Source organism: Pseudomonas sp. H11T01 (genome assembly GCF_048515765.1).
In the GTDB taxonomy this organism is placed as follows: Bacteria; Pseudomonadota; Gammaproteobacteria; order Pseudomonadales; family Pseudomonadaceae; genus Aquipseudomonas.
The window spans coordinates 1-57,671 of record NZ_JBLYED010000038.1 but is presented as its reverse complement, the minus strand read 5'-3'; the positions used below and the strand labels follow the sequence as shown (position 1 = coordinate 57,671).

Below are 57,671 nucleotides of genomic sequence, written 5' to 3'. Positions count from 1 at the left end.
CCGACGTCGACTCCAGCAAGTCATCGATCTGTTGGTCCGCCACCATGGTGCGTTGACCGAGGCGATTGACCTGGATTTCGGCGGCCGGCCGGCCGGTTTTTCCCTGATGAATGACGTGTTGGGCGCCCTGGCTTCGCTCAAATATGCGCGCGACCATCTGCATGACTGGATGCAGGATGAACCGCGTGCGCCTTTCGCGCCTTACGATCAGCTCGGCGCCAAGGCGTGGGTGATGCACCAACCCAAGGGCACGGTGGGCATTCTCGGTACCTGGAATGCGCCGTTGTTTACCCTGTTCAGCCCCTTGGCCTCGGTGCTGGCGGCGGGCAACCGGGCCATCCTCAAGCCGTCGGACGTGGTGCCACGGACGGCCGAGTTGGTGGCGCAGCTGTGCGCTGAACACCTCGACCCGCTGGAGATTGCTGTCGTCACCGGCGAAGTGGAACTGGCCGAAGCCTTCAGCGCTCAGCCGTTTGACCACTTGGTGTACACCGGCAGTACCGCGACGGGGCGGTTGGTCATGCGCAACGCCGCACAGAACCTGGTGCCGGTGACGCTGGAACTGGGGGGTAAGTCGCCGGTCATCGTCACCGGCAGCGCCGACCTGAACAAAACCGCTTTCAGTATCGCCGTGGGGAAGGCCTGCAATGGCGGGCAGATCTGCGTCAATCCGGATCTGGTGTATGTGCCCAAGGCGCTGCTCGAACCCTTCCTTGAAGCACTGCGCGTGTCCTACAGCGAACTCAACCCAACGGTGGCCGGCAACCCGGATGTGGTGGCGGTGGTCAACCAGCGGCACCTGGACCGCGTCGAAGGTTACATACTGGATGCCCAGGCCCGCGGCGCACGTATCGAGTGCTTGCCCGAACCCCTGGCCGTGAACGCCCAGGATCGGCGCCGGCCCCTGCGCGTGGTGGTCGACCCGGCGCCGGACAGTGTGATCATGCGCGAAGAAATCTTCGGCCCTGCCATGGTCGTGCTCACCTACGAAGACCTCGACCACGTCATTGACGACATTAATGCGCGGCCACGCCCACTGGCCCTGTATTACTTCGGCGAAGACCCGCAAGAGCAGCGATACGTCCTGGAGCGCACGTTGTCTGGCGGGGTGACCGTCAACGACGTGATGATGCACCCGGCGATGCACGATGCGCCGTTCGGCGGCGTCGGCGCTTCCGGCATGGGCCATTACCATGGTCACGAAGGGTTTCTCGAGTTCAGCCACCAGCGCACGGTGTTCAAGGCGCCGGAGCATGACCCGCGCCGCGAATGGGGGCTCTTGCCGCCGTATGGCGAGCACTACCTGGCGGCCATGCTGGCCAGCGTGACTGCTGACTGACCGAGAGCGGGGCGCATCCCGCGCCCCGCCCGCTGCACGAGATAAGCCATTGTTTATGTTCAAGACAATCACTATCGCTCAGCGCTTGTGGCTATGGGCGCTGCTGGCGACTTTGTTGTTTGTACTGGCGGTCGGTTTTGGCGCGTATGGCCTGCAGCAGGCGCGCGACAGCTTGCGGGTCATAAACGAGGACAATCTGGCGACGCTGCTGATGTTTGGCGAGGTCCAGCACCGTCTCGATGAAAGTCGGCGCCAGGTCTTGCTCGCCATCCAGCAGGACCCCGAAGGTCCGTTGGTGGCGGCGTTCGACCGCCCCGTCGAAGCAACCCTGAGCGCTATCGAGACTAACAATCGGGCCCTTGGCGAGCTCTGGGCGCAGTATCGTCAACGCGCCCTGACCAGCGAAGAGCAACAGGCGGCCGACGCCTTCGCCAGCCATTACCAGGCATGGCACGACGAGTTGGACATCCTTCTCGAAACTTTTCGTGCCGGGGATTTTCGGCTGCCAGGCATTCTTTCATTTCTGCGCATGGCCGAGCCGCAAGGCAATGCTGCCGTGCTTGAGCTGGGCAAGTTGCAAGCGTTCCAGCAGGCTGAGGCCGAGCGAGCGTATGAGGCGGCGCAACAACGCTATCGCTCGACGGTGCTGGCTTACCTGGTGCTGGCCGTGCTGGGCGTGCTCGCGGGCAGCCTTACTGCGTTTTCCACCTTGACCCGGCTCAAGCGCGCCTTTGCCCAGGCCGGCGCCAGTGTGCGCGCCATCGCCAGCGGCGACTTGTCGCAACCCATCGTGGTCACGGGCCATGACGAGTTTGCGCAGATGCTCGGCGACATCGCGGCGATGCACGATAGCCTGCACGGGCTGATCTCGCAAATGCGCGCGCTGGTACAGCGAGTCAGTTTCGAGGCTGCGCACATGGCCGAATCGGCGGAACTGGCCTCGTTGGCCACCCAGCAGCAAGCAGACGCGGTGCGCGGTATTTCCAGTGCGGTCGAGCATCTGTCGGGGTCGATCAGCGAAGTGGAAAACCATGTCGGGGTGTCGCGCAGTATCACTCAGCACTCGGCGGGGCGTTCGGGCAAGAGCGAGGGGTTTATCCGCGACATGGCCCAGGAGATGAACCGCATCAGCGACGTGATCAGCGACACCGCCGTGCATATTCGCCAGCTGGAAGGCTACTCTGGCGAGATCAGCCAGGTGCTCAATGTCATTCGCAGCATTGCCGAGCAAACCAATCTGCTGGCCCTGAACGCTGCCATCGAGGCCGCGCGGGCAGGCGAACAGGGCCGGGGGTTTGCCGTGGTCGCCGACGAGGTGCGGTTGTTGGCTCAGCGCACCGCCAGCTCGATTGGTGAGATCGATCTCACCGTGCAACGCATTCAAGAAGGCCCCCTGGCCGTGGTCGACGGCATGGGGCGGGTGGTCAGCCGCGTGCGCGACGGGGTCAGCCTGGCGCATGAGGCTGGTGACTCGGTGGCGCAGATTCGCAGTGGCACCGATGATGTGATCCGTAGCGTGGACACCATTGCCACGGTGATCACCGAGCAAGTGCGGGTGACGCGAGAAATGGTCGCGCGGGTCGAGAGTGTCTCGGCGGGCACCGGCGCGCTGTCGGCCAGCGCCGGTCGCAGTGCCGTCGCAGCGTCTGATCTGGAGCAACTGGCGCGGGCGCTGGATCAGTTGTCGGCCCGCTTCAATGTGGTTTGAATGCCCGGCCGGGATCAAGGCTGGCGGGGCAATCGCTGATTCATAAAACCGTTCAATCACCCTCATGACAATAACTGACAGGGCGCGACGATCACCATGAAAACCAACGAACACCCACCGATGACTGCCTCGACAACCACCTTGTCCAACGTACCGGAGACCGACTGGTCCCGGCGTAGTGTGCTCAAGGCCGGCGCCCTGGCCGCCGGTGTCGGACTCCTGGGGCGTTTTGCCGATGCCCGTGCGGCGGGTCTGTCGGCCAGTGACTACCAAGGGCTGGACGCCTGGACCATGAGCCAGGCAATCCGCAGCGGCGAGTTGCAATCCGAAGACCTGCTGGCGGCGGCGCTGGCTCGCTGCCAAGCGGTCAATCCCCGGGTCAAGGCGGTGAGCATGCTGCACGAGGCCTACGCCCGCGCGCTATTGTCCCAGCGCCGCTCCGCCGGCACTGAAACCCAAGGGGCACTGGCTGGCGTGCCGGTGTTGATCAAAGACCTCAATACTTACTTGCAAGGCACCTCGACCAGCAATGGTTGCCGGCTGTTCAAGGACGCCCCGGCAGCGCCCCGGACCAGCACCCTGATCAGCCGCTACGAGCGGGCCGGGGCCGTGCCCTTCGGCAAGACGACCTGTCCCGAGTTTGGCTTGACCACCACCACCGAATCCATGCTTTGGGGGCAGACGTGCAACCCGTGGAACCTGGCCATGAGCTCGGGTGGTTCCTCTGGTGGTGCGGCAGCGGCCGTGGCCGCCGGGATCGTACCCGTGGCCCATGCCACTGACGGTGGCGGCTCGATCCGCATTCCCGCCTCGTATTGCGGTCTGGTGGGGCTCAAGCCCAGCCGTTATCGCACACCGAGCGGGCCGGCGCATTTCGAAGGCTGGTTTGGCGCCAGTGTCGCCAACGTAGTCTCGCGCACGGTGCGCGATACCGCGCTGTTTCTCGATGCCGGCCAGGGCCATGAACCGGGTAGCGCTTACTGGTGTCCGCCATTGGCTCGGCCTTATGTCGAGGAGTTGCAGCGCGAGCCGGGCAAGTTGCGCGTGGCCGTGGTTCGCCAATCGTTGACCGGCGCGGCACTGGAACCGGCGATTGCCGCCACCCTGGAACAGACCATCAAGCAATTGCTGGGGCTGGGGCATGAAGTCGAAGAGCTGACGTTGAACATCGATCCACGCCAGCTGTTCGGTGCGCACGGCACGGTGATCGGCACCGCATTGCGCACCGCGATTCACGACCGCGAGCAGGTGTTGGGACGGGCCGCCACGGCGCAGGACCTGGAGAAAATCACCCTGGTCAACCTGGAACGCGCCCAGGCCACCACGGGTGAAGACCTGTATCGCGCCCGTCAGTCATTCGAAAGTATTGGCGCAACCATGGAGCAGTCATTCGAACGCTTCGACGTGATCCTGTCGCCGGTCACCGCCAACCTGACACCGCAACTGGGCCTGCTGACGCTGGACCAACCCTGGGACAGCTATGCCCATCACGCAATGGGCAGCGCCGGTTTCACCGTGTTGGCCAACGTCAGCGGCCAACCGGCCATCTCGTTGCCGCTGGGCCAGAGCGATAGCGGTCTGCCGGTGGGCATGATGTTCACCGCCCGCCTGGGTGGCGAAGACGGGCTGCTGCGCCTGGCCAGTCAACTGGAGCAGGATCGTCCCTGGGCCGCCAGGCGCGCCGTCCTCTAACAGCGCTTGCCTGGCCCTTTCGACCGGTTGTTCCAGCTTTTATGAGCAACCGGCATTGGGTCGGGTTACTAGTCCGCTTTGACGATGAGCCCGGCCAGTGCAGCCCCGATCATGGGCTGCACTCCGCCAGCGTTCCCGCAGCGTCATCGGCGGTTATTTCTGACCTCAGCTAATGGCATAACAACAATGACGGCTCAAGTTCAGTCTCAGACCCACTACGATGTGATTGTCGTTGGTTCGGGTGCAGGTGCAATGACTTCGGCGGTGTTCCTCGCCGACCAGGGTTTCAGCGTGCTGGTCGTGGAAAAAAGCGACAAGTACGGCGGCACCTCGGCGATCTCCGGCGGCGGTATCTGGATCCCCAACAACCACTATTTCGCCCACCTGAACGGCAACGACAGTTACGAAACAGCCTTGCGTTATCTGCAAGCCGCAGCGGGCGAACATGTCGATGAAACCCGACTGCGCACTTATCTGGACAACGCGCCCAAGATGATCGAAGAGCTAGCCCGGACCAGTCGGGTGCGCTACGCGGTGGCCGCCAAATACCCCGACTATTACCCGCACCTGCCGGGCGCGCTGGCCGGCGGCAGGACCCTGGATCCGGAGTTCTTCGATACCAGCCTGTTGGGCGACGAACTGGACAACCTGCGCAAACCTTCGCCGTCGACCTTGCTCATGGGATGCATCGCCTGGACCGCCCGCGATGCGCACAAGGTCATGGCGCGTGGTTTTGGCTGGCGCCTGCTGATCATGGGCCTGATGCTGCGTTACAAACTCGATTTCAAATGGCGCCGCAAAAGCAAGATCGACCGCCGAGCGTCCCTGGGCAGCTCGCTGGTGGCGTCACTCCGACGCTCGCTGATGGATCGCAACGTACCGCTGTGGCTCAACACCGATTTTTCTGGCCTGCTCACCGAGGGCGGGCGGGTCAGCGGAGTGACCGTGCGACGTGACGGCGCCGACCTGCAATTGCACGCGCGCCACGGGGTGATCCTGGCGTCCGGTGGTTTTGAACAGAACCAGGCACTGCGTGAAAAATACCTGCCGCAACCGACCCGCATGGCCTGGAGTGCGACCCCTCCGGGGAACAACACCGGTGCTGCGCTGGAAGCCGGGCTGGCTCAGGGCGCGGCCACTGCATTGATGGATTGGGCCTGGTGGGCGCCGACCATCGCCGTACCGGGCGAGGAAAAGCCTCGGGGGATCTTTGCCGAGCGCGCGTTCCCTGGCGCCATCGTGGTCAACAGCCTGGGTCAGCGCTTCGTCAACGAGGCCGCGCCGTACCTGGAATTCGTCGATGCCATGTACCGCGACAACGGGCTCACCGGCGGAAAATCGGTGCCGGCCTGGGTGATTTTCGATGGGCATTTCCGCTTCAACTATGCGATGGGGCCGTTGATGCCGGCGCAGATCATGCCTGACAGCCGCCTGCGCAAGGAGTGGTTGAACAGCCTGTACTGGAAGGCCGACACTCTGGCCGGGCTGGCCAGCCAGATCGGCGTCGATACCGCCGGTCTCGAAGCCACCGTGACCAAGGTCAATGACTATGCGCGCACGGGTGAAGACCTGGACTTCGCGCGCGGCGGCAACGTGTTCGACCGTTACTACGGCGACAGCAACATCAAGCCCAACCCGTGCCTGGCGCCCTTGCGCAAGGGTCCGTATTACGCCATGCGCCTGGATGCCGGAGACATCGGCACCAAGGGCGGCCTGCTGACCAACGAACATGCGCAAGTGGTCCGTGAAGACGGCGGCCCCATCGCTGGCCTGTACGCGATCGGCAACTGCTCGGCGTCGGTGATGGGCACCAGCTATCCGGGCGCGGGGGGCACGCTGGGACCTGCGATGACCTTCGCTTATGTCGCCGCCAACCACCTGGCCAGCCAGCGATAGGAGGGTGTATGGCGACGTTCGATGACAGTTTCTGCACGCCGATCCAGACACCCTTGCACGTCGCCGACAGCAGCGCGTTGCTGTGGGACGAGCACTGCGATGTGTTGATTATCGGCTGGGGCGCGGCAGGGGCATGCGCGGCACTGGAGGCCCGTGCCCAGGGTGCCGATGTGTTGATTGCCGACCGCTTTACCGGCGGCGGCGCCAGTGCCAAGAGTGGCGGGGTGGTGTACGCCGGTGGCGGCACCCGCCATCAGCAGGCGGCGGGTTTCAACGACACGCCCGAAGCGATGTGTGACTACCTCAAGCATGAAACCCAAAACGTGGTCAGCGACGAAACCCTGCGGCGCTTCTGCGTCGACAGCGTGAGCAACCTCGATTGGCTGGAAAGCCACGGTGCGCGGTACGGCCACCAGATGCCACCGGGCGGCAAGACCTCGTACCCGCCTGACGGTTACTTCCTCTATTACTCCGGCAACGAGCTGGTGCCGCAGCATGGCGGACCGCTGCCACCGGCGCCACGGGGCCATCGCACCGTGGGCAAAGGCCAGTGCGGCGCGGTGTTGTATGCCCACCTCAAGGCCGCGTGCTTGCGCGCCGGGGCTCGGCCATTGCTGCAAGCGGCGGCCAAACGCCTGGTGGTTGATTCGCAGGGACGAGTGGTGGGGGCCGAGATGTGGTGCATGCCGCCCGGGAGCCCGCAAGCGAAGTTGCATGCGCGCCTGGCTGCTCGCGCCGAGCGTTTGCAGAATTTCGCCGCAGGTTACTGCAAGACGCTGCGTCAGCGGATCGGCCAGCTCGAACGGGATTTCGCCCGGCCACGGCTGGTCCACGCCAGGAACGGGGTCATCCTCAGTACGGGCGGTTTCATGTTCAATAGCGAGCTGATCAAACAGCATGCACCGAAATTCCAGCGCAACTTCAAAGTCGCTGCCACAGGCTGTGACGGCAGCGGCCTGCGTCTGGGAACCAGCGTCGGTGGCCAGGGCGCCGGCCTGGAGCGGGTATCGGCCTGGCGTTTCATCAACCCGCCGTACAGTTGGCACAAGGGCATCGTGGTCAATCGCGAAGGCCGGCGTTTCTGCAACGAAGAAGTCTACGGCGCAACCCTGGGCCAGCCATTGATGGAGGAACAGGGTGGTAAAGCCTGGCTGGTGCTGGATGCACCGTTGCGCAAGAAGGCCATCCGTGAAGCATTGTTTGGTGGCTATTGGTGGTTTCAAAGCTTTCCCGCACTGGCCCTGATGTTGTTCAAGGTGCGCAAGGGCAAGCGCCTGAGCCAGCTGGCCACGACCACCGGGATGAACCCGACGGCATTGCGCGAATCGGTGCTGGCCGCCAATGCTGCGGCGCGTGGCGAGGCGCCCGAGCCTTTTGGCAAATCGCCGGGCGCACGCCATGTGCTCGACCAAGGGCCGTTTTATGCCTGCGACATTTCCGTGACCAATCCGGTCTTTCCACTGGGTGCCTTGACCTTGGGCGGGTTGCGTGTGGACGAGCGCAACGGCGCGGTGCTGGACGGGCAGGGGCAGGCGATATCCGGCCTGTACGCCGCAGGGCGCACCGCGCTGGGCATTCCTTCGCACCTCTACATCAGTGGTTTATCCCTGGCTGACTGCGTGTTCTCCGGACGTCGCGCTGGAGCGGCCGCCGCCCGGTTTATGGATCAACAGCTGCATCCGACCCTCGCACAAGAGACGACATAATGACGATCAACCACAACAACAAAGCCGGCCGGGTTCAAGGCAAGGTCGCACTGGTGACTGGCGGGGCCAAGGGCATCGGCCGGGCCAGCGCCCGTTTACTGGCAGCGGAAGGCGCCCAGGTGCTGATCAGCGACGTGGATGTCGCGGCAGGCGAGGCGCTGGTCGCTGAAATCGGTCCGGCCGCGACCTTTATCCGGCATGACGCCAGCAGTGAGAGCGATTGGCGACAGGTCATGGCCCACCTGCGCGAGCACCATGGACGCCTGGATATTCTGCTGAACAACGCCGGTATCCTGCTGCACGGAAGCATCGAGGACGCGAGTCTGGAAGACTGGCACAAGGTCATGCGGGTAAACGCCGACAGCGTGTTTCTCGGCTGTCGCGAAGGCATCGCGCTGATGAAGGACAGCGGTGGCTCGATCATCAATCTGTCGTCGGTAGCGGCCCTCGCCGGGCGTGACGATTACCTGGCCTACAGCGCTTCCAAGGGCGCAGTGGCCGCGCTGTCGCGTTCGGTGGCGGTGTTCTGCCGGCGTCGCAAATACCGGATTCGCTGCAACACCCTGCATCCGGACGGCGTCCTCACGGACATGACCAGCGGCGGTTTCCCCAAGGGGCTCGATCCGGCGCAGATGACCATCGACAGCGATCCGATGAACCGCATGTGCCTGCCCGAAGATGTCGCGGCGAGTGTGCTGTTTCTCGCCAGCGACGAATCGCGTGCGATCAATGGCGTCGAACTGCGCATCGACAGCGGGCAAATGGTCATGAGTATCTGATTCAACCCATATCGGTCGACATACCCCCGTAGGAGCCGGGCAATGCCCGCTCCCACGGGATCTCCATTGTTTTGGGAGATAGTGTTCTCAATGCCCCTCAAACTGAGCCGGACGCTTGTCGATAAACGCCTGCATGCCTTCCTTCTGATCCCGTGAGGCGAACAACAACGCATTGGCCTTGCGCTCCAGCGCCAGGCCGGCTTCCAGTGGCGCGTCCATGCCCGCCAGAATCACTTCCTTGATCTGCTCGGCGGCCAGGGCCGGCATCGCCGCGATGACACGCGCCAGTTCCAGGGCGTGGGCCTGCACCTGGTCATCGTCGACCAGGTCACTGATCAGTCCGGCGACCCAGGCTTCCTCGGCGCTGATCGGTTGGCCGGTGAGCGCCATGCGCATCGCCTTGACCTTGCCCACCGCGCGCACCAGCCGCTGGGTACCGCCGATGCCCGGCATGATGCCGATGCGGATTTCTGGTTGGCAGAAGCGGGCGCTGCGCCCGGCGACAATCAGGTCGGCATGCATCGCCAGTTCACAGCCGCCGCCATAGGCATAACCGCAGATCGCCGCAATCACCGGTTTGGGGCAGTGCTGGATCGGTCCCCAAACCCGCTCGGTGTGACGCTTGTAGATATCGATGGCGCCGACCCCGGCCATGCTGTTGATGTCGCCACCGGCCGCGAACACCTTGTCACCGCCCGTCAGCACGATGCAACGCACCTCGGGATCAGCCCCCAACTCACTGAAATGACGCGACAGCAGCGCCTGCAATTCCAGGCTCAAGGCATTGGTCGCCTGGGGGCGGTTGAGCCGCAACAGGGCCACGCCCGGCAGTGGGCGTTCGAGTAGAACCGGCGCAGCGGATGAGTCGGACATGGACAGCCTCAAAGACCAGACAACGTATGAATGACCGCCAGTGTCCAGTTCGCAAGGTTAAATTTTCATCGTCCGTTCAGACGTAGTTTGGCCCTGAGTTCGTCCCTAGAGTGACCCTTGTCAGTAGAAAAGGAGCACATGATGGAGCTGCATGCGGGTCTTGATTACAGCGGCAAGGTGGTGCTGGTCACCGGTGGCACCAAGGGCATCGGCGCCGGTATCGCGCTGGGGTTCCTGGCCGCGAACGCACGGGTGATCGTCTGTGCTCGACGCGAGCCTGAACAGGTGCCGACGCAGGGTGGCAAGAGCGCGACCTTCATTGCCGCCGATGTGCGTGACCACGATTCCCTGCAACGACTGTTCGCCAGCATCGAGCGCGACTTCGGGCGCCTCGATGTGGTGATCAACAACGCCGGTGGCAGCCCTGCCGCCGACGCAGCCACGGCCTCGCCCAGGTTTCATGAAAGCATCATCGGTTTGAATCTGATCGCGCCGCTCAACGTCGCCCAGCACGCCAACCGGCTGATGCAGGCACAAGCGCAGGGCGGTTGCATCGTGTTTATCGGCAGCATCAGTGCGCTGCGTTCCTCGCCAGGCACCGCCGCTTACGGCGCGGCCAAGGCCGGGGTGTTGGCGCTGGTGCAGTCGCTGGCGGTGGAGTGGGGGCCCAAGGTGCGAGTGGTCGCGGTCAGCCCCGGTCTGGTGTTGACCGAGCAGGCGCATCTGCACTACGGCTCCGAGGCCGGTATTGCCGCCGTCGCTGCCGGCATTCCGGCCGCACGCATGGCTGTGTCCGAAGATATCGCCAACGCCTGCCTGTACATCGCCTCACCACTGGCCAGTTACGCCAGCGGTTGCAACCTGCTGTTGCATGGCGGTGGCGAACGTCCGGCCTTTCTCGGGGCGGCCGCGCAGGTTCTGCCCACCTGATCGACCCGTGGCGGTGGCCGGGCTCGGCTGCTGCCTTCAATTTTAAGGAGACGACTTTGGCTGATCCACAATTGCTATCCGATGCGCGCGCCCTGGTGGGGCGCCAATACGGCCGCGTGTATGCCTGGGACGAGGTCAACGCACCGATGATCCGCCAGTGGTGCGAGATCATGGGCGTGGACAACCCGATTTACACCGACCCCGGTTTTGCCTTGGGCACCGCGCATGAAGGGCTGATCGCCCCGCCGGGCATGTTGCAGGTATGGACCATGGAAGGTTTGCACGCCAACAACTATCCGCCTGGCTCCACTGAGGAGAACCCCTATGAGGTGCTCAAGGTCATGGAGGCGCACGGCTACCTGTCCACGGTGGCGGTCAACTCCGAACTGACCTTCACCCGGCCGGTGCGAGTGGGCGAAAAGCTCTACTACACCACACGCCTCGATTCGGTCAGCGACGAGAAAACCACAGCCCTGGGCACCGGTTTTTTCGTCACCCTGGTGATGAGCCACTTCGCAGAGAAAGCCAGCGGCGACGAGCCGGTGGGCGAGTTGTTGTTCCGCGTGTTCAAGTTCCGTCCGGCCAATGTCCGGGCGCCCGCCAACGTTGATGCTGCACCGGCCAAACCCAAGCGCCCGCTGCCAGGCATGAGCGATGACACCCGGTTTTTCTGGGAAGGCTGCGAGAAGGGCCAGTTGCTGATCCAGCGCTGCACCGCGTGCCAAACCCTGCGCCATCCACCGGCCCCGGTGTGCATCGAGTGCCACAGCTTCGACTGGGACACTTTAGAAGCCAGTGGTCGCGCCAAGCTGTATTCGTTCGTGGTGATGCATTACCCCGAAGTGCCGCCGTTCGATTACCCCAACCCCATCGGCCTGATCGAGCTGGAGGAGGGCGTGCGCCTGATCGCCGGCCTGGTCGGTCTCGAACGCGAGCAACTACAGATCGGCCAGCATTTGCAGGTCGAGTTCCAGACCTTCGATGACGAGCTGACCCTGCCTTTGTTCCGGCCGGTAGACGCGTAGGAGCCAGTCACCATGGATTTCGAATTAAGTGAAGACCAGCGCGCCATTGCGCAAATGGCCGACAGCCTGTTTGTCGACCATTGCCATGACGACTACATGCGCCAGTGGGATACCAGCGGCGAGCCGATGATGGCGCCGCTGTGGAAGCTGTGCATCGAGACCGGGCTGCAGGCCCTGGCCATTCCCGAAGAGCACGGCGGCAGCGGTCTGGGCATGACCGAGCTGATGCTGGTGTTGCAGGCCCAGGGCAAGGCCCTTGCCCAAGTGCCGTTGTGGCGCCATCAACTGGCGGCCGCGACCCTGGCCCGTTTCGACGCCAGCGGCAATGCGGCGTTGGTCGCCATGGCGGCGACCGGCGAAGTGCTGTTGAGCTTGTCCGTCGATGCCTTGAGCAGTGCGCTGGGCATCGAGTTGCAAGCACGCCCCTGCGCCGAAGGCTGGTCGATCAACGGCCGGGTCGCGGCCCTTTCCATGGGCGATCAAGCCCGGGCCGCGCTGGTGCTGGTGGAGGCCAAGGGCCAACCGCGCTTGCTGCTGTTGGACCTGTCAGCGCCAGAAATACAACGAGTGTCGGCGGTGTTGACCCACGGCGAAGCGGTGGCCGACCTGCACATCCAGGGCTTGACCGTGAACGCCGGGGCGCTATTGCCGGCCGAGGCCGTTGCCTGGCTGGAACTGCGCAGCGTGGCAGCGTTGGCGGCCCTGCAACTGGGGGTCAGCGAAGAGCAGATCCGCCGCACCGTGGCCTATGTCAGCGAGCGCCGGCAGTTCGAGCGCAGCATCGGCAGCTTCCAGGCGGTGCAGATGAGCATGGCCGACACCCATATCGCCGTCGAAGCCTTGCGCACGGCGCTGTGGCAACTGGCCTACCGCATCGATGCCGGCTTGCTGGCGCCCTCCGAAGCTTTGGCCACCGCGTGGTTGGCCTGTGAAGCGGGGCACCGCATCGGCCATGTCGCACAACACGTGCATGGCGGGATCGGCGTCGACCTGACGTACCCGATCCACCGTTTTCTCTATTGGAGCCGGGGCCTCTGCCTTGCCCTCGGTGGTTCGGCGGCAAGCCTGGAACGCCTGGGCGACTGGCTCAACGATAACGACAAGCTGGGATGGAAATATGACCTCGAAGAACACCAAGCGCTTTGAAGACGTGCGCCCCGGCGAAGTGTTGCCGGAACTGGCGGTGCCGGTCACGGTGACCCTGATCAACGGCGGGGCGATTGCCACCCGTGACTACTTCCCCGGCCACCACGACGCGGACGCGGCCCGTGCCTTGGGTTCGCCGCATGTGTTCATGAACATCCTCACCACCAACGGGTTGGTGCAGCGGTTCATCGAGCAGTGGGCCGGGCCGCTGGCGCAGTTCACCTCGCTGAAAATCAAGCTTGGGGCGCCGAACTATCCCGGTGATTGCATGACATTCAGCGGCAGCGTCACCGGCCACGACGCCGACACCCGCACGGTGGAAATCACCCTCAGCGGCAAAAATTCCATGGGCAACCACGTGACCGGGACGGTCGCAGTGGTCCTGCCCTGACAGCCGGAGAGACACAGATGACTGATTCATCGATTTCCGGGCGTGCCGCGATCGTTGGTCTCGGCGCAACCGAATTTTCCAAGAACTCCGGACGCACCGAATTGCGCCTGGCGATGGAGGCCACCTTGAGCGCGCTCAAGGACGCCGGCATCGACCCGAGCGAGGTCGAGGGTTTCAGTTCCTATTCCGTGGACAAGGTCCCGGAATACGAAATTGCCCGTTTGCTCGGTTGCAAGGACGTGAAGTTTTTCTCGCAAGTGCCCCACGGTGGCGGCGCGGCCTGCGGACCGGTGATGCACGCGGCCATGGCAGTGGCGACCGGGATGGCGAAAGTGGTGGTGGTGTACCGCGCCATGAACGAACGCTCCTGGTATCGCTTCGGCACCGGCAGCTACGGCTTCGCCTCGACGCCGACCTTCGACAACGTCAACTACGGCTGGTACATGCCCCACGGCTTCCATACGCCGGCAGCCTGGGTCGGGATGTTCGCCCAGCGCTACATGCACACCTATGGCGCCACCTCCGAGGACTTCGGCCGGGTCGCGGTGGCGGCGCGGGATTTTGCCGCGACGAACCCCCAGGCGTTTTTTCATGGCAAGCCGATCACCCTGGAAGAACACCAGGCCTCGCGCTGGATCTGCGAACCGTTGCACTTGCTCGATTGCTGCCAGGAATCCGATGGCGCGGTGGCGATGGTCATCACCTCGGCCGAACGCGCCCGTGACCTGCGCCAGAAACCAGTGACCATCAAGGCCGGCTCCCAAGGCATCAGCCACGGCCAGCAGAGCATGACCTCGTTCTACCGCGACGACATTACCGGGCTGCCGGAAATGGGCGTGGTCGCCCGTGAGCTGTATCGCCAGTCAGGGCTGGGCCCGGAGTCTTTCCAGACCGCCGTGATCTACGACCACTTCACCCCGTTCGTGTTACCGCAGCTTGAAGAGTTCGGTTTCGTCAAACGCGGCGAAGCCAAGGAATTCATCCGCGCCGGGCACCACGCCCGTGGCGGCAAACTGCCGATCAACACCCACGGCGGGCAACTGGGCGAAGCCTATATCCACGGCATGAACGGCATCGCCGAAGCGGTGCGTCAGGTGCGTGGTACGGCGGTCAACCAGGTGGCGGATGTGCAGAACGTGCTGGTCACTGCCGGCACCGGTGTACCCACCAGCGGCCTGATTCTCGGCGCAGCCTAAGGAGCAGCATATGTTCGTCGACCTCACTCCCGAACAACATGCCCTGCGCCATAAGGTGCGGGACTATTTCCAGGCCCTGATGACCCCGGACATGCGCGAACAGTTGCGCGGCAAGGAAGGCGGCGAGCTGTTTCGCCAGACCATCCGCCAGATGGGTCGCGACGGCTGGCTCGCGGTCGGCTGGCCCAAGGCCCATGGCGGCCAGGGTTATGCCGCCACTGAACAGTTGATCTTCTTCGAAGAAGCCAACATCGCCGGGGCGCCGCTGCCGTTCGTGACCATCAGCACCGTCGGCCCGGCCTTGATGGCCCACGGCAGCGAGCTGCAGAAAGAGCGTTTTCTGCCAGGGATCGCCGCGGGCGAAATCATGTTCGCCATCGGCTACTCGGAACCCGACGCCGGCAGCGATCTGGCAGTGCTGAAAACCAGTGCCCGCCAGGACGCCGAAGGCTTTGTGGTCAATGGCAACAAGCTGTGGACCTCGGGTGCCGAATCGGCCGACTTCGTCTGGCTGGCGGCCCGTACCGACCCGACCCAGGCGCGGCACAAAGGCATTTCGCTGCTGATCGTCGACACCACGACGCCGGGCTTCTCCCACACCCTGATTCCCACCACCAGCATCCCGACCACGGCCACCTACTACGACAACGTGCGGGTGCCCAACGAGATGCTGGTGGGTGAGTTGCACGGCGGCTGGAAGCTGATCACCTCGCAACTGAACCACGAGCGCCTCGGCCTTGGCACCTGGTCGGACAAGGTGGTGGCGCTGTTTCGCCGGGTTTACCTGTGGGCGCGGGCCCGCGACGAGCAGGGCCGTCGGGCGATGGACAAAGCCTGGGTGCGCAGCTCGTTGGCCGAGTGTTATGCGCGTCTGGAAGCGATGCGCTTGATCAACATGCGCATCGCCGCCGACCTGGAGCACGAACGCATGAGCGTCGCGCTGAGTTCGACCACCAAGGTGTTTGGCTCGGAGTCGGCCATCGAGATCCTGCGCAAGCTGGCGGCGATCGTCGGGGCCAATGGCTCGATGCGCAGCGGCTCGGCGGCCGCCCTGTTGCAAGGCGATCTGGAATACGAGTTGCGCAGTTCGGTGACCCTGACCTTTGGCGGCGGCACCAATGAAATCCAGCGCGAGCTGATCGCCCAGTTTGGCCTCGGCATGCCGCGCACTCAACGCTGACGCTCGTCCATCAAAACAAAAAACGTACTCGCCCCGAATCCGGGGCGGGTCGAAGGGGGCTTTCATGAGCACTATCGAGCAATTTCGGCAGGACACCCGTGCCTGGCTGGAGGCCAACTGTCCGCTGTCGATGCGTACCGGCATGGCTGAAGGCGATGTGGTGTGGGGCAGCCAGAACCCGCAATTTCCCTGCGAAGACGCGCGCCTGTGGTTCGAACGCATGCGCGACAAGCGCTGGTTCTGCCCAGAGTGGCCGCAAGAGTATGGCGGCGCGGGCCTGAGCGACGAACAACTGGCGGTGCTGGAAAGCGAAATGCGCCGGATCAAATGCCGGCCGCCGCAAATCAACCTGGGCATCTGGATGCTCGGGCCGGTGTTGCTGGCGTTCGGCAGCGATGAGCAAAAACGCGATCTGCTGCCGCCGATCGCGCGGGGCGAAGTGCGCTGGTGCCAGGGCTTCTCCGAGCCAAACGCCGGTTCCGACCTGGCCAGCCTGAAGATGGCCGCGCGTGATGCCGGCGATCACTTTGTGGTGGACGGCAGCAAGATATGGACCTCCTACGGCGACAAATCCGACTGGATGTATGCCCTGGTGCGCACCGACTTCAGCGCACCGAAGCACGAGGGCATCAGCCTGATCGTGCTGGACATGCGCAGCCCTGGCGTCAAGCCACAGCCGATCGATTTGATCAGCGGAAAATCAGCGTTCTGCCAGGTGTTCTTCGATGCAGTGAAGGTGCCCAAGAGCCAGTTGATCGGGCCGTTGAACGGCGGCTGGAACCTGGCCAAGTACCTGTTGCAGCACGAACGCAAGGCGATGTCGAAATTCGGCGAGTTCAGCCTGCCATCGCACGTCGACCTGCTCGCCCTGATGCGTGAGTACGTACCGGCGCCACAGAGCCAGAGCGAACACGCATTGCACGCGCGGGCCACGGCCTGCGCGATGAACGAGCACACCTACAACCTGACCGTGCAGCGCATGGGCGAAGAGGCGCGGGCCGGCGATGACATCGGCGGCCTGATGTCGATCATGAAACTGGTGCACACCGAACAGGAGCGCGACAAGTTTGAAGTACTGCTCGATGCCATGGCCGGGCATGCCTTCGGCTGGGAGAGCACGGCGTTCAGCGAGCAGCAACTGGCGATCACCCGCGCCTGGCTCAGCAGCTACGCGCTGACCATCTCAGGTGGAGCCTCGGAGATCCAGCTCAATGTCATCGCCAAGCGCGTGCTTGGTTTGCCTGAAGTGAAGAAGACTGTCGTGAAAACAGGAGTACAGCCATGAGCCTGCGTTATAGCGATGAACATCGTTTGCTGGCCGACAGCGCGCGGGACTTTCTCGCCGCTCGCAGCCCGGTCAGCGCCCAGCGTCGACTGCGCGATGACGCGGTGGACCTGGGCTTCGATGCGCAGCTGTGGCAGGACGCGGTCGAGCTGGGCTGGAGCGCAATTCCGTTTCCCGAAGACTTCGGCGGCCTGGATTTCGGCTGCAAGGGTCTGGGACCGATCTTTGAATCCATGGGCCGCAACCTGTCGGCCTCGCCGCTGTTATCCAGCGTGGTACTCGGCGGCTCGCTGTTGCACCTGGCGGGCAACTCGGCGCAACAGACCCACTGGTTGCAAGCGGTGATCGGGGGCGAACAGCGCCTGGCCCTGGCCGTGGACGAACGCTCGCGCCACGATCCGAGCCGCATTGCCCTTGAAGCAAAGGCTGAGGGGCAGGGCTATCGCTTGCACGGCGACAAGTTCTGGGTCGTCGACGGGCTGGGCGCCGATGCCTATGTGGTGGCGGCGCGCACGTCCGGGCAGTCGGGCGACACACAAGGCATCAGCCTGTTTCTGGTGCCGGCCGATACGCAGGGGCTGACCGTCAGCGCCTTGTCGCTGATCGATTCGCGCAACAGCGCACGCCTGCAACTGAACCACGTGCAACTGGGGGCCGAGGCGCTGCTGGGCACACTCGGTGAGGGTTGGAGCGCGCTGGAAATCGCGCTGGACCGTGGCCGTACCTGCCTGGCCGCTGAGCTGTTGGGGATGGCCGAGCAATTGTTCGAAACCACCTTGGAGTACCTCAAGACCCGCGTGCAGTTCGACACGCCGATCGGCACCTTCCAGGTCCTGCAACATCGCGCCGCACAGATGTACATCGACCTGGCGCTGAGCCGCAGCGCCCTGATGGCGGCGTTGGCGACCCTGGATGACGCCAGCCACGATGCCGGCGTCCGTGCTCGATTGGTCAGCCTGGCGAAATGGAAGGCCGGCGACACGGCGATCAAGGTGGCCAACGAAGCGGTGCAGATGCACGGCGGCATTGGTGTCACCGACGAACTGGATGTCGGCCTGTACCTCAAGCGTGTTCGCGTTGCACAGAGCTGCCTGGGCGACCGGGATTTCCATTGCGAACGGTATTCGGCCCACGCGTAAACCTCTGTGGGAGCGAGCCTGCTCGCGAAGGCGGAGTGTCAGGCCATGAAGATATTGCATGTGCGGGCCGCTCCCACACATCTTTCGCCCGTTCTGGAGAAAACACAGATGAGTATTGAACGCTGGCAAACCGCGTGGCGCCAACTGATCGCGCCCGGCTCGCCCTTTGAAGTGGTGACGCCGGATGACGGCGCGGCACGCTACTTCCGTCACGCCTCGCACGACCTGCTGCAGGTGATCGACGCCGGTCGTGCCCACGGTGACCGTGAGTTCCTGGTCTGGCAGTCGCAACGCCTGACCTTCAACCAGTTTTTCGATCAGGTTGACCGCCTCGCCGGGCAGATGGTCGCCCGTTTTGGCCTGCAACCGGGCGAGCGTGTGGCGATTGCCATGCGCAACCAGCCGGCGTGGCTGGTGGCTTTCGCTGCGATCCAGCGCTGTGGCGCGGTGTGTGTACCGCTCAACAGTTGGGGGCTGCGCGACGAGTTGCAGTACGCGCTGCAAGACAGCGGTTCGCGCCTGCTGCTGTGCGACGAAGCGCGCCTTAACACCCTGCACGAAGATCTGGCCCGTGAGCAGCGGGCCACGATTATCGTTGGGTCCCAGGAAGGAACGCTGCCCGAGTACTGCCTGCGTTTCGAAGACTTGATCAGCGCCCCGGCATTGCCGTTGCCGGCACTGGAAATAGATCCCGACACACCGGCGCTGATCCTCTACACCTCCGGCACCACCAGTCGCGCCAAGGGCGCAGTGTCCACTCACCGGGCAATTTGCCAGGCGCTCTTTGCACTGGATTTCCAAGGCGCGTTTTGCGCCATGAGTTCGCCCGAACGCATCGGCGTGGTGATCAACAGCGGCTACCCGCCAACCACTCTGGCGGCGGTTCCGCTGTTCCATGTCAGTGGTTTGCATGCGCAGTTCTTGTCGGCATTACGGGGCGGTCGGCGCTTGATGCTGATGTACAAGTGGGATGTCGAACGCGCCATCGACCTCATTCGCGATGAACGCTGCACCCAGTTCAACGGGGCACCGGTGATGATGCAGCAATTGCTGGCCTCGCCGCGCTTTGGCAGTGAGCAAACCGCCAGCCTGTTCGGCCTGGGGCTGGGCGGCGGAGCGTCGTCCGCCGGGGTGCTCGACGACATGCTCAAGCTCAAGCCCGACGCTATTGGCGGCGCCGGCTACGGCCTGACCGAAAGCAACGGCATCGGCGCGGCGATTGGTGGCGATCAGTTTGTGTACAAGCCGGCGACGGCGGGTTGGGCGCTGCCGATAGTCGATATTCGCATTGGTGACAGCCCTGACCAGCCGCAGCCGGCGGGCACTCGCGGGGTGATCTGGCTGCGTTCGCCGACCCTGATGAGCGCCTACTGGAATCTGCCCGAGGCCACCGCGCAAAGCCTGCGCGACGGTTGGCTCGACACTGGCGATATCGGCTACCTCGACGATGAGGGGTTCCTCAGCATCACCGGCCGGGTCAAGGAGTTGATCAACCGCGGCGGCGAGAAGATTTCCGCGGCTGAAATCGAAACGTGCATCCTCGATATGCCCGGTGTCCTGGAAGCGGCTGCATTCGCCATCGCCGACCCGCTGCTGGGTGAGACGGTGGGGCTGGCCGTGCATGGCCAGGCATCGACGCTGCCCCAGGAGGCGCAAGTCTGCACGTTCATCGCCGAGCGCCTGGCCGCCTACAAAGTGCCGACGCAGGTCTACCGGGTGCTCGAGCCGTTGCCACGCAATGCCACCGGCAAGGTGCTCAAGGCGCAATTGCAAGAAAAGTTGGGCGCATAACGCCTGCTTAGTCTTTCCGGACGATGTTGGGGCCGGCAGAACACGAACAATGGGCCCATACCACACAGCCTTATCAGCGAAGGAGGCAATACATGAAAATAACAAGAACAGGTCTCATGCTCGCGGTCGCAGTCACAGCCAATAGTGGGCTGATGGGTTATGCGCACGCCGAGGTGTCACCTCAGGAAGCCGCCAAGCTGGGCAAGGAGCTGACCTGTGTCGGCGCCGAGCAAGCGGGGAACGCCGAGGGCACTATCCCGCCGTACACCGGCAAGTATCTGGGAGAAGTGCCGGGCTGGAATCATGTGAAGTTCTCCGGCGACCAACCGGTTGATCCCTATGCTGCGGAGAAGCCAATCCTGGTCATCACCGCGCAGAACATGAGCCAGTACGAGGCACACCTGACCGAAGGCCAGAAAGCCCTGCTGAAGAAGTACCCGACCACCTACAAAATGAACATCTACCCCGGCCACCGGGATTTCCGCTACCCCGATTACGTCTGCCGCCGCGCGATGGACAACGCGCTGCACGCCAAGCTGGTCAACGACGGTGCAGGTTTCACCGGGATCGGCCAGTTACCGTTCCCGATCCCCAAAAACGGCATGGAAGTGCTGTGGAATCACCAACTGCCGGCACGTGCCTACACCGAGGAAAAAACCTCCGACCTGGCGTCGGTCCTGCCCAACGGCAGCATTGGCTGGGGTCGTGCCTACGCGCGTAACCTGGCGCCGCCCAACTCACCGACCGTTGACTCAAGGGACAACGATAAGATTGTGGCCTATAGCAACAACATGACCCTGAAACCGGCCCGCGACAACGGCACCCTCAGTATTTCCCATGAACCCTACAACTTCGGTACCGGTACGCGTCAGGCCTGGTCCTACAGCCCGTCGACGCGGCGCGTTCGGCAACTGCCGGGCTACGGTTTCGATCAGCCGATGATCGGCACCAACGGCACCATGACCATCGACGAAGACCGCTTGTACAACGGCTCACCGGAACGTTTCACCTGGAAACTGATCGGCAAGCGCGAAATTTACAGCCCGGCCAACGCGTTCAAGCCCAACGCCGGGACCGTCAAATACGCCGACCTACTGACGCCCAACCATCCCAACCCGGACTTCATGCGTTATGAGTTGCGTCGGGTGTGGGTACTGGAGGCCGACTTGAAGGAAGGCTATCGCCATGTCTATGGTAAACGCGTGCTGTTCCTCGACGAAGACACCTGGCATTCGGTCATGGCCGACAACTACGACGCCCGTGGGCAGCTGTGGAAACACGCCATGGTCAACTACTACTACCACCCCGACATGAGCAGCTGGCAGGCTGGTTCGCAGTTCTTCATGGACCTGAACTCTGGCCAGTACACTGGCTACGGCATGAGCAACGAAGCGAAGAAAGGGCCGATCCTCAACGAAGGCAAATTCACCCCGGACCAGTACACCGCGGATGCGGCGCGTGCAATAGGGCGCTAACACCTTAGGTAACACGGGCTAAAAGCAAAGGCCTCGCCGGTTAACGGCGAGGCCTTTTCGTTGTGCGCCCAGCATGGGCGCAATCTTGTGGGTGAAAGTCCCGCCGTGAGCTGACCACAGCGAATGAAGTGAAACGCAACTGCATGAGGGCGACCGAGTGTGGGGAGGAAGCGTGAATCGAAACCGCGAGCCGATGGACAAGAACCGGATATAAGGCGATGCCGACCAGGGCGAGCGGGCAACAAATCGCAAAGCTCTTGTGGTCAAAGGGCGGCAACGTAAATCCGGCGGTTGTGCGGGGAAGGATTGCGTTCTTACCTGGGGAGATCTCGCCTCGTGCCTGAAAGGGCGACGGCGCAAGCCGGAGCGAGAAGTCAGCAGAGGCCGTAGTAGTCTTTTTTTTGACGAAGGGCCGAACGAGAGAAAGCGTCATAGGCCATGTTGATACGAACGACCGGAAGTCAGATGCCTGCCAAACGCAGGGCGGATGGAGGCTGCGAGCGGTGAAACCGTGAGAAATTCCATCAGCGACGAGGTCAATCGTCCGCAAAGTGAACCCTATAACGCAGGGCAAGGGCTGCTGGAGCGGGTCTTTGCGAGAGAAAACCTGAAGCGGGCGTGGAAGCGGGTCAAGGCCAACAAAGGGGCAGCAGGAGTCGACGGTCTGGATATTGAGCAGACGGCCGAATACCTGCTCACGCAATGGGCGGCGATTCGCGAACAGCTTCTTTCAGGCGTCTACCGGCCCAGTCCGGTACGGCGAGTGGTGATTCCCAAGCCTGACGGCGGCGAGCGCGAGCTGGGTATCCCGACAGTCACCGACCGCTTGATCCAACAAGCGCTGCTGCAAGTCTTGCAGCCACTACTCGATCCGACTTTCAGTGAACACAGCTACGGCTTTCGCCCGGGACGTTGTGCGCAGGATGCCGTTCTAGCGGCTCAGCGTCACGTGTCTTCGGGCCGAAAAGTGGTGGTGGATGTGGATCTGGAGAAGTTCTTCGACCGGGTCGACCACGACATTTTGATTGATCGTTTACGCAAGCGGATTGCGGATCGGGCGGTTATCCGGCTGATTCGGGCCTATCTGGATGCAGGAACGCTGATCAATGGCATGGTCGAGAAAAGCCGCTGCGGGGCGCCGCAAGGCGGCCCGCTGTCGCCGTTGTTGGCGAATGTGCTGCTGGACGAAGTGGATCGGGAGCTTGAGCGTCGAGGTCATTGTTTCGTGCGCTATGCCGACGATGCGAATGTGTATGTTCGCAGTCGCAAGGCAGGGCAGCGGGTGATGGCCTTGCTGAAGCGTCTGTATGACAAGCTGCACTTGAGCGTCAACGAGAGCAAGAGTGCGGTGGCGAGTGCGTATGGTCGCAAGTTTCTGGGCTACGCCTTCTGGGCCTCTCCACAAGGCGTCAAAAGAGCGGTAGCAGTCAAGGCGCGCAAGCAGTTCAAGCAACGGATACGCGAGCTCACCCGTCGCTCAGGCGGTCGCAGTCTGCGACAAGTTGTCGAGAATCTACGCCCTTATCTTCTGGGCTGGAAAACTTACTTTGGGTTGTCACAAACGCCGAAAATCTGGCGAGAGCTGGACGAGTGGATGCGACACCGATTGCGAGCGATCCAGCTTAAACAGTGGAGGCGTGGTCCGACGATTTATCGCGAACTGCGGGCGTTGGGAGCCAGCAGCCAAACGGCCCGGAAAGTGGCGGCCAACTCTTATAGTTGGTGGCGTAACAGCCGCTTTGAGCTCAATCGAGTGCTGGATGTGGCGTGGTTCGACAGGCTGGGATTGGTGCGACTCTCATAACCTCAATCTCTCGAACCGCCCGGTGCGGACCCGCATGCCGGGTGGTGTGGCAGGGGAGCGGCCTATGAAGGCCGCCCCCTATGCCGATTGTGCAATCGCGCAACAAGCGAGAGCGCCGGTTCGATAGGTGGTGTTGATACGAGAAAACACCTCCTGCCAGCCGGCGTTCTTGTGCGCGCAATTAATACTGTCCTTACCGTCCGGGGACGGGGGAGCCTGGTTGTCACGATCAAGCCTGAGGGCAACGCGTTATGGAACGATCCGACTCCAGCCGCTTCTCGTCCTCAGCCGGGTTCGCTGGCCGATGCATACGGGTCAGTCTGGAGGGGGTCAGTAATCGAAGAGGATCCAGCCTGCGCGCCTGCGTCAGGGAGTCCTGAGGCGCAGGCGGTCTTTCAGGAGGGAGAACGTGCTCGATGGGCAGTGGCAGCTACTGCCCAGGTGTGAATGAATCAAGAGCGATCAGGCAATGGCCGTGTTCGCCGGTTCGACGGCTAGCTCACTCGGTTGGGTCAGTTGAGCGCGATAGCGGGGCAGGGCCATGGCGAGGAACAGTGCCGCGAGCAACACCAGGGAGACCGACGCCGCCAGCGCATAACGCAGCGCTTCGCTACCCAGGCTCGGCGTGAAGTAGTCACTGAGCATGCCGATCACCAGCGGGCCGATGCCGACGCCGAGCATGGTCATCGCCATGACGAAAATGGAGGAGGCCTGGCCCAAGTATTTAGGTGCAAACAAGTGGCTGATCGCGCCCAGGCAGGGCGTCGCCCACCAGGTGCCAAAGAAGCTGAACACGCTGTAGAAAAGGAAGGCGGTTGGTACTTGTATGCCGCCGATATGGAAGGCAATGCCGGGTGGCCAGAGGAAGAAAGCCAGGCTGGAGGGAATGCAGATCAGGGTGGCCAAAAAAGGCACGCCAATCTGCCAGGCGGGATCGCGCCGGGCCATGCGGTCGGTGACCATGCCGCAGGTCAAGGTGCCGACGGTGGCGCCGATGCCACCGGCCACGCCGACGAGGACGCCTGCTTCTTGCAGGTTCAAGCCGTGGGAACGGATCAGAAAACTCGGGCTCCAGGTGCCCATGGCGTAACCGGCGATGGCCCAGGCTCCGCCGGTGAGCACCAGCCATATGAAGGACGGGGTCTGGAACAGGTGGGTCAGAGTCTTCGCCCAGCCTTCCTGAGTGTCCGGGCCCTGCGCGAGAGGTGCTGGCACAGCGGCGGGTGTCTGTATCGCGACGGTTTTTGGCGTCAGTACCGTGAGCCAGAGCAGCACGCCGAGAAAGATGCCCGGTGCGCCGAACAGCAGAAAGGCGAAACGCCAGCCGTAATGTTGGGCAAGCCAGCCACCCAAACCGAGCCCGAAGATCGCGCCGAGGGCGGAACCGAGCATCAGTACCGACAGGGCCGTTGAGCGGCGCCCTGGCGGGTACAGCTCCGAGACCATGGCCACCGACGGCGCGGTGCCGCCCGCCTCACCGACGGCCACGCCGACACGCGCCATTACCAGTGTCAGGAAACTGCCGGCCATGCCACAAGCCATGGTCATCACACTCCAGGCGATGCAACAGGCGGCGATGACCGGTTTGCGGCCGATACGGTCGGAGAGGCGTCCCAGAGGGAAACCGAAGAGGCCGTAGAAGACCGCGAAGGTCACGCCGGAAAGTAAGCCGATACCCGTGTCGGATATGCCGAACTCAGCCTTCACCGGTTCGATAAGGATCGCCATCAACTGCCGGTCGATGTGGTTGAAGACATAAATACTGGTCAGCACGAACAACGCGTAGTGCGTGCGCCAGGTGGTGCGGATAGGTGAGTTCACAAGGGGTACTCCGGTTCTTGTTTTAGTGCGCGGGATCGTCCTCCTGGTAGAGAGGGTGGAGCGACGTCCATTCAGACTACAGGCACTGGAGCACCCGCCTGGATCGGCAGGTTACCGGTGGTGTGCGTGGCCGTTCTGCAGATTGGCAGCCTCGAATCTTTTTAGTCTTATCGGGCGATGGCTAGCAGGCGGCTCTGGTGGGCAGTTTACCCGCAAGTGGCGCCAGCGCTGATCGACACCATGCCGTACGTACGCTCGCGGCACCTGGCGGACGAAGCCGTGCGTGCACTGGCCAACGCCGATTTCAAGGTGTGCAGCATCAACGCGCCCTTTGTGGTCGGCGCGGTATCGGGGCTCAAAGAAACGGCCTTGCCGGGTTATGTTCGCGGTGACATCCAGCGTGCGATTGGCGAGGTGGTCAGCCAGTACCGCGCGTGAATGAAGCGGGGCGTTTTCCCGTAGCTCTCGCTCGGGGAAGCGTCACGTAGTTTGATACGGCGCAACGCGAAGTCCAACACGCCGAGGCCGGTGTCGTTGGGCTTCATTGCGTTCAGCGCTACCCTACATCAGCAAATGCCCCTTCAAGTCCCCGATCATTTCCAGCTGCGAATAGTCACGAAAGCTGAACCGCCAAACCCCGCCGACACGCTCGAACTCATCAAAGTAACGCCCGGCGGCGATGGGTTGCAGGGGCAGGACGTCGGTGGCCTGCAGCACGGTGTAGCAGGAGCGAATCGTCGCGGTTCCCGAGGCTTCGTCGATGTCGATGATGGGGTTACTGATGACGTGTTTGGTGCGGGGTGTGCCGCAGGGGTAGAGCTTGATTCGCTGTTGCCAGATCCCCAGCAGGGCGGTGTGATCCAGGCAGTCGCTCTGGCTTTGTACCTTGATGCGGGCATGACGAAACAGCTCGGCGGCCTCGACCAGTTTTCCGCTGTCCAGGCATTCGGCGTAACGGTAGAGCAGGTTGCAGATCTGTACGGCGCTGGTACTCATGGCGATCCTCATTAAAAAGCCGCTGGAACCTGACAGGTTTCCAGCGGCGCGGTGGTGTGGGGAAGAGGGTCAGGCAGTCACGGCCTGGACCGGTGCGAGGAGCGGGGCAGGATTCTTCATCTGTTGGCGATAACGCGGCAGTGCCAGGGTCAGGAATACGCTGGCCAGTCCCAGCAGCGACACTGACGAAGCGAGGGCATAGCGCAGGGATTCACCGCCCAGGGTGGGTACGAAGAAGTCGCTTAGCATGCCCACCAGCAGCGGTCCGACGCCGACGCCCAGCAGGGTCATGGACATGAGGAAAATCGCCGTGGCCTGGGCCAGTCGCGTGGGCGGGAACAGGTGGGTAATGGCGCTCAGGCACGGTGTTGCCCACCACACACCAAAGAAGGCGAAGACGCTGTAGAACAGGAATGCTTGCGGTACGGCGATGCTGCCGATATGGAACGCCGTGCCTTGGGGCCAGAGGAAGTACGCCAGGGCGAAGGGAATGCTGATCAGCGTACCCAGCAACGGCACACCGATTTGCCAGCCGACATCGCGCCGCGCCATGCGGTCGGTGAGCATGCCGCACACCAGGGTGCCGATGGTCGCACCGGTGCCGCCCACCACGCCCACCAGGAACCCGGCCTCTTGCAGGTTGAGGCCGTGGGAACGGATCAGGAAGCTCGGGCTCCAGGTACCGATGGCGTAGCCGGCAATCGCCGCCGCGCCGCCGGTCAGTACCAGCCACAGGAAGGAGGGCGTGCGAAGCAGCTCGACCAGAGTCTTGAGCCAGCCATCCTGTTGCGCCGGGACGTTGCCCAGTGGCGCTACGCGCTGGGGCGCCCGCACGGTCAGCAGCAGAAGCAGGCCAAGGAATGCTCCGGGAGCGCCGATCAGCAAGAAGGCGTAGCGCCAACCGTGGTGTTGGGCAATCCAGCCGCCCAGGCCCAGGCCGACAATCGCCCCCAGGCTGGAGCCGAGCATCAGCACCGCGAGGGCCGTGGAACGACGGTTAGCCGGGTACAAATCCGAGACCATCGCCACCGACGGCGCTGTGCCGCCCGCCTCGCCAACGGCCACGCCGACCCGAGCCAGCACCAGGTTCAGGAAGCTGCCGGCCATGCCGCAGAGCATGGTCATCAGGCTCCAGGCAATGCAGCTGAAGGCGATCACCGGCTTGCGCCCGATGCGGTCCGACAGGCGCCCCATCGGGAAGCCGAAGACGGTGTAGAACACTGCGAAGGTCACGCCCGAGAGCAGGCCGATTTCGGTATCGGAGATGCCGAACTCAAGCTTCACCGGTTCGATCAGAATCGCCATCAACTGGCGGTCGATGTAGTTGAACACATAGATGCTGGCGAGCACGAACAGCGCGTAGTGCGTTCGCCATGTTACGGGGGGGGAAGGATTCACTGCGGGTGCTCCCGGCTTTGTTCTGGTTGACCCGATGCTCTACGTGTCCAGTTTTTTTTTCATCGTCCGTTCAGACCATCTTTGTCGTCCCCAGGCAAACCGCCAAACCTAGTCTTGTCGGACGATGTTTCGCTCGCGTTCAACGTCAATCATTCAGCCCATATCCGCTGGTGTGTCAGCGCTTGCCCAAGCTGTGGCAAGCCCTCCCACAGCCTGAAAACAATGAGAAGCTGAGGAATTGAAATGAGCGTCTTGTTCGAGCCGGTCGCCCTGGGCGAACTGCAACTGGCCAACCGTATCGTCATGGCCCCCATGACTCGCAGCCGCGCCCTTGCCGATGCGGTGCCCGGCAGCGCCATGGTCGAGTACTACCGCCAGCGCGCCAGTGCCGGGTTAATCGTGGCCGAGGGCACTGCGCCGTCCGCCAGTGGCCTGGGCTATTGCCGCACCCCGGCGATCTACAGCAGCGAGCAGATCGCCGGCTGGCGGCGGGTCACCGAGGCGGTGCATGCCGAGGGAGGGCGCATCGTTCTGCAACTGATGCACGTCGGCCGCGCGGCCAGCCAGCACAACAAGCCGGCGGGGGCAGCCACGGTGGCACCTTCGGCGCTGCGTGCGCGAACCCAGGTGTTCAGCGATGCCGTGGGCCTGGTGGACACCGACGAGCCACAGGCGCTGACCTTGCAAGGCATTCGCGAGGTCATCGAAGACTATCGCCAGGCCGCGTTGAATGCGCGCCAGGCCGGCTTCGACGGTGTCGAGCTGCACTGCACCAGCGGTTATCTGCCGATGCAATTCATGGCCTCGGGCAGCAATCAGCGCAGCGATGCCTACGGCGGTGATGTGGCAGGGCGGGTGCGTTTTGCCAAGGAAGTGATCGAAGCAATGGCCAGTGCGATTGGCGCTGGACGCGTCGGCTTTCGCCTGTGCCCCGGCAACCCCTACAACGACATCGATGACAGCGATCCGGCTGCCACGGCGGCGGCCTTGTGCGAAGCCGTGGCGTCGCTGGACCTGGCCTACCTGCACATCATGCGCTCGCCGCTGGACGACCTCGATGCCTTCGCCCTGGCACGCCAAAGCAGTCCTCATGCCTTGATTCTCAACGATGGTTTCGACGGCCCTTCGGCCAGTGCCGCTCTCGCGTCGGGCGAGGGGGCTGCCGTGTCGTTTGGTCGTCACTTTATTGCCAACCCCGATCTGGTGGAGCGCTTGAGGCGTGGCCTGCCGCTGAGTCGGTTCGATCGCAAGACTCTGTATACGCCCGGTTCGGAGGGCTACTCGGATTACCCCGCCTTTCAAGCAATTGCCCAGGAGGTGGCGCAATGAACCTGAACGACTTGCCTAACGTCCTGCCGACCGGCCTGGTACCACGGGAGCAGACCCAAGTACTGCTCGACCAGCGCTCCGCCGCCGCCGGGAAGATCAAACCGGGTGACCTCTACACCCTGGCCGACCGCCTGGAACATCAGGCACAGGAACACGGCGAATGCCCATTCCTGATCTACGGCGAGCAGACCCTGAGTTACTCTGAAGTCGATGCGCGGGCCAATCAGATGGCCCACACTTTTTACGCCAATGGCCTGCGCGCTGGCGATGTCTGCGCCCTGGCCATGGAAAACCGCCCTGAGTTTTTCTGCACCTGGTTCGGCCTGGTCAAGCTCGGGGTGGTGGTGGCCTTCATCAACACTCAGGTCAACGGCCGCCCGCTGCTGCATGCGTTGCAAACCACCGACGCCAAGGCGTTGGTCATCGGCGAAGAATGCCTGGCCAATGTGCAGGCCACCGAAGGCTTTCCGGACCTGCCGTGCTGGCTGATACGCGACCTGGAAAATCCCTGGAGCGGACCGCTGCCCAAAGGTATCGACGGGCATTTCGATGCGCGCCTGGAGAAAGCCCCGCGTACGCCGTTCCCCCGTGATATCCGCGCGCACATCGATGCCCAGACCCCAACCCTGTTGATTTTTACCTCGGGCACCACCGGCTTGCCCAAAGCGGCGCGCTACAGCCACATGCGCTGGATGTCCTCTGGCGATGTGATGGAAACCACCCTGCAAGCCACTAGCAAGGATGTGTTCTATTGCTGCCTGCCGCTGTACCACGGCGCCGCTGCCACGTCGGTGACCTCTTCCGCGCTACGGTCCGGTGCGGCCATCGTGGTACGGCGCAAGTTCAGCGTGCGAGAGTTCTGGAACGACGTGGCGCGTCACCAGATCAGCATCTTCCAGTACATCGGTGAAATCTGCCGTTACCTGCTCAACCAGCCTGTGCGACCGGGCGAGCGTGAGCACAGCTTGCGCTGCATGCTCGGCGCCGGGTTGTCACCGGACTCCTGGCAGCGCTGGCTGGAGCGCTTCGGTCCGATCCAGGTGTTCGAGGGGTGGGGTGCCACCGAGGCCAATACCACGGTGATCAATGTCGACAACTATTTCGGATCCTGCGGCCGCGTGCCGGACTGGAACAAAACCAACCTGCGGCTGGTGCGTTACGACATCGAAAATGACTGCCACCCACGGGACGAAAACGGTTTCTATCAAGTCTGCAAAGTGGGCGAGATTGGCGAGGCCATGGGCTTTATCGTCGATCACCCGGACATTGGTGGCGGGCGTTTTGAGGGCTACACCTCAGCCGAAGCCACCGAGAGCAAGATTCGACGCAACGTCCTGCGCGAGGGTGATGCCTACTGGAGCTCCGGCGACTTGCTGCGTGAGGACGCCGACGGTTACTGCTACTTCGTCGACCGTATCGGCGATACCTATCGCTGGAAGAGCGAGAACGTTTCGACCCTGGAAGTGGCGGACGCCCTGAGCGATCTGGCGGGCATGGAGCTGATCAACGTCTATGGCGTCCAGGTACCGGGCCATGAAGGTCGCGCCGGCATGGCCGCCGTGCTGATGCAGGAGGGCCAGGCGTTCGATCCGCATGCCCTGTACACGCTGAGCGAAGCACGCCTGCCGCGCTATGCAGCCCCGGTGTTCGTGCGGGTCACCCAGTCGGCAGACCTGACAGCCAGCTTCAAGCTGCGCAAGGTCGATCTGCAGCGCCAGGGCTACTGCCCGACTCGTTGCAGCGATCCGCTGTTCATCCGCGATGACCATGCCCGCACTTATGTGCCCTATTCGGCAGAGGCACTGGAGCGGGTCGGTCTCACGCCCTTCGCGGTGACCCACCATGACTGATCTCGACGCCAACGGTCACGAACTGCGCGGCGGCCTGCGGTATCCCTGGCCGCAGGCGCCCGAATCCGGGCAGGTGCGTGAAGTGGCGCCAGGCGTCTGGTGGTTGCGCATGCCGCTGCCGTTTCGCCTGGACCACATCAACCTCTATCTGCTGCGCCACACCGACGGCTGGGTCGTGGTGGACACCGGCATGAACACCGAACAGACCCGCGAAGTCTGGGACCGGGTGCTGAGTGAAGTGTGTGCTGGCCTGCCGCTGCTGGCGGTGGTCTGCACCCACTTTCACTCCGACCATGCCGGGGTGGCCGCATGGCTTTCGGAGCGTTTCCACTGCCCGGTGTACATGACCGCCAGCGAGTTCCAGTCGCTGCACGTCAGGTTTCCCGCCGATCAACCACCGGGCTGGGACTTCCTCGACTTCTACCGCAAGGCCGGCGTGGCTGACGAGCAAAGCACCGAGATGTTCGCGGTGATGAGCAACGCCCATTTTCTGCCTGCGCCACTGAACCATTACCGCCGTTTGCGCGAGGGCAGCCTCCTGAATATCGGTGGCCGCACCTGGCAGGTGGTCATCGGGCGCGGCCACTCGCCGGAGCATGCCTGTCTGTATGCCGCCGATGACGGCTTGCTGATCTCCGGCGACCAGGTGCTGCCGCGCATCACCTCCACCGTCGGCGTGCATGCCACGGAGCCATTGGCCAACCCGCTGCGCGACTGGCTCGACTCCATAGAACATTTGCGCAGCTTGCCCGACAGCGTGCTGGTGCTGCCGGCGCACGAGCGACCGTTTTTCAATTTGCATCAGCGCCTTGATCAACTGGAGGCGCATCACCGGGCGCATCTGGCGCTGTTGCTGGCCAACTGTGACGAGCCGCGCACCGTGCTCGAACTGATGGCCGTTTTATTTCCCAGGCTGTCGGGACGTTTCGACGAACTGATGGCGCTTGGCGAAACGTTGGCCCATGCCAACTACCTGGTGGCCGAAGGGTCGCTGGAGCGGGAAGAGGACCGGGGGCGAAATCGCTACCGGTGTGCTGTAAGGGGAGCGTGCGCGGCTACACCGCTCAACGTGTTTTGAGCGGGCTGCACGGCAGCAGTGTTGAACATTCCAGGCAGCCAACCGGTTGCCATTGAGGAGAGTCAGTGTGATCAACAAAAACAACAATAACTCTACGGTCATGGCTTCGAGCGCGTTTCAGGTCACCAGCCTGGCGGCAGCCATTGCGCTGGTGTCCACACCGGTATGGGCCGGTGATACGTTCGAGTTCGACAATGGGACGACCATGGATTGGTCGGTGACCACCAGCTACGGCGTCGGTGTGCGCACTGGCAAGCAGAGCGATCGCTTGAAGACGATCAACGCCGACGATGCCAACCGCAACTTCGATCGTGGCAGCCTGACGACTAACCGCGTGGGCGCGCTGGGAGAACTGATCCTGCGCAAGGACAACTACGGCGCCGTGGTGCGCGGCAGTACCTTCTACGACGACGTCTACCACAACAAGAACGATAACGATTCGCCCGCCACTGTGAACAAAAGCGGGAGTAACGACGAGTTCACCAGCAATACCCGTTATTACAGCGGTGGTCGTACCCGTCTGCTGGATGCCTATGTGTTCAGCGGCTGGCGTTTTGACAACGACACCATGCTTGACGTCAAGGCCGGGCGGCACATCGAATCCTGGGGCGAGAGTTTGTACTACCCAGGTGTGAACGGCGTGCAAAACCCTTCCGACGCGGTAAAAGCGTCCCAGCCGGGTGTTGAGGTCAAGGAAATACTGTTGCCGGTGGGCCAGTTCTCCGGCTCGTTCCGCCTGAACCCTAGTGTGACCTTTGGTGCGTACGTGCAGTACGAATGGAAGGGCACTGAACTGCCACCGGTGGGCAGCTACCTGTCGAGCAGCGACGTAGTGGGGCCCGGGCGCGAGTTCATCTACGCCAACGGCCAGAAGATCGCTTACCGCGGCACCGACGAACCGCGCGATGGCGGCCAGTGGGGCGTGCAAGTGCGCTATCGCCCGGTACCGGCGGTCGAGCTGTCGCTGTTCCACGTCAACTACCACGACAAGAACCCGGCTACCGCCTTGGTCGGTTACGACCCACTGCCGGTAGGCGGCGGCAGGAACGCCCTGGCCATCAACGGCTATCGGATCAAGTATTTCGAAGACATCAAGCTGACCGGTATCAGTGCCTCGACCAAGATCGGTGACGTTCAGGTAGGCGGCGAATGGTCGTACCGCGACGGTGCGCCGGTGATGGTCAATACCGCCCTTGGCGCGGTGCCGGCCAAGGGCAAGGGCCAGCAAATGCAGTTGTCGGCGATCCGTATCCTGGGGGACCGCCCCTGGGCCAGCCAGACCAGCCTGACTGCCGAAATCATCCGTGTGCAGGTTGACAGCGTGGAATCCACTTCGGCCGCGCCCAACCTGCAAGGCCTGAACCTGCTGCCCTCCGTGGCAACTTTAGTGGCGCCTTCCAATGATTACACCTACAACACCAGCAGCGGCTTCCGTACCAAGTCTTCCAGTGCCTACACCCTGGGAGCATCGTTCAGTTATCCGGGCGTTTTCCAAGGCTGGGATCTGGAAGTGCCCTTCAGTTTCTCCAACGTGTTCAGCGGCTCGTCACCCATGGCCGGGAGCATCTCCGGGGTCCAGGGTGACCGACGCCTGAGTATGGGCACCACCTTCAAGTACCTGGGCAATCTGGAAGTAGGCTTGAAGTACATCGGCTACCTGGGTGAACCCGACCCTATCAAACGTCCGTTCGCCGACCGCGACTACGCCACGTTCTCGATGAAATACACCTTCTGATCGATCACTCAAGCTCCGGGTCGCTTTCGCGTACCCGGAGCTTCAACACAACCTGGAAATTGCCGCAGCGTAACGCTTCGGCATGGAGGCACTATGGGGCTCAAAGGGCATGCGGCCATTGTTGGCACCGCACAATACAAACCGGAAAAATACTCGACCGCGCCCAAGATGTTTCACCTTGAGCAAGTCGCCGACCTGGCGGCCCAGGCCCTGCGTGATGCCGGGCTCAAGGCCTCGGACCTCGACGGACTGGTGATCAACGGCCCGCATTTTCATGAAGCCTCGGTGTTCGTACCGGCGATGGCCGCCGAGTACCTGGGCCTGCGCTTGAACTTCGCCGAAGTGGTGGACCTGGGCGGATGCACGTCGGTGGGCATGGTCTGGCGCGCCGCTGCTGCCATCGAACTGGGGCTGTGCCAGGCAGTGCTGTGCGTCATCCCTGCGCGCATGGCGCCGTTCGGCCCCGATGAGGATCCCGGCTGGATGGCCCGGTCCATGCGTTTCGGTGGGCACAGCACGGCATTTGGCGCGCCCGAAGCCGAGTTCGACCTGCCTTACGGGCACATGGGCCAGAACACGGGCTACGCGATGATCGCCCAACGTTATGCCGCACAGTACGACTACGACCAGCGGGCGATGGCCAAGATCGCCGTCGACCAGCGCACCAACGCCCTGGCCAATCCGCAGGCGATGTTCTACGGCCAGCCGTTGACCATCGAACAGGTACTGGCCAGCAAAATGGTCGCCGACCCGCTGCACGTCCTGGAAATCGTCATGCCGGTGGCCGGTGGCGCCGCAATGATCATCACCAACAAGGAAGTGGCGGCGCGCGCCCGCAAGCGTCCGGCTTTCATTACCGGGTTTGGCGAACACCTGGCGTTCAAGTCGCCGTCCTATGCCGAGGACATGCTGAACACGCCGATTGGTCCGGCTTCCCAGCGAGCCTTTGCCATGGCAGGGCTCAAGCCTGCGGATGTCCACGCCGCGCAGATCTACGATTGCTACACCATCACCACCTTGCTGACCCTCGAAGATGCGGGTTTCTGTGGCAAGGGCGAGGGCATGGCGTTCGTGCGCGAACACGACCTGACCTGGCGTGGCGATTTCCCGATGAACACCCATGGCGGGCAACTCAGTTTCGGTCAGTCGGCCTCGGCCGGTGGCATGAGCCAGGTGATCGAGGCGGTGACGCAGATCGCAGGGACTGCCGGTGAGCGCCAACTGGGGCGCTGCGACAACGTCTACGTCTCCGGCACCGGCGGCGTGATGAGCGAGCAGGGCGCATTGATACTTCAGGGAGCATAAGCACATGTCCAACAACAAACCGATGCCGGTCGCGACGCAGATTTCCGCACCGTTCTGGGAGGGCCTGAAGGCTCGCCGCCTGTTGATCCAGCAATGCAACGCCTGTGCGCACTGGAATTTCTACCCGCGCCGGCATTGCACGGTGTGCCTGGAACATGACCTGGCCTGGCGCGAAGTTGACGGCACTGCGACGCTGTACAGCTACACCGTGACGCGCATTGCCACCTTGCCCGACTTTATGGATGAAATGCCGCAGAAACTGGCGGTGGTCGAGTTGGCCCAAGGCGTGCGCATCAACACCAACCTGGTCGGCCTTGACGAAGACGAAATTCGCATTGGCATGCCGTTGCAGCCGGTGTTCGCCGAAGTCGACGCCAAGGGCAACCGCCTGCTGCGCTTTACCGGGGTCGACAAGGATGCGGCGAGCCTTGAGTCGCTGCCCGCGCAGGACAGCGAACCGGCACCTGCGGCGTCGGAGCAACCACCGGCCCGGCAGATCGACCTCAACGATGGGCCGGCCTTGCAGACCCTGGTCAGCGATCAGTTCAGCGACTGGAGCAACGTCGTGGTGGTCGACCAGGCGCTGATCGACGCCTTTGCCCAGTTGTCGGGCGACGATTACTGGATCCATACCGACCCGGAGCGGGCGCGCCTGCAAAGTCCGTTCGGCGGCACCATTGCCCACGGTGCGCTGGTGCAAGTGCTGCAGTCGCGGATGAAACTGGCGCTGGGCTTCGAGATCAGCGGTTTCACCACTCAGATCAACTACGGCTCCGACCGCCTGCGCTTCCCGGCGCCGGTGCCGGCCGGCTCGCGCATCCATTCGCGGGCGCGGGTGAAAAAAGTCGAGCTGACGGCGCGCGGCACTCAGCTGACACTGGAGCTCAACACCCACGTGGTCGGCCAGGACCGGCCGTCGGTGATCAACGACCTGGTCATTCTCTACCTCGCCTGATCGTTGTGCCTGCCGTCCACGGCCACGCCGTGGGCGGCTCTGGCGCAACGCTTTTCACTCCCTCAGCGGCAGCAGCCTTTTGTAAGCCATTTGGACGATGTTTCAAACGGACCTACCCCCGACTATCCCTCAGAGGCAATGCCCACATCGCTTGCCTCGCATGCCCTGGCGCCTGACAAGAACAAGAGGATTGGCCCTATGACTTGCCCTATGCACGCGTGTCCCGAACAGGAGCGTTCCTCATGCGCTCGGTGATCGGCTACCTGGTCTGCCTGGTGGTCGCCTTGACCATTGGCTACACCTTTTCCCCCAAATCCCCACCTCAAGCGGAACTGTTGGCCACGCGCCCGGACCGGGTGCAGATCAACGGCCTGCTTAATCTTGGCTCGCGCGTGGTAGCCGTGGGCGAGCGCGGCAGCATCCTGCTCAGTGATGACCAGGGCGTCAGCTGGCAGCCAGCCAGCGTCGCCACGCAGCGCAATGCCACCCTGACGGCCGTGGTGGCACTGGACGACAAGCGCTTGCTGGCCGTCGGGCATGACGGCTGGATCCTGCGCTCATTGGACGCCGGCAAAAGCTGGCAGGAAATGCGCTACGACGCCGATCTGGGCGAACCGCTGCTGGGCGTCTGGACCGGCGGTGGCGACAACGTCATGGCGTTCGGGAGTTTCGGCAAGTTCTATCAATCCCTTGACGCCGGGCAGAGCTGGACTCCGCAAGTCCTGGATATCGACAGCGCGCACCTGAACAGCATGGCCGGCGGTGACGATGGCCGGCGCATGCTGGTGGGCGAGCAGGGCCTGGTGTTGCGCACCGCCGATGCCGGCAAACACTGGCAGACCTTGCCGGTGTTCTACAGCGGTTCACTGTTCGGCATCGTGCGCCTGAGCGCGGACAACTGGGTGACCTACGGCATGCGCGGGCATGTGTTCGTCAGCCACGACTTCGGCGACAGCTGGACCCAGATCAACGTCGGTAACCAACTGCCGCTGTACGGCCATGTGGTGCTGTCCGATCACTCGGGGCTGGTGATCGTTGGTGCCGGCAGCTCGGTGGTGCGTCTGGACGCGCAGGGTGCGCTGGTCGGGGTCGGGCGCCTGTCCGGGCTCGGTACGTTGACCTCGGCGACGATGGTGGGCTCGCGCCTGCTGGTGGGTGGCGAGCGCGGGGTATTGCAAGGTTCAGGTGGCAGCGTTGCTGCCCTAGTGGCCACACAGGCCACCCAGTAAATGAGAGGCAGGCAATGAATCAAGGTAAACACTGGGTGACGCGCTGCGTCGAAACGTGTGCGGACCACCTGATGGCCTGGCGCAAGGGACTGCTGTTGCTGTTCGTGCTGGTGACGCTGGGCCTGGGCTACAGCGCTACCCACACGCAACTGGATCCGGGGTTCAACAAACAGATCCCGGTGCGTCATGAATACATGGTCAATTTTCTCAAGTTCAGTCGCTACTTCACTGGCGCCAACCGCTTCCTGGTCAGCGTGCGCTGGAAGGGCGAGGGTGACATCTATAACACCGAGTACCTCGAGACCCTGCGCAAAGTCACCGACGACGTGTTTTTCATCTCCGGGGTCAGCCGCCCCAGCGTAACGTCGCTATTTACCGCCAACGTGCGCTACATCGAAATTACCGAGGAAGGTTTCTTTGGCGACGTGGTGGTGCCACCGCGCTTTAGCGGCACCCCCGTGGACCTGGCGCAAGTGCGCAGCAACACGGCGGCCTCCGGGCAGGTCGGCCGTCTGGTAGCCAACGACCTGAAATCGGCCATGGTCCGCGCCGACCTGCAGGATACTGACCCCACAACCGGTCAGCCGGTGTCCTATGTCGACATCGCCAAGCGCCTGGAAGACATCCGCGCCAAGTACAACAGCCCCGATATCGAGATCAACATCGTCGGCTTCGCCAAACTGGTGGGCGATGTAGTCGAAGGGCTGAACACCGTGATCGGCTTCTTTGTCGTCGCCTTCGTGATCACCGGATTGCTGCTGTGGCTGTATTCCCGTTCCCTGCGCGTGACCGTGGTGGCGCTGGTGGTGGCGTTGTTGCCGGTGGTCTGGCTGCTGGGTCTGTTGCCGCTGTTGGGATTGGGCATTGATCCGATGTCGATCCTGGTGCCGTTCCTGATCTTTTCCATCGGTGTGTCCCATGCGGTGCAGATGACCAACGCCTGGAAGCAGGATGTACTGGCCGGTAGCACCTCCAGGGAAGCGGCACGCTCGGCGTTCTGCAAGATCTTCATCCCCGGCTCCCTGGCCTTGCTGATGAACGCCCTGGGGTTCGCGGTGATGATGCTGATCGATATTCCCATCGTCCACGAACTGGGGGTGACTGCCTGCATCGGCGTGATGCTGATGATCATCACCAACAAACTGATGCTGCCGATCATCATTTCCTACCTGCGCCTGGAACCTGCGCTGTTGCGCCGGGCACAATCCCGGCCGGTGGGCAAGCATCGCCTGTGGTGGCGCCTGTCGGTGCTTGCCGAACCGGGGCCGGCCCTCGGGGTATTTGTCATCAGCCTGTTGCTGCTGTTGGCCGGGGCCTACAAGGCGCGCGACCTGGCGGTGGGCGATATCGGCGCGGGCGCGCCGGAGCTGCGGGCCGATTCGCGCTACAACCAGGACAACGGCAAGATCATCGGCAGCTACGCCATCGGGCTCGATGTGATGTCGGTGTTCGTCCAGGTCAAGGGCGTCGACGAAGGCTGCCTGTCACCCACCGTGATGCGTGCGGTGGAAGCCTTCGATTTCCGCATGCGCACGGTTTCAGGCGTGCAATCGATCCAGAGCGTGGCGGACATGGGCAAGCGGGTGATCGCCGGCAATAACGAAGGCAATCCACGCTGGGCGGCGATTCCAGGTTCCTCCCGTGGCCTGAGCCAAGGGGCGCGGGCCTATATACCGGATGACGGATTGGTGACCGACGGCTGCCAGCAGATGCAGATCCTGGTGTTCCTTGCCGATCACGAAGGCAGCACCGTCAGCCATGCAATCGATGAAGCGAAGCGGATCATTGCCGAGGTCAATTCGCCGCAAGTCGAATTCCTTCTGGCCGGCGGCAACGTCGGGGTGATGGCGGCCTCCAACGAGGCAGTCAAACGCGCCGAAATCGTCATGCTGGGGGCGCTGTTCGGTTCGGTGGCGCTGTTTTGCTGGCTGACCTTCCTGTCGATCCGCGCGGTGCTGTGCATTCTGGTGCCGCTGGCGATTGTCGCGATTCTGTGCAACGCACTGATGACCATGCTCGGGATCGGCCTGAAAGTCGCCACCTTGCCGGTGATGGCGCTGGGCGTGGGCGTGGGGGTCGACTACGGCATCTACCTGTACGAGCGCATCCAGCACGAAATGCTGCGGGGCGCCAACCTGCGCGAAGCCTTCTACGAGGCTATGTGCCAACGCGGCACGGCGGCGGTATTCACTGCCGTGACCATGTCGATTGGCGTCTGCACCTGGGCGTTCGCGCCGCTGAAGTTCCAGGCCGACATGGGCGTGTTGCTGTCGTTCATGTTCCTGGTCAACGTGCTGGGGGCGATTTTCCTCTTGCCGGCGCTGGCGGCCTGGTTCAATCGTGGGCGGCCGCTGGTCACCGAGCGGGTACGCCAACCCGCGGCACCACAAGGTCAGTTTCGGCTGAAAAACAGCCCGGCTGCGCGTGATACTCAATAGCGAAAAAATAAACCTGTCGGGCCTATTGTGGAGTAAGCAGACGATAGGGAAACTGAGGCGCGGGCCCCTGTTGCAGGGACCCGCGCAGGCCAATAGCCGAAATTATAAAAATAACAAGGGAAGGGCACCGTCCTTACCCGAGCGAGGAGAAGACTATGCAAGATGTTGTCTTGACCGCTGACGCCCTGGCGAGCCTTGGCCTGGACCTCACGCGCTACAACGAGTTGGTGGGCGAAATCTACGAAGGCGTCCTCGATCCGAAACTGATGGCCCACGCCCTCAGAAGCTTTCTCAAACTCTACGATGCCAACTACGTCACCCTGATCCTGCGGGTGCCGGACCAACCCGATACGGGCCTGATGATCCTCGTCGGCGATATCGAAGGTGCCGGTGACGTCTGCTACATGACCTACCCGCAGTCCAATTCGCCGTTCGTCAACCAGCCACTGGACAGTGTGTTCACCGTCGATGACGTCATGAGCTCCACGGAATGGGAACACAGCGCCTACTTCAAGGCGTTCTGCGGTCCCAATGATGTGTATCACGTTATGTGCGCGGACATTTCCACCCCGGACGGCGGCAAACTGCGCTTTCGCATCACGCGCCCCAAACGCGCCCCCAACTTTTCTGCCAACGAGCGGGCGCTGTGCGCCAGTTTCCTGCCACACCTGCGTCGTGCCTCGCAGTTGCATAACTTGCTGGACCGCAGCGAATCGCTGAGCGATTTGTACTCCCAGGCCATCGGCCGGTTATCGGTGGCGACCCTGGTGCTCGACGAGAGCGGCAGCGTGTTGCAGATCAATCCGGTGGCCCAGGAAATCCTCGCCCGCTCCGATGGCCTGAAACTGGTGGGTGGGCGCCTGGAGGCAACGTACCCCAGCGACAACCGTGAGCTGCAGCGATTGATCCGCAGCGCCTTTTCCCCGGATGCGCCGAAAAGCGCCGAGGCGATGTCGGTGACTCGCCCCTCGGGGTTGGTCAGCCTGGGCCTGGTGGTGGAGTCGATTCCGTCGCTGGATTGGGCCGAAGGGAAGGGCCAGCCGGCGGCATTGGTGTACATCCGCGATTCGGTGAGCAAGTCGCTGGCCAGCGAGGTGGTGACCAAACAGTTGTTCAACCTGACCAAGGCCGAAACGGCGTTGGCCATGGAACTGACCAACGGCCTGTCCCTGGAAGAGGCCGCCGAAGTCTTGAACATCCGGCGCAACACCGCCCGCGCCCATTTGCGCTCAATCTTCTCCAAGACCGGCGTGCGGCGCCAGACCGAGCTGGTGCGCATCCTGCTCAACAGCGTGGTGGCCTTGGGAAAACCCAAGCTGACGTTGAAAATGGCCGAGAAAATCAAAGTCCCGCCGCTGCAACTGGCCGTGCCTATCCATCGCCAGGCCTGACCCTCCCATGCCGGCCGCCGGGCCGCTATTGACCGCCCGGCGCCGCAGTCACTGACGTACCCCGTTTTGTAGTCCGCACAGACGATGCCGCTGGGTGATCGCCCTGTCGATACTGGGCGGACCTATCACGGAGAACCACTATGCCTATAACAGCCATCACCGGTAGCGCCTCGGGAATCGGGGCCGCCGTCAGCGTAGCCATGCGCGCCGCCGGACATCAGGTCATCGGTATCGATCGCAGCAACGCCGAAGTGATCGCCGACCTGTCCACCGCTCAGGGTCGTGACGCGGCCATCGCGCAAGTGCTTGAACTCAGTGGCGGGGTTCTCGACGGGCTGATCTGCTGCGCCGGGGTCGGTGTCACGGCGCCCACCTGCGGGTTGATCCTGGCGGTCAACTACTTCGGCGTCAGTCAATTGCTGGACGGTCTGCAAGGTGCGTTGGCCAAGGGCCAACAACCAGCGGCGCTGGTGATCGGCTCAGTGGCGGCGACTCATACCGGCCCTGACGGCCAACCGATGATCGAAATGATGCTCGCCGGCGATGAGGCCCAGTCACTGGAGTTGGCCAACACCCTCGGCCACCCTCACGTCGCCTATGCCGCTTCCAAGTACGCCATCAGTCACCATGTCCGTAGCCTGGCGGTGAGCTGGGGCAAGCAGGGCATGCGCTTGAACGTGGTGGCGCCGGGCGCGGTAGCAACCCCGTTGCACCAGGCTTCGCTGGAAGATGCACGGTTTGGCCAGGCGACCCGCGATTTCGTCGCGCCTCTGGGTCGCTCCGGGCGCCCGGATGAGCTCGCCGCAATGGTGGCCTTCCTGCAGTCGCCACAAGCGTCGTTTGTCCATGGCAGCGTGGTGTTCGTCGATGGCGGTATGGACGCTATGGTCCGCGCCTCGCGCTTCTAAAAGGAATTGGCATGAACAAGGTGGCATTCATCACCGGCGCCAGCCGTGGTATTGGCCGCGAGGCGGCACTGGCATTTGCTCGCGCCGGTTTCGATCTGGCGATCAGCGCCCGCACCCTTAACGAGGGCGAACAGCATGAACATGCCCTGCGCGACGCCGCCGGGGCGCCGCTGGCCGGCAGCCTCAACGGCACCGCCGAGGCGTTACGCGAACTCGGTTGCCGAGTACTCGTGGTGCCGATGGACCTGCTCGACAGCGCCTCGGCCCTGGGGGCCTGCGAGGCGGTGCTGGCCGAGTACGGGCGCATCGACGTGCTGATCAACAACGCTATCTATCAGGGCAGTGACCTCAACGCCGGGTTCATGGACCTGCAAGCGCAGACCCTGGAGCGGATGTTCCAGGGCTACATCCTCACACCGTTCCTGCTGACCCGGGCGGTGGCCGAACACATGGTGGCGCGCGGCGGTGGGGTGGTGATCAACGTCACCTCGGGCGCCGGCGAAAGCGACCCACCGGTGGCGGCGGACAAGGGGGGCTGGGGTTATGCCTACGGCGCGGGCAAGGCGGCAGTGTCGCGACTGTCCGGGGTGCTGACCACGGAGCTGGGTGATGCCGGGGTTCGCGCTTACACCCTCAATCCGGGGGTGGTCACCACCGAAGCGCTCAAGGCCACCATCGGCGACAAAGGAATGATTGCTCTGCGCTCCGGCAGCGCTCCGCCCCATGTGCCGGCGGCAGTCATGCTGTGGCTGGCTACCGCCGAACAGGCACCGGGGTTTCAACGCCGGACCATTGCCGCGCAGCCGTTTGCGTTAGAGCATGGGATTGTTGCTGATTGGCGTTGACCGGTTGTTGATCGTTCCCACGCTCGCGTGGGAACGATCAGTCAGCGAGTGCGGGTCTTACGCCTGCCGCCGCTGGCGGGCGAGGGTCATGGCGGTGTCTTCAATCATGTCTTCCTGGCCGCCGACCATTCCCCGCCGCCCCATCTCGACAAGGATCTCCCGAGCCGAGACGCCGTATTTCTTCTCGGCACGCTTGGCGAACAGCAGGAACGAACCGTAGACCCCGGCGTAGCCCATGGTCAGGGCGTCACGATCGCTGCGGATCGGGAAATCCATGATTGGCACCACTAAATCCTCGGCGACGTCCTGGATACCAAACACGCTGACGCCGGTGTCGATGCCCATGCGGTCGCACACCGCCACCAGTACTTCCATCGGCGTGTTGCCGGCACCGGCACCGAGGCCCGCGCAGGCGGCGTCGATCCGGTTGGCCCCGGCGGCAATCGCGGCGATGGAGTTGGACACGCCCATCGACAGGTTGTGGTGGCCATGGAAGCCAATCTCGGTTTCCGGCTTGAGTGCCGCGCGCATCGCCTCCACACGGGCGCTGACGTCATGGGGCAACAGGTAGCCCGCCGAGTCGGTGAGGTAGATGCAGTTGGCGCCGTAGCTTTCCATCAGCAAGCCTTGCTTGACCAGGCCTTCAGGACTGTTCATGTGAGCCATCATCAGGAAGCCGACAGTGTCCATGCCCAAGCCACGGGCGTGGGAGATGTGTTGTTCGCTGACATCGGCCTCGGTGCAATGGGTGGCCACGCGAATGGTGTTGACCCCCAGTTCATGGGCCATTTTCAGGTGATCGACGGTGCCGATGCCCGGCAGCAGCAGGGCCGAGACCTTGGCTTTTTTCATCAGCGGGATCACCGCCGACAGATACTCCTCGTCGGTATGGGCCGGAAAGCCATAGTTCACTGAGCTGCCGCCCAGGCCGTCGCCGTGGGTGACTTCGATCAGCGGCACGCCGGCCGCGTCGAGGCCGCAGGCGATGTCTTTCATCTGTTGCAGGCTGATCTGGTGACGCTTGGGGTGCATGCCGTCACGCAGGCACATGTCGTGAACGGTGATGCTTTTGCCGCGAAGATCCATGGTCGGCTCCTTATGCGTGGGCGGTTTGGACGGTAGCGTTCAGCACAAGCTCGCCCTTGAGGATTTCCTCGGCGAACATTTCGGCGGTGCGTGCCGCCGCGGCGGTCATGATGTCGAGGTTGCCGGCGTACTTGGGCAGGTAGTCGCCCAAGCCTTCGACTTCCATGAAGATCGACACCCGATTGCCGTCGAACACCGGGCCGTTGACCAGCTTGTAGCCGGGCACATAGCGTTGCACTTGCTTGATCATTGCCTCGATAGCGGCGGTGATCGCCGGCTGGTCGGGTTCGCTGGCGGTCAGGCAGTGCACGGTGTCGCGCATGATCAGCGGCGGCTCGGCGGGGTTGATGATGATGATCGCCTTGCCTTTCTTCGCGCCGCCGACCTTTTCCACCGCCCGGGAGGTAGTGCGGGTGAACTCGTCGATGTTTTTCCGGGTGCCGGGACCGACCGACTTGGAGGCGGCGGTGGCGATGATTTCGGCGTATTCCACCGGCTGTACGCTGGACACCGCCGCCACTAGCGGAATGGTGGCCTGGCCACCGCAGGTGACCATGTTGACGTTCATCACCCCCAAGCCCAGTTGGGCCTTGAGATTGACGGGCGGCACGCAGTACGGGCCGATGGCCGCCGGAGTCAGGTCGATCATCAACACGCCCAGGGCATTGAGTTTGCTCGAATTCTGCGGGTGCACGTAGGCCGAGGTGGCGTCGAAGGCGATCTGGATCTGATCGTCGAGGACATGGGGCAGCAGGCCATCGACACCCTCGGCGGTGGTTTTCAGGCCCAGTTCGCGCGCCCGCGCCAGGCCTTCGGAGGTGGCGTCGATGCCCACCATCCACACCGGTTCGAGCACCTCGCTGCGCATCAGTTTGTACAGCAGGTCGGTGCCGATGTTGCCCGGCCCGATCAGCGCGCATTTGATCTTTTTGCTCATGGTCTTTGGCTCCAGGGGAGGGAAGGGGTGATCAAGGGACAAAGCGCAGGCTGGCTTCGCCGAGCCCGCTCATGGACAGGCTGATGCTGTCGCCGGCGACCACTGGCACCAGCGGCGCCAGGGCACCGGAGAGAATGATTTCGCCGCGACGAAACGGAATGCCCAGCTCGCCCAGGGTGTTGGCCAGCCAGGCCACTGCCGCGCAAGGGTGACCTTGCACCGCCGAGCCCAGACCCGAACCTGCGGGCTGGCCGTTTTTCAGCAGTTGCATGTGCACCGCGGCCAGGTCCAGTGAGCGTGGGTCGATGCGCTGGGTGCCGAGGGCGAACACACCACAGGAAGCGTTGTCGGCCACGGTGTCCTGGATGCGGATCTGCCAGTCGTCGATCCGCGAATCGACGATCTCGAAGCACGGCACGACCCATTGGCTGGCGGCCAGCACGTCCTCGGCGCTGATGCCCGGGCCTTGCAAGTCCTCGCCGAGGATAAAGGCGATTTCGCCTTCGGCCCGGGGCTGGATCAAGTGATGGCGGGCCAGGCTGACATCGCTGCCATCCTCGACCTGCATGGCATTGGTGAGGAAACCGAAGTCCGGTTGGTGGACATCGAGCATTTCCTGAACGGCGCGGCTGGTGACCCCGATTTTTTTGCCGATCACCCGCTCGCCAAGGGCTTCGCGGCGTTGCAGAAAATGCAGGGAAATCCGGTACGCCTGCTCCAGGGTGATTTGGGGGTAGCGTTGGGTCAGGGGCGCCAGTGTCTGGCGACTGCGCAGGGCGTTGAACAGCTCATCACCGAGCGCGTTGATCAAATGGGCGTCCATGGCGAGGGCTCCAGATGGGTGGGAAGAAAAAAGCCCGCCCCAACATCAACAGGGACGGGCTCAAAGGAGTCGGTTCAGCCGGGCCAGACCGACGAGTCGGCACCGCCATCGACATCAATGATCTTGCCGGTCACCCAGGCCGAAGCGGGGCTTGCCAGGTACAGCGCGGCGGCGGCGATGTCTTGCGGGGTGCCCAGGCACTTGAGCGGGGTGTTGGTTTCCATGACCTGGCGCATGGCTGCCGGCATCACGCCGTTCAGCGCTTCGGTCAGGGTGGGGCCGGGGGCGACGGCGTTGACCCGGATCTGCGGCGCAAAGTCCTGGGCCAGCAAGCGAGTCAGGTGGCTGAGGGCAGCCTTGGCCGTGCCGTAGGCGCTGAAATGGCGTTGGGCATAGCGCGCCGCCACCGAGCTGATATTGATGATGTTGCCGCCACCGGCCTCGCGCATCAGCGGCACGCACAACTGGCAGAAGGCATAGCTGGTGGCGACGTTGAAGTTCAGCACCTGGGCGAATTGCTCAGGCGTCATGGCCAGCGGATCGTTGGGCCCGCCACCGCCGACGTTGTTTACCAGATGAGTGATACGACCCATTTGCTCAACGCTTTGACGCACCAGCGCCTGGCGTTGCTCGGCATCGTTGACGTCACAGGCGATGGCCAGGGCGCGCCGGCCCAGGCCACGAACTTCTTCGGCCACGGCCTGTACCTCGTCCAGTGAACGCGCCGAGCACACTACATCGGCGCCGGCTTCGGCATACGCCAAGGCAATCGCCCGACCGATACCCCGGCCGCTGCCGGTGACAATGGCGACGCTGCCGTCCATTTGGAAACGCTGCAAAATACTCATGGGCCCTTGCTCCGTGGGGTCGACTGTTGATGGGCCTACTATCGCCACCGTGGCCTCGGCGGGCATCGTCTCAACGGACTAGCGAACCAGGACGACGGCGCTCTGCAGGAGAGGGTTGGGATGAGGGGCTTTTGATCTTGGGGGCGGCGCGGTTCTTGTAGCCTCTGCCGTAGGTACGAGCACGCCGAACAGAAACTGATCCAACGAGTACATATCCGGCATGCGCGTGTAACTGAAAAATAGGTTCCGTAGCAGCTGACGAGTAGAACGAGGCTGCGTTCGAGTGACGCAGTCCTCGCAAATACTGTGCTCGCGGTACATCTGGAGTGACGAGTTGTAGGGTTTTACGACTGCTGCGCCGGACGCGGCCTCGTTCTACTTGTCCGCTGCTACGACATCTAGCGGGCCAAAAGATGTGTAGATACCTATGCCCCTACAAGGTGTTCTCAATCGTATCAGCCGTCATTTGGCTGGCCTGATTGAGAACGCCCTGTAGGGTCTGTTGCCGTTTCATTGCGAGCCGCAATGAAACGGCAACAGACCCTAGTCCGCTTTGACGATGAATGATTGTTCGCTCGATCCGATGATCCACCACAACTCGCGCAGTGGCGCAGTGAGATCGGGAGAATTGAGTGATGCACAGCATGCGAGAAAAGACCCAGGACGAACGTGATCTGCTTGAACGTGCACGGAGCCTGGTGCCGGCACTCAAGGCACGCACGGCGCAGGCCGACAAGGACTTGAAGGTGCCGGAGGAGAGCGTTGCCGAGTTGCAGTCCGCCGGTTTGCTGCGGGCCTTGCAGCCTCGGGCGTTCGGTGGCTACGAAGTGGACCCGCGTACCTTCTTCGAAATCCAGACCATCCTCGCCGAGGGTTGCATGTCCACGGCCTGGATCTACGGCGTGATGGGGGTTCACCCCTGGCAGCTGGCACGTTATCCGATCGAAGCACAGCGTGAAGTCTGGGCGGATGACCACAGCACGTTGATCTGCTCGACTTATATGCCGGCGGCCAAGGTCACGGTGGTGGAGGGCGGTTACCGGATCAGCGGGCGCTGGGGTTTCTCCAGCGGCAGCGAGCATTGCCAATGGGTGCTTTTGGGCGGCATCCTGCCTCCCGATGGCGAACTGGCTGCCGAGCACGGCACCTTCCTGCTGCCGCGTCGCGACTATCAGATCGAGCGTAACTGGGATGTGCTGGGCCTGCGCGGCACCGGCAGTCATGACATCGTGGTCGAGGATGTGTTCGTCCCGGCCCATCGCGTGCAACGCACCAATAACTGGACCCTCGAAGCGACGCCCGGGCGCCTGGTCAACACCAACCCGATCTACGCGATCCCCTTCGCCCAGGTGTTCTCGCGCGCTGTCTCGACCTCGGCCATCGGCGCCCTGCAAGGCGCGATCAACGAGTTCCGCGACAACGCCGCCAAGCACATCGGCAAGCACGGCGCCCGTACGGCTGACGATCCGGTGGCGCAAACCGCCGTTGCCGAAGCGATAATCACCGTTGACGGCCTGCGCCTGGTACTGGAGCGCAACTACGAGCACCTGATGAACCTGGCCCGTGCCGGCGAATATCCGGACACAGAGACTCGCCTGCTGTATCGCTACCAGTCAGCCTACGTGACCAACATCTGCGCCGAACGGGCCAACGACCTGCTGCGCAGCATGGCCGCCTCGGGCTTGTACAACACCAACCCGGTGGCGCGGCTGTTCCGCGACCTGCATCAGGCGCGCGGGCACATCGCCAACAACTACATGGCCTACGGGCGCAGCTACGGCGCGGTGATGCTGGGCCTGCCCAACCCGGACCCGTACGTCTGAGGCCATGGTGCCCGTTTCGATACCCCTGGGTTTACACCTGCCCGTGATACACGGGCAGGTGGTCATGAGTACCTGACCTATGAACAATTATCTTGCCCTGCGCGTGGCGCGAGTGATCGAGGAAACAGCCGATGCGCGTTCCCTGGTATTCGACGTGCCGGAGCATCTTGGCGAACGTTTCCGTTATCAGCCTGGCCAGTTCCTGACCTTGCGCATCCCCTTCGAAGACGGCTGGTTGCCGCGCTGTTATTCGTTGTCAAGCACGCCATTGCTGGGCGAACCGCTGCGGGTGACGGTCAAGCGCGTGCGTGACGGCCGGGCCTCGAACTGGCTCTGCGGCGAGTTGCAGGCCGGTCAAACCCTGGAGGTGCTGCCGCCTGCCGGGGTGTTTGTGCCGCGCAGTCTGGACGACGACCTGCTGCTGTTCGGCGGGGGCAGCGGCGTGACGCCGGTGCTTTCAATCCTGCGGTCGGCGCTGTTGGCCGGCCACGGCAGGATTCTGTTGATCTACGCCAACCGCGATGAAGCCTCGGTGATCTTTCGCGACGAACTCAAGGCACTGGCCAGCGCGCATCCGCAACGCCTGCAGATCGTCCACTGGCTCGATTCGGTGCAGGGCATTCCGACCATCGAGCAATTGGCTGAGCTGGCGCGTCCGTTTACAGACGCCCAGGCCTTTATCTGTGGCCCCGGGCCGTTCATGGACGCAGCGGTCAGCGCGCTGAAAAACCTGGGGCTGCCCGGCGGCCGGGTCCATGTCGAACGCTTTGTCTCGCTACCCGGCGAAGGCGAATTGCCGCTGGCGGCCAGCAGTGAAGCGGCGATGGCTGCGCAGTTATCGGTGCGTCTGGATGGCGAGGAACACAACCTGGCCTGCGACAGCGGCGAAACCGTGCTGGCAGCGATGGAGCGTGCCGGCCTGAATCCACCCAGCGCCTGCCGGGTGGGTGGCTGCGCCTCGTGCATGTGCACGTTGGAAAGTGGTGACATTGAGCTGCTGCACAACGATGCGCTGGACAGCGGTGAACTGGCCGAAGGCTGGATCCTTGCCTGCCAGGCTGTGCCAACCAGCGCCCACTTGCGTATCCGTTTTCCCGAATGATGCAGATCACCGAGCCTACGATGAACCAGAGCCTGAAGATATCCCTACCGCTAAGCGAAGTGCCCACCACCATTGCCCGGTTGGTGTTCCAAAGCGCCGAACGTTTTGCCGGTCGCACGGCCATCGAAGACAACGGACAGTGCACTGATTACGCCGAGTTGCCAGAACGGGTCATGGGCTTTGCCCGGGGCTTGATGGCGCTGGGCATTCAGGCCGGCGACCGGGTCGGTGTCTGGGCGCCGAACAGCGGTGACTGGATCCTCGCGGCGCTGGGCATTCAATGCGCCGGTGCGGTGCTGGTGCCGATCAACACGCGCATGAAGGGCCTTGAGGCCGCCGATGTACTGGAACGCAGCGGCTGCCGGCTGTTGTTTGTCCAGCAGCGTTTTCTCGACGTCGACTACCCGGCGCTGCTCGCTCCCCATCGGCCGGCCAGCCTCGAACACCTGGTGATTCTCGATGGCGACACGCCTGGGCGGTCTTCGGACCTGACCCTTGCACAGTTCCTGCGCGGTGCCGCGACCATCGACGCCGAGAGTGCCAAGCGCCGCGCATTGGCAGTCGGCCCCGAGGCCATGTGCGACCTGTTGTTCACCTCCGGCACCACCGGCAAACCCAAGGGCGTGATGAGCGGTCATGGCCAGAACCTGCGGGCCTTCAGCGAATATGTCAAGGTCATCGGCCTGGTGCCGGGCGACCGCTACCTGATCGTCAATCCGTTCTTCCACGCCTTTGGCTATAAGGCCGGTTGGCTGACCTGCCTGATCGGCGGGGCGACCATCCTGCCCCATGCGGTGTTCGACGCAGAAGAAGTCTTCCAGCGCATTGCCCGAGAGCGCATCAGCATCCTGCCCGGCGCGCCGACCCTGTACCTGTCGCTGTTGGCCCACCCGCGACTCAAGCAGACCGACCTGTCGAGCCTGCGCATCGCGGTAACTGGCTCGGCCAGTATTCCACCGAGCCTGATCGAGCGCATGCGCAACGAGTTGGGATTTGCCGTGGTCACCACCGCCTACGGCCTGACCGAATGCGGCGGGCTGGCGACCATCTGCGATCCCCAGGACTCGGCGCAGGTGATTGCGGGCACCAGCGGTCGGCCGATTGCCGGCACCGAAGTGAGCATCCGCGACCCGCACAACCAGGCGCTGAACTCAGGGCAGACCGGCGAGATTTGTCTGCGTGGTTTTCACATCATGCAGGGCTATTTCCAGAACCCGGAAGCGACCCGGGAAGCCATCGACGCCGAAGGCTGGCTGCACACCGGCGATGTCGGGCGCCTGGATGAGGCGGGCAACCTGATCATCACCGACCGCCTGAAGGACATGTTCATCGTCGGCGGATTCAACTGCTACCCGGCGGAAATCGAAGCGGCGCTGATCAGGCACCCGGCAATTGCCCAGGTGGCGGTGATCGGCATCGCCGATGAGCGCATGGGCGAGGTCGGGTGTGCCTGCGTGGTGCTGCGTGAAGGAGAAGAACTCGACGAGGCGCAACTGATCGCCTGGAGCCGTGAGCAGATGGCCAATTACAAGGTCCCGCGCCAGGTCCGCTTCTTCAACGCCTTGCCACTCAACCCGTCGAGCAAGGTGGCGAAGAACGAGCTGCGCGCGGTGGTCAACAGCGCTCAGGCATGAGGCGCGCTCATCTCATCAAACGGACGATGTACACGGCACCGGTTTTTTTCATGCTGTGGTAACACGAGCAAAAAACAACAACAAAAGGAGAGGAGCATGTTTACGCGGAATATTGTTGCGCGTCGTCCGGGGAACCTGATCAGGGGGCGCTGCCTGTTGGCAACGGCGATCACCGTCGCCAGTGCCACGACCAGCGCCGCACCGACCATCCAACTGGGAGAAAACACCACCCTGGATTCGTCGCTGACGGTTAACTACACAGCCTCCATGCGTACCGCCAAGCAGGCCAGTCAATACCTCAACGACCCGAACAACGACGACGGCACGCGCAACTTCAAGCGCGGATCCTTGATCAACAACCGTCTGAGCCTGTTTGGCGAACTGCAACTCAAGCACGACAACCTCGGAGCGGTGCTGCGCGGCAGTGATTTCTATGACGATGTCTATCACCAGCGCAACGCCAACGACTCGCCGGAGACGGTGAACAAATTAGGCAACAACGATGGCTTCAGTGACAAAACCCGCCATCTGAGTGGCAGCACCGCGCGCCTGCTCGATGCGTATGTGTATGGCAACTTCGACGTCGGCGAAACCCAGTACCTGTCGCTCAAGGCCGGGCGGCATCTGGTGGCCTGGGGCGAGAGCCTGTTCTGGCCCAACATCAGCCAGGGCCAGGCCCCGGTGGACGCCACCAAGTTCAACGTGCCAGGCACCGAGGCCAAAGACTCGTACCTGCCGGTGGGGCAGGTGTCCGGGTCGTGGTCGCTGAATGAAAAACTGGCGCTGGTGGGCTACTACCAGTACAAGTGGGAAAAGACCGAGCTCAATCCCGTGGGCGACTATTTCGGCAGCGACACCTTCGGTCCCGGCGCCGAATTCTATCGTCTGGGCAGTGGTGTGGTTAGCAGTCTGCCCAATGGCGCCGCAGTCGCTTATGCCGGTGAGAAAGACGCCAGCAACAGCGGCCAATGGGGCCTGGGTGTGCGTTACCGGATCACCGAGAACACCGAGGTGGGGCTGTTCCATTACCGCTATAACGAGCGCATCGGTTCGTTGTTCTTCGACTTCACCGGCAACACCCAGTACTCGTCGCTCAAGAGCATCGGCCATAACGGCGATGCGATGACCTATCGCATGGGCTACTTCGAAGACGTCAAACTGACCGGGATCAGCTTCAGCTCGAAGGTCGGCGACTCGGTGCAGTACGCCGGCGACCTGAGCTACCGCGACGGTGCCTCGGTCTACCTGAGTAACGGCGCGCCGACCACCGGGCAAATCTGGCAAGGCAACCTCAACACCTCGTACATTCTCGGGCCGAGCTTCCTGGCCCACCAGACCACCTTTGTGGGCGAAGTGGTGCATCAACGCATCGCCTCGGTGGACAGCCTGACGATCACTGGCGGTGGAGTTGGTGTGGACGGCACGTTCGACACGTTCGAGTCGAAGACCCAGACTCGCGGCTCGACCCTGCTGGGCGTTGGCGCCTACATGGACTATCCGTCCATTGCCGATGGCCTGGACTTGAGCACCAAAGTGGTATGGACACAGAACGTCGACGGCAGCGCCTATCAGGGCCTGGGTCGTGCCGAGAAGCGCCTGACCGTGGGGGGCGACTTCAAGTACCTGGGTAACTTCCAGGTCGGTATGAGCTATGTCGCCTACCTGAGCTCGCCGGATGTCGCCCAGGGCCGACTGCTGGCTGACCGCGATTACCTGTCGCTCAACGCCAAGTACACCTTCTGATGATCACGGCTGCGTCGCGATATGGCGACGCAGCTTTCATTTGTAGCCTGATAACAACAAAGAGAGGCCTGTCATGAACCCTCGTCCGACCCCATCACCGTTCAGCCCTATTGCGATTGGTCCACTGACCCTGAAAAACCGGTTTATCAAGTCTGCCACCAACGAGGGCATGAGTGTCCAGGGTGTGCCTTCCAAACAATTGGTCAAGCTGCACTCAGCCCTGGTCGCTGGCGGTACCGCCATGACCACCGTGGCCTATTGCGCGGTGAGCAGCGATGGCCGCACCTTGCCCAACCAGTTGACCCTTACCCAATCCAGCCTGCCGCACTTCAAGGCCCTGACCGACGGGGTGCACGAGGCCGGTGGTCTGGCCAGCGCGCAGATCACCCACGGCGGCTGCTTTACCTTCATCCGCGAGCGCTCGACCAAACGTCCGCTGTCAGCCAGCGGCGGCTTCAACAAGATCGGCTTGATGAGTGGCATGTTCCTCAAACAGGCGATGAACGAAGCCGACATGCAACAAGTGGTGCGTGACTTCGCGCAAGGAGCGCGCCTGGCACGCCAGGCGGGTTTCGATGCCGTGGAAATCCACATGGGCCACGGCTACCTGCTCAGCCAGTTCATTTCGCCGATGTACAACAAGCGCCGCGACCAGTACGGCGGCAGCCTGGAAAACCGCCTGCGCTTTCCGCGCCGAGTGCTGCGTGCGGTGCTGGATGCGGTTGGCCAGGACATGGCAGTGATCTGCAAATACAGCGTGACTGAAGGCGTGCGCGCCGGTAACAGTGCCGAAGACGGGGCGAAGATTGCCCGCATGCTGGAAGAAGAGGGCGCGCACCTGCTGGTGCTCAGCGCCGGGATGAACGCCGAGTCGATCACCACCATGTTCGGTTCCTCGTTCCCCAAGGAAAACCGCGTGCAGCAGAAGAACAAGTTGATTGCTTTTGCGATGGACATCCAGCGTCGCAAAGAGCCGACCGTGGAATTCCATGAGCTGTATTTGCTGGAACATGCGCGCAAGGTGCGTGCGGCGGTGAAAATGCCTTTGGCTTATCTGGGTGGTGCCAAGAGCCTGGCGAGCATCGAAAAGCTGATGGCCGAGGGCTTCGACCTGGTCGCCATGGGCCGGGTGTTGCTAGCCGAAAATGACTACGTCAACAAACTCGCCAGTGGCGCCAGCCGCGACTCGATCTGCACCGCCTGCAACCGCTGCGTGGCGATGATGTACACCCCCGGCGGCACCTCCTGCGTACTGGGCCAGCCCGGCGATGCCGAGTTGAACAGCCAGCCGGCGGCGGGGCGCCAGGCCATCTCCTTGCCCTTGTAGGAGCAGCCGGTCGACGCCCGATGGCTCGCGAAGGTCGTTAACGATAACGCGTGTCTGCTGGATGAACGCGTTGTCCTTGAGTCCTTCGCGAGCAAGCTCGCTCCTACAAAGGGAGATGATTAACCGTTCTGCAGGAAGTCGATGCAGCTGCGATTGAACAGCTCGCGATGTTCCACCTGGACCCAATGCCCGCAACGGTTGAGCACGATGAACCGGGCGTTCGGCGCGCCGTCGATGATGCGCTGGGCGCCGCTGATCGGGTTGAAGTGATCGTTGGTGCCCCAGAAACCGAGGATCGGGCACTGGATCTCGCCCAAGCGTGATTCCATATTCGGCACCATCATCGTACTGAACAGGTTCTTGGGCTGGGTCACGGCCACTGCCACGCGTTCTTGCAGCAGGCTTTCCGGCAGGATCGAATCATCGAACAGCTGCAGGCGCATCATGCTGCGCATCTCGTCCAGGCCGATGGGACCGGCGCTGAACAGGCTGACCATGCGCACGATGCCTTCCATCTTGAAGTAGGTCTCCCGCTCCTCGACACCGCCCGGTGCCAGCAGGATCAGGCTCTGGGGCAGTTGCGGCAGGCGCAGGGCCAGGCCCAGGGCAATCGCGCCGCCCAGCGAGTTACCCAGCAGGGTGCAGCGCTTCACGCCGACGGCTTCCAGAAACGCCGCCACGCAGTCGACGAAGAAATCCAGGTTGTACTGGGCGTCCTCGGGTTTGTCCGAGCGGCCGAAACCCGGCAGGTCGAGCACGATGTTGCGATAGCCCGCTGCGACGAACTGCGGGTAGTTGCCCTTGAAGTTGCTGAAGCCACTGGCGCCCGGCCCGCTGCCGTGCAGCCACAGCACCACGGGGCCCGAGCCTTCATCCAGATAGTGCAGGCGCAAGCCGTTGTTGGGCAGCGTTGCGTAATGGCCGACGGGCAGGGGCAGGTCTACGGGTTGGTTCATGGGGTTCTCCATTGTCTGCGGATTCATGAAGCACAGCCGCGCCAGGCGCTACAGCGAGTTGAATACAGCGAGTTGAATGCAGCGAGTTGAAGAGGAACGCTGCGCCTGGCGTGGTGCGCACCATAAGAATGCTGGGCCCGTACGGCATTGCCGGCATCGTCCGTTCAGACCACGCGGCGATAGTCCCATCGGACGATGCGTGCCAAGGCACTTGCCGCTAATCATTCAGGGGACGGCTCCACTGCAACGGCAGCGGGCCGCAGGGTATTTGCATATTCGGAGATTGCTATGAAGTTACTCAATAAAGTGGCCTTTGTGACCGGCGCCGCGCAGGGCATGGGCCAGGCCATCGTGCGTGGTTTTGTCGCCGAAGGCGCCAAGGTGGTGGCTGTCGACCTGAATCAGACGGCCCTGGCCGAGAGCCTGGCAGACCTGGGCGACAAGGTACTGGCCCTGGCCTGCAACGTCGGTGACGGCGCCTCCGTGGCCGATGCCATGGGCCAGGCCGAGCAGCGCTTCGGCGGCCTCGACATCCTGGTCAACAACGCTGGCGTGGGCGCGCTGGACAGCTTCCTCGAAACACCGGACGAAAGTTGGGCGCGGGTGATCGGTGTGAACCTGGGCGGCACCTTCCTGTGCTGCCGCGAAGGCGCCAAGCTGATGGTCAAGGGCGGGCGCAAAGGGGCGATCATCAACCTCTCCAGCACCGCTGCGCTGACCGGCGACGGTCCTAGCCACTACTGCGCCTCGAAAGCCGGGGTGATGGGCCTGACCCGCTCGATCGCCCGTGAACTGGCGGCCAGCGGTATACGCGTCAACACCCTGGTGCCAGGGCCGACCAACACGCCGATGATGGCCGGCATCCCTGACGACTACATGCAAGCGCTGCTGAAAAACGTACCGTTGGGTCGCATGTGCGAGACCGACGAGATCGCCCGTGTCGCGGTATTCCTGGCCAGCGAAGACGCCAGTTTCATGACCGGCCAGAACATCGCGGTTAACGGCGGCATGGCCTTTATCTGATGGGAGAGTCACTGATGAGCAAACGTCTACAGGGAAAAATCGCCTTTGTGACCGGCGCCGGTTCGGGCATCGGTGAAGCCACCGCGCTGCGGTTCGCCGAGGAGGGCGCCACCGTCGTGCTCTGCGGGCGACGCGTGGAGCCGTTGCAAGGTGTGCAGGAAAAAATCATTGGGTTCGGCGGGCACGCTGAAATTGCCGTGGCCGACGTCAGCGACGAGCAGGCCTACGTCAGCGCATTGGAAGCCACCGCGCAACGCCACGGTCGCCTGGACATTCTGGTCAACAATGCGATGGCCTACACCTGGGGCGGCATCGACACAATGTCCACCGCCGACTGGCACGCCAACTTCGCCACTACCGTCGATGGCACCTTCTTTGGCACCCGCACCGCGATGCGCCTGATGAAAGAGCAGGGCGGCGGTTCGATCGTCAACATCGCCTCGATCTGCGGCCTGTTCGGCACCGCGTGGATGGCCGGTTACTCGGCGGCCAAGGCCGCGGTGATCAACTTCAGCCGGGCGGCGGCCAGTGAAGGCGCGCCAAACAACATTCGTTGCAACGTGATCATCCCCGGCGTGGTCGATACCCCGGCCACCGCCGGCATGCTCGGCGACGCCAAGGCCCGCACCAACACCGAGAAAGTCATCCCGATGAAACGGGTCGGCCTGCCGGTGGAACTGGCCAACGCCATTCTTTTCCTGGCCAGCGACGAAGCCTCCTACGTGACCGGCGCCAGCCTGGCGGTGGACGGCGGACGGGGTTCCGACCTGTATACGGTGTTCGACTGATGGGCCTGGAATCCGCCGCGCTGCTTGAGCGCATCGACCGCCTTGAATCGCTGGACGCGATCCGTCAACTGGCCGGAAAGTACGCGTTGGCCCTGGACATGCGCGACATGGATGCCATGGCCAACTGTTTCGCTCCGGACGTGCGTGTGGGGCGCGACAAGACGGGGCGTGCACACCTCAAGGCATGGCTGGACGAAACCATGCGCAAGCAGTTTCACGGCACTTCCCATCACCTGGGGCAGCACATCATCGAGTTCAGCGACCCGGATCACGCCACGGGCGTGGTCTATTCCAAGAACGAGCATGAGACGGGCCCTGAGTGGGTGATCATGCAGATGCTGTATTGGGACGACTACGAGCGGATCGACGGACGCTGGTGCTTCCGTCGCCGCTTGCCGTGCTACTGGTACGCCACCGACCTGAATAAACCACCGATTGGCGGCCTGAAAATGCGCTGGCCGGGGCGTGAGCCTTATGCCGGCACGTTTCACGAGCTGTTCCCGTCCTGGGATGCGTTCTGGGCGCAACGGCCGGACAAGGACGCCTTGCCGGAAATTGCCGAGCCGGCAGCTCTGGAGGGGTTTCTTGCGACCTTGCGGCGCGGGGCGGGTGATCCGAAGATTCGCGTTCGCTGAAGGTTGGGTTGGCTGATGATTTATGCCGCCAGGAACATTGTTTTTGGCGGTGTACATATCCATTGCTGTGGTAACGGCCACTTGTGGTTTAGCTCTTACAGCCAGCCCTTTCAAGGTCTTCGTTTAAAATCCCCCAAAACTCCAGTCAGGGTGACGAAAACTATGTGGGCAGAAGTTCTAGCGCGATTTGAAAAAAAGGCACCGGCCAGTGTCATGGTCAAGTTGGCTCTGGAACAGGCCATTCCTGCTGAGTGGGTTGATCAGGTGTTCGAAGAGCATCGTCAACGCCAGTACCCGCGTGAGCTTTTGTTTT

46 protein-coding genes and 1 pseudogene (1 of these 47 running past the window's edge) are annotated in these 57,671 nt (G+C 63.0%); 38 read left to right on the top strand and 9 right to left on the bottom strand.

Going from position 1 to position 57,671, the window contains the following annotated elements; all coding sequences use genetic code 11:
- The 6 genes from ACN1C3_RS30735 to ACN1C3_RS30710 form a co-directional block, all read left to right on the top strand.
- Positions 1-1,339, top strand: partial view of a coniferyl aldehyde dehydrogenase gene (locus tag ACN1C3_RS30735; protein ID WP_419119484.1) — the 3' portion only. It extends 98 nt beyond the left edge of the window; the window shows 1,339 of its 1,437 coding nt (coding positions 99-1,437); the start codon falls outside the window, past its left edge; the stop codon is at positions 1,337-1,339.
- Positions 1,340-1,394: 55 nt separating this feature from the next.
- A complete protein-coding gene (locus tag ACN1C3_RS30730) occupies positions 1,395-3,047 on the top strand; it encodes a methyl-accepting chemotaxis protein (protein ID WP_419119483.1) in 1,653 nt (550 codons plus the stop codon).
- A 120-nt stretch (positions 3,048-3,167) separates the two neighbouring features.
- Entirely contained in the window at positions 3,168-4,739 is a 1,572-nt protein-coding gene (locus ACN1C3_RS30725; RefSeq protein ID WP_419119493.1) for an amidase, read from the top strand.
- Positions 4,740-4,925: 186 nt separating this feature from the next.
- Positions 4,926-6,635 carry an FAD-dependent oxidoreductase gene (locus ACN1C3_RS30720; RefSeq protein WP_419119482.1) on the top strand — a complete coding sequence of 570 codons (1,710 nt, stop codon included), beginning with the start codon at positions 4,926-4,928 and terminating at the stop codon, positions 6,633-6,635.
- An 8-nt stretch (positions 6,636-6,643) separates the two neighbouring features.
- A complete protein-coding gene (locus tag ACN1C3_RS30715) occupies positions 6,644-8,341 on the top strand; it encodes an FAD-binding protein (protein ID WP_419119481.1) in 1,698 nt (565 codons plus the stop codon).
- Entirely contained in the window at positions 8,341-9,120 is a 780-nt protein-coding gene (locus ACN1C3_RS30710; RefSeq protein WP_419119480.1) for an SDR family oxidoreductase, read from the top strand. The genes ACN1C3_RS30715 and ACN1C3_RS30710 overlap by 1 nt, the downstream gene beginning before the upstream one ends.
- An 87-nt stretch (positions 9,121-9,207) precedes the next feature.
- On the opposite strand, the gene ACN1C3_RS30705 is transcribed toward ACN1C3_RS30710, so the two are convergent.
- Positions 9,208-9,993, bottom strand: coding sequence for an enoyl-CoA hydratase (locus ACN1C3_RS30705; RefSeq protein ID WP_419119478.1), 786 nt, complete (start codon positions 9,991-9,993; stop codon positions 9,208-9,210).
- Positions 9,994-10,134: 141 nt separating this feature from the next.
- Between ACN1C3_RS30705 and ACN1C3_RS30700 the strand changes: the two genes are divergently transcribed.
- From ACN1C3_RS30700 to ltrA, 11 genes are all read left to right on the top strand, one after another.
- On the top strand, positions 10,135-10,923 hold the full coding sequence (locus ACN1C3_RS30700) for an SDR family oxidoreductase (RefSeq protein WP_419119477.1): 789 nt from the start codon (positions 10,135-10,137) through the stop codon (positions 10,921-10,923).
- Positions 10,924-10,979: 56 nt separating this feature from the next.
- Complete coding sequence (locus tag ACN1C3_RS30695) at positions 10,980-11,948, top strand: bifunctional MaoC family dehydratase N-terminal/OB-fold nucleic acid binding domain-containing protein (protein WP_419119476.1); 969 nt, start codon at positions 10,980-10,982, stop codon at positions 11,946-11,948.
- 12 nt (positions 11,949-11,960) lie between these two features.
- A complete protein-coding gene (locus ACN1C3_RS30690; protein WP_419119475.1) occupies positions 11,961-13,094 on the top strand; it encodes an acyl-CoA dehydrogenase family protein in 1,134 nt (377 codons plus the stop codon).
- On the top strand, positions 13,066-13,485 hold the full coding sequence (locus tag ACN1C3_RS30685; RefSeq protein WP_419119474.1) for a MaoC family dehydratase: 420 nt from the start codon (positions 13,066-13,068) through the stop codon (positions 13,483-13,485). The genes ACN1C3_RS30690 and ACN1C3_RS30685 overlap by 29 nt, the downstream gene beginning before the upstream one ends.
- 17 nt (positions 13,486-13,502) lie before the next feature.
- The gene (locus tag ACN1C3_RS30680) at positions 13,503-14,681 is read left to right on the top strand and encodes a lipid-transfer protein (protein ID WP_419119473.1); all 1,179 of its coding nucleotides are present in this window, start codon (positions 13,503-13,505) and stop codon (positions 14,679-14,681) included.
- A gap of 10 nt (positions 14,682-14,691) precedes the next feature.
- On the top strand, positions 14,692-15,861 hold the full coding sequence (locus ACN1C3_RS30675) for an acyl-CoA dehydrogenase family protein (RefSeq protein ID WP_419119472.1): 1,170 nt from the start codon (positions 14,692-14,694) through the stop codon (positions 15,859-15,861).
- 64 nt (positions 15,862-15,925) lie between these two features.
- Positions 15,926-17,146, top strand: coding sequence for an acyl-CoA dehydrogenase family protein (locus ACN1C3_RS30670; RefSeq protein WP_419119471.1), 1,221 nt, complete (start codon positions 15,926-15,928; stop codon positions 17,144-17,146).
- On the top strand, positions 17,143-18,285 hold the full coding sequence (locus ACN1C3_RS30665) for an acyl-CoA dehydrogenase family protein (RefSeq protein ID WP_419119470.1): 1,143 nt from the start codon (positions 17,143-17,145) through the stop codon (positions 18,283-18,285). The genes ACN1C3_RS30670 and ACN1C3_RS30665 overlap by 4 nt, the downstream gene beginning before the upstream one ends.
- A 108-nt stretch (positions 18,286-18,393) precedes the next feature.
- On the top strand, positions 18,394-20,076 hold the full coding sequence (locus tag ACN1C3_RS30660) for a class I adenylate-forming enzyme family protein (RefSeq protein ID WP_419119469.1): 1,683 nt from the start codon (positions 18,394-18,396) through the stop codon (positions 20,074-20,076).
- 92 nt (positions 20,077-20,168) lie between these two features.
- Positions 20,169-21,551, top strand: coding sequence for a DUF1329 domain-containing protein (locus ACN1C3_RS30655; RefSeq protein WP_419119468.1), 1,383 nt, complete (start codon positions 20,169-20,171; stop codon positions 21,549-21,551).
- Positions 21,552-22,062: 511 nt separating this feature from the next.
- Positions 22,063-23,355: a group II intron reverse transcriptase/maturase gene (gene ltrA / locus ACN1C3_RS30650; protein WP_419119467.1), complete on the top strand. Its 1,293-nt coding sequence runs from the start codon at positions 22,063-22,065 to the stop codon at positions 23,353-23,355.
- Between the two features lie 462 nt (positions 23,356-23,817).
- Here ltrA and ACN1C3_RS30645 read toward each other — a convergent pair whose 3' ends face one another.
- On the bottom strand, positions 23,818-25,176 hold the full coding sequence (locus ACN1C3_RS30645; RefSeq protein ID WP_419119466.1) for a spinster family MFS transporter: 1,359 nt from the start codon (positions 25,174-25,176) through the stop codon (positions 23,818-23,820).
- Positions 25,177-25,416: 240 nt separating this feature from the next.
- Between ACN1C3_RS30645 and ACN1C3_RS30640 the strand changes: the two genes are divergently transcribed.
- Positions 25,417-25,614: a hypothetical protein gene (locus ACN1C3_RS30640; RefSeq protein WP_419119465.1), complete on the top strand. Its 198-nt coding sequence runs from the start codon at positions 25,417-25,419 to the stop codon at positions 25,612-25,614.
- Positions 25,615-25,737: 123 nt separating this feature from the next.
- Here the strand turns inward: ACN1C3_RS30640 and ACN1C3_RS30635 are convergent, their stop codons facing one another.
- Complete coding sequence (locus ACN1C3_RS30635) at positions 25,738-26,172, bottom strand: nuclear transport factor 2 family protein (RefSeq protein WP_419119464.1); 435 nt, start codon at positions 26,170-26,172, stop codon at positions 25,738-25,740.
- 69 nt (positions 26,173-26,241) lie between these two features.
- Positions 26,242-27,570, bottom strand: coding sequence for a spinster family MFS transporter (locus ACN1C3_RS30630; RefSeq protein ID WP_419119463.1), 1,329 nt, complete (start codon positions 27,568-27,570; stop codon positions 26,242-26,244).
- A 243-nt stretch (positions 27,571-27,813) separates the two neighbouring features.
- On the opposite strand from ACN1C3_RS30630, the gene ACN1C3_RS30625 reads away from it, so the two are divergent.
- The 11 genes from ACN1C3_RS30625 (at position 27,814) to ACN1C3_RS30575 (ending at position 42,633) form a co-directional block, all read left to right on the top strand.
- Positions 27,814-28,899 (top strand): alkene reductase, encoded by a 1,086-nt coding sequence (locus tag ACN1C3_RS30625; protein WP_419119462.1) that lies wholly within the window; start codon positions 27,814-27,816, stop codon positions 28,897-28,899.
- Entirely contained in the window at positions 28,896-30,749 is a 1,854-nt protein-coding gene (locus tag ACN1C3_RS30620; protein ID WP_419119461.1) for a long-chain-acyl-CoA synthetase, read from the top strand. Before ACN1C3_RS30625 ends, ACN1C3_RS30620 begins: the two co-directional genes overlap by 4 nt.
- Complete coding sequence (locus ACN1C3_RS30615; protein WP_419119460.1) at positions 30,742-31,827, top strand: MBL fold metallo-hydrolase; 1,086 nt, start codon at positions 30,742-30,744, stop codon at positions 31,825-31,827. Before ACN1C3_RS30620 ends, ACN1C3_RS30615 begins: the two co-directional genes overlap by 8 nt.
- Before the next feature lie 67 nt (positions 31,828-31,894).
- The gene (locus ACN1C3_RS30610; RefSeq protein ID WP_419119459.1) at positions 31,895-33,562 is read left to right on the top strand and encodes a DUF1302 domain-containing protein; all 1,668 of its coding nucleotides are present in this window, start codon (positions 31,895-31,897) and stop codon (positions 33,560-33,562) included.
- 93 nt (positions 33,563-33,655) lie between these two features.
- A complete protein-coding gene (locus tag ACN1C3_RS30605; RefSeq protein ID WP_419119458.1) occupies positions 33,656-34,867 on the top strand; it encodes a thiolase family protein in 1,212 nt (403 codons plus the stop codon).
- Positions 34,868-34,871: 4 nt separating this feature from the next.
- Positions 34,872-35,822 (top strand): OB-fold domain-containing protein, encoded by a 951-nt coding sequence (locus ACN1C3_RS30600; protein WP_419119457.1) that lies wholly within the window; start codon positions 34,872-34,874, stop codon positions 35,820-35,822.
- A 242-nt stretch (positions 35,823-36,064) separates the two neighbouring features.
- On the top strand, positions 36,065-37,051 hold the full coding sequence (locus ACN1C3_RS30595) for a WD40/YVTN/BNR-like repeat-containing protein (RefSeq protein ID WP_419119456.1): 987 nt from the start codon (positions 36,065-36,067) through the stop codon (positions 37,049-37,051).
- Positions 37,052-37,065: 14 nt separating this feature from the next.
- Positions 37,066-39,489, top strand: a complete 2,424-nt coding sequence (locus ACN1C3_RS30590) for an efflux RND transporter permease subunit (RefSeq protein ID WP_419119455.1) — start codon at positions 37,066-37,068, stop codon at positions 39,487-39,489.
- Between the two features lie 155 nt (positions 39,490-39,644).
- Positions 39,645-40,880, top strand: a complete 1,236-nt coding sequence (locus ACN1C3_RS30585) for a helix-turn-helix transcriptional regulator (protein ID WP_419119454.1) — start codon at positions 39,645-39,647, stop codon at positions 40,878-40,880.
- Positions 40,881-41,020: 140 nt separating this feature from the next.
- Entirely contained in the window at positions 41,021-41,788 is a 768-nt protein-coding gene (locus tag ACN1C3_RS30580) for an SDR family oxidoreductase (RefSeq protein WP_419119453.1), read from the top strand.
- Positions 41,789-41,799: 11 nt separating this feature from the next.
- Complete coding sequence (locus ACN1C3_RS30575) at positions 41,800-42,633, top strand: SDR family NAD(P)-dependent oxidoreductase (protein ID WP_419119452.1); 834 nt, start codon at positions 41,800-41,802, stop codon at positions 42,631-42,633.
- A gap of 57 nt (positions 42,634-42,690) precedes the next feature.
- Here ACN1C3_RS30575 and dmpG read toward each other — a convergent pair whose 3' ends face one another.
- From dmpG to ACN1C3_RS30555, 4 genes are all read right to left on the bottom strand, one after another.
- Positions 42,691-43,719, bottom strand: a complete 1,029-nt coding sequence (dmpG, locus tag ACN1C3_RS30570) for a 4-hydroxy-2-oxovalerate aldolase (protein WP_419119451.1) — start codon at positions 43,717-43,719, stop codon at positions 42,691-42,693.
- Positions 43,720-43,729: 10 nt separating this feature from the next.
- Complete coding sequence (locus tag ACN1C3_RS30565) at positions 43,730-44,656, bottom strand: acetaldehyde dehydrogenase (acetylating) (RefSeq protein ID WP_419119450.1); 927 nt, start codon at positions 44,654-44,656, stop codon at positions 43,730-43,732.
- A gap of 31 nt (positions 44,657-44,687) precedes the next feature.
- Positions 44,688-45,479, bottom strand: coding sequence for a fumarylacetoacetate hydrolase family protein (locus ACN1C3_RS30560; RefSeq protein WP_419119449.1), 792 nt, complete (start codon positions 45,477-45,479; stop codon positions 44,688-44,690).
- A gap of 74 nt (positions 45,480-45,553) precedes the next feature.
- The gene (locus tag ACN1C3_RS30555; protein WP_419119448.1) at positions 45,554-46,327 is read right to left on the bottom strand and encodes a glucose 1-dehydrogenase; all 774 of its coding nucleotides are present in this window, start codon (positions 46,325-46,327) and stop codon (positions 45,554-45,556) included.
- A gap of 635 nt (positions 46,328-46,962) precedes the next feature.
- Between ACN1C3_RS30555 and ACN1C3_RS30550 the strand changes: the two genes are divergently transcribed.
- The 5 genes from ACN1C3_RS30550 (at position 46,963) to ACN1C3_RS30530 (ending at position 53,956) form a co-directional block, all read left to right on the top strand.
- Entirely contained in the window at positions 46,963-48,150 is a 1,188-nt protein-coding gene (locus ACN1C3_RS30550) for an acyl-CoA dehydrogenase family protein (RefSeq protein WP_419119447.1), read from the top strand.
- A gap of 79 nt (positions 48,151-48,229) precedes the next feature.
- Positions 48,230-49,252, top strand: a complete 1,023-nt coding sequence (locus tag ACN1C3_RS30545) for a 2Fe-2S iron-sulfur cluster-binding protein (protein WP_419119446.1) — start codon at positions 48,230-48,232, stop codon at positions 49,250-49,252.
- Positions 49,253-49,272: 20 nt separating this feature from the next.
- Positions 49,273-50,886 (top strand): FadD3 family acyl-CoA ligase, encoded by a 1,614-nt coding sequence (locus tag ACN1C3_RS30540; protein ID WP_419119445.1) that lies wholly within the window; start codon positions 49,273-49,275, stop codon positions 50,884-50,886.
- Between the two features lie 96 nt (positions 50,887-50,982).
- Complete coding sequence (locus ACN1C3_RS30535) at positions 50,983-52,629, top strand: DUF1302 domain-containing protein (RefSeq protein ID WP_419119444.1); 1,647 nt, start codon at positions 50,983-50,985, stop codon at positions 52,627-52,629.
- 73 nt (positions 52,630-52,702) lie between these two features.
- Positions 52,703-53,956, top strand: coding sequence for an NADH:flavin oxidoreductase (locus ACN1C3_RS30530; protein WP_419119443.1), 1,254 nt, complete (start codon positions 52,703-52,705; stop codon positions 53,954-53,956).
- Between the two features lie 119 nt (positions 53,957-54,075).
- On the opposite strand, the gene ACN1C3_RS30525 is transcribed toward ACN1C3_RS30530, so the two are convergent.
- Positions 54,076-54,912 (bottom strand): alpha/beta fold hydrolase, encoded by an 837-nt coding sequence (locus ACN1C3_RS30525; RefSeq protein WP_419119442.1) that lies wholly within the window; start codon positions 54,910-54,912, stop codon positions 54,076-54,078.
- Positions 54,913-55,200: 288 nt separating this feature from the next.
- On the opposite strand from ACN1C3_RS30525, the gene ACN1C3_RS30520 reads away from it, so the two are divergent.
- From ACN1C3_RS30520 to ACN1C3_RS30505, 4 genes and pseudogenes are all read left to right on the top strand, one after another.
- On the top strand, positions 55,201-55,935 hold the full coding sequence (locus tag ACN1C3_RS30520) for an SDR family NAD(P)-dependent oxidoreductase (RefSeq protein WP_419119441.1): 735 nt from the start codon (positions 55,201-55,203) through the stop codon (positions 55,933-55,935).
- Positions 55,936-55,949: 14 nt separating this feature from the next.
- Positions 55,950-56,723 carry an SDR family NAD(P)-dependent oxidoreductase gene (locus ACN1C3_RS30515; protein ID WP_419119440.1) on the top strand — a complete coding sequence of 258 codons (774 nt, stop codon included), beginning with the start codon at positions 55,950-55,952 and terminating at the stop codon, positions 56,721-56,723.
- A 5-nt stretch (positions 56,724-56,728) separates the two neighbouring features.
- Positions 56,729-57,358 (top strand): nuclear transport factor 2 family protein, encoded by a 630-nt coding sequence (locus tag ACN1C3_RS30510; protein WP_419119492.1) that lies wholly within the window; start codon positions 56,729-56,731, stop codon positions 57,356-57,358.
- 15 nt (positions 57,359-57,373) lie between these two features.
- Positions 57,374-57,671 (top strand): annotated as a pseudogene (locus tag ACN1C3_RS30505) (hypothetical protein); the annotation flags it as partial.

Coding starts and splice junctions, on each gene's coding strand:
- ACN1C3_RS30730 (WP_419119483.1), top strand. CDS start 1,395: ATGTTCAAGACAATCACTATCGCTCAGCGCTTGTGGCTATGGGCGCTG.
- ACN1C3_RS30725 (WP_419119493.1), top strand. CDS start 3,168: ATGACTGCCTCGACAACCACCTTGTCCAACGTACCGGAGACCGACTGG.
- ACN1C3_RS30720 (WP_419119482.1), top strand. CDS start 4,926: ATGACGGCTCAAGTTCAGTCTCAGACCCACTACGATGTGATTGTCGTT.
- ACN1C3_RS30715 (WP_419119481.1), top strand. CDS start 6,644: ATGGCGACGTTCGATGACAGTTTCTGCACGCCGATCCAGACACCCTTG.
- ACN1C3_RS30710 (WP_419119480.1), top strand. CDS start 8,341: ATGACGATCAACCACAACAACAAAGCCGGCCGGGTTCAAGGCAAGGTC.
- ACN1C3_RS30705 (WP_419119478.1), bottom strand. CDS start 9,993: ATGTCCGACTCATCCGCTGCGCCGGTTCTACTCGAACGCCCACTGCCG.
- ACN1C3_RS30700 (WP_419119477.1), top strand. CDS start 10,135: ATGGAGCTGCATGCGGGTCTTGATTACAGCGGCAAGGTGGTGCTGGTC.
- ACN1C3_RS30690 (WP_419119475.1), top strand. CDS start 11,961: ATGGATTTCGAATTAAGTGAAGACCAGCGCGCCATTGCGCAAATGGCC.
- ACN1C3_RS30685 (WP_419119474.1), top strand. CDS start 13,066: ATGACCTCGAAGAACACCAAGCGCTTTGAAGACGTGCGCCCCGGCGAA.
- ACN1C3_RS30680 (WP_419119473.1), top strand. CDS start 13,503: ATGACTGATTCATCGATTTCCGGGCGTGCCGCGATCGTTGGTCTCGGC.
- ACN1C3_RS30675 (WP_419119472.1), top strand. CDS start 14,692: ATGTTCGTCGACCTCACTCCCGAACAACATGCCCTGCGCCATAAGGTG.
- ACN1C3_RS30670 (WP_419119471.1), top strand. CDS start 15,926: ATGAGCACTATCGAGCAATTTCGGCAGGACACCCGTGCCTGGCTGGAG.
- ACN1C3_RS30665 (WP_419119470.1), top strand. CDS start 17,143: ATGAGCCTGCGTTATAGCGATGAACATCGTTTGCTGGCCGACAGCGCG.
- ACN1C3_RS30660 (WP_419119469.1), top strand. CDS start 18,394: ATGAGTATTGAACGCTGGCAAACCGCGTGGCGCCAACTGATCGCGCCC.
- ACN1C3_RS30655 (WP_419119468.1), top strand. CDS start 20,169: ATGAAAATAACAAGAACAGGTCTCATGCTCGCGGTCGCAGTCACAGCC.
- ACN1C3_RS30640 (WP_419119465.1), top strand. CDS start 25,417: ATGCCGTACGTACGCTCGCGGCACCTGGCGGACGAAGCCGTGCGTGCA.
- ACN1C3_RS30635 (WP_419119464.1), bottom strand. CDS start 26,172: ATGAGTACCAGCGCCGTACAGATCTGCAACCTGCTCTACCGTTACGCC.
- ACN1C3_RS30625 (WP_419119462.1), top strand. CDS start 27,814: ATGAGCGTCTTGTTCGAGCCGGTCGCCCTGGGCGAACTGCAACTGGCC.
- ACN1C3_RS30620 (WP_419119461.1), top strand. CDS start 28,896: ATGAACCTGAACGACTTGCCTAACGTCCTGCCGACCGGCCTGGTACCA.
- ACN1C3_RS30615 (WP_419119460.1), top strand. CDS start 30,742: ATGACTGATCTCGACGCCAACGGTCACGAACTGCGCGGCGGCCTGCGG.
- ACN1C3_RS30605 (WP_419119458.1), top strand. CDS start 33,656: ATGGGGCTCAAAGGGCATGCGGCCATTGTTGGCACCGCACAATACAAA.
- ACN1C3_RS30600 (WP_419119457.1), top strand. CDS start 34,872: ATGTCCAACAACAAACCGATGCCGGTCGCGACGCAGATTTCCGCACCG.
- ACN1C3_RS30595 (WP_419119456.1), top strand. CDS start 36,065: ATGCGCTCGGTGATCGGCTACCTGGTCTGCCTGGTGGTCGCCTTGACC.
- ACN1C3_RS30590 (WP_419119455.1), top strand. CDS start 37,066: ATGAATCAAGGTAAACACTGGGTGACGCGCTGCGTCGAAACGTGTGCG.
- ACN1C3_RS30585 (WP_419119454.1), top strand. CDS start 39,645: ATGCAAGATGTTGTCTTGACCGCTGACGCCCTGGCGAGCCTTGGCCTG.
- ACN1C3_RS30580 (WP_419119453.1), top strand. CDS start 41,021: ATGCCTATAACAGCCATCACCGGTAGCGCCTCGGGAATCGGGGCCGCC.
- ACN1C3_RS30575 (WP_419119452.1), top strand. CDS start 41,800: ATGAACAAGGTGGCATTCATCACCGGCGCCAGCCGTGGTATTGGCCGC.
- dmpG (WP_419119451.1), bottom strand. CDS start 43,719: ATGGATCTTCGCGGCAAAAGCATCACCGTTCACGACATGTGCCTGCGT.
- ACN1C3_RS30565 (WP_419119450.1), bottom strand. CDS start 44,656: ATGAGCAAAAAGATCAAATGCGCGCTGATCGGGCCGGGCAACATCGGC.
- ACN1C3_RS30560 (WP_419119449.1), bottom strand. CDS start 45,479: ATGGACGCCCATTTGATCAACGCGCTCGGTGATGAGCTGTTCAACGCC.
- ACN1C3_RS30555 (WP_419119448.1), bottom strand. CDS start 46,327: ATGAGTATTTTGCAGCGTTTCCAAATGGACGGCAGCGTCGCCATTGTC.
- ACN1C3_RS30550 (WP_419119447.1), top strand. CDS start 46,963: ATGCACAGCATGCGAGAAAAGACCCAGGACGAACGTGATCTGCTTGAA.
- ACN1C3_RS30545 (WP_419119446.1), top strand. CDS start 48,230: ATGAACAATTATCTTGCCCTGCGCGTGGCGCGAGTGATCGAGGAAACA.
- ACN1C3_RS30540 (WP_419119445.1), top strand. CDS start 49,273: ATGAACCAGAGCCTGAAGATATCCCTACCGCTAAGCGAAGTGCCCACC.
- ACN1C3_RS30535 (WP_419119444.1), top strand. CDS start 50,983: ATGTTTACGCGGAATATTGTTGCGCGTCGTCCGGGGAACCTGATCAGG.
- ACN1C3_RS30530 (WP_419119443.1), top strand. CDS start 52,703: ATGAACCCTCGTCCGACCCCATCACCGTTCAGCCCTATTGCGATTGGT.
- ACN1C3_RS30525 (WP_419119442.1), bottom strand. CDS start 54,912: ATGAACCAACCCGTAGACCTGCCCCTGCCCGTCGGCCATTACGCAACG.
- ACN1C3_RS30520 (WP_419119441.1), top strand. CDS start 55,201: ATGAAGTTACTCAATAAAGTGGCCTTTGTGACCGGCGCCGCGCAGGGC.
- ACN1C3_RS30515 (WP_419119440.1), top strand. CDS start 55,950: ATGAGCAAACGTCTACAGGGAAAAATCGCCTTTGTGACCGGCGCCGGT.